Here is a 57,671-nt window from a genome sequence, read left to right as displayed (position 1 = left end):
AACTACGGTAGATATGCCCGGTCTGGCGCTTGGCATACAACAGTTGTCCATTAGGTGCATGGATACGTTGGACGCCACTTTCCCCGCCACGCCGGACGTTGGGTTCTTCCACCCATTCGCCACGTTGGCTCCAGAAGTAATCAAAGCGATCTTCAGGCGCGTCCTGCGCATCCGAAACCTGTTGAACTGCCATGCTCTTACCTCTTTCGCAAAATATAAACGCGCCACATGGCGTAGAGCGGAATGAAGTCCAAATGTTCCTGAACGCGGAAACCGGCTTGCTCGAATTCGGCCTCTACCGTAGCGGCCGGTAACACGAAGCGGTTCTGGTAACCCTCTTGCGCACGTTCTTTCTCAGCACGCTTGCGTTTCCAGGCCTTGAAATTGCCATCAACCCACAACGACAGGATCACGCTGTCGCGGGTAACCCGCTGGAATTCCCGCAAGATAGCCAGCCGATGCTCGGCCTCGCCGATGTGGTGAAGCAAACGCATGCAGAAAATGCTGTCTACGGAGTTGTCGGGCAACGCGATGTCGAAGGCAGACGTCTGCAAGGGTCGTACCCGTTCCACCACATCAGCCGGTTGGGCCTGGGTGGCGATCTTGACCATCGAGGCCGAGTTGTCTGCACCAATGATCACCCGGTTGGACTTTTCCGCCAGCATCGGCCAGAAACGTCCGGCACCGCAGGGTAGGTCCAGTACCAGGCCCGGTTCCCCGACACGCTTGAGTGCGGTGCGAGCCAACTGCAAATCACGCTTGTGCGACAGTTGGCGGCCGAGACCGTCCTTGTGCTTGCGCAAGTAACGCTTGGCGTGTTCGTCGTCGTACTTCTCGGAAAATTCGAGCTTGATCGGGTCGTCCATCATCATGTCTCCAGAACTGATGACAGCCACCTTAGGGAGCCGGGTGTGAGTTTCAGGTCATCCAATTGTGAAAAAATTGTTAGGAAAAGCCCTTATGTATTACAGAATTTTACACCTCAAGCGTCAGCATGCACCCGTGCGGACGTAGGAAAAAACGTACAAGCCCCCACCACAGCCGGGCTTCAGACGCCTGTCCGACACAGTTCGACGTGGAATCGGCAACCGCTAGGTTCCCGTGTGGTGAGGCTGACGCTCCAGCCCTGGTTTTCACAAATTCGCTGCACCAGTGACAGGCCCAGCCCCAGGCCTTCACCCCGATTTTCCGTGCCACGGACAAAGGGCTCGAACATCGCCTCGCGCTTTTCCTCGGGAATGCCCACGCCACTGTCCTCCACCAGAAACCCGTTGGGCAGCAGGGTCAGGCGAATGAAGCCGTTGTCGGTGTAGTGCACGGCATTGCGCAACAGGTTGCCCATGACCGCGTGTAGCAAGGTCGCGTTGTAGCGCATCGGCAGCGGCTGGCCGGGCTCATGGATCAGTTGCAGGCCCTTGGCTTCAATGGGCTCGCGCCACAGGCCGAGCAGTTCCTCGGCGACTTGCTGCAAGGTCATCTGCGGCGACATGCCAGCCGCTTCATGCTGGGCTCGGGCAAGCATCAGGAAGGTCTGGACCAGCTCGCGCATCTCCTCGCAGGCCCGTGCAATACGTTCGACCTGGGCACGACCGCGCTGGTCGATACCGGGGTTTTCCAGCAGCAGTTCGCAGGAACTGGCGAGGACCATCAGCGGTGTGCGCAACTCGTGACTGACGTCACTGGTAAACAGCCGTTCGCGGTTCAGCGCCTGGCGCAGCCGGCCCAGGGTGGCATCGAAGGCCACTGCCAGCTCGCCGACTTCATCGGCGGCGTAGTCCGGGGCCAGCGGAGGGGCCAGGCCAAGCAGTTGATCGCGGTGCCGGACCTGGCGGGCCAGGCGCACCACCGGCGCCATCACCTTGCGCGCCAGGACCCAGCCGAGGAACACCGCCAACGCCAGGCTCAACACGAAGCCCACCAGGACCACGGCAAACAGCACTCGCTCGCGCTCTTCGAAATCGCTTTGGTCCTGCAGCAGCACGTAATGCCGGCCGTCGACGATTTCCACCATCGCGTGGTACGACAGCTGTTCGCGAAATACCTCGTGGAACCCGGCATCCAGGTGCCGCAGGTCCTTGGGCAACTCGAAGTCACCCGGACCGCCGCTGAAATAGAACAACTGGTCCGGCTCCGGCCGATGGCTCCATTCAGACATGTTGTCCATCAGCAGCAAACGTTGCAGGTCGCCCCCCAGTCCGGCGGAAATCAGTTTTTCTTCGACCAGGTGCACGGTGGCCACGATGCCCATGGCAAACGCCCCCGCCACCAGCGCACTCATCAGGGCAAAGGCGATGATGATCCGCTGGGCAAGACTCTGCTTAAACTCCATCACGCCCCTCGGCCAGGCGATAACCGACACCGTGTACGGTCTGCAGCAACGGCTTGGCAAAGGGTTTGTCGATCACCTGGCGCAACTGGTGTACATGGCTGCGCAGGCTGTCGCTGTCCGGGCAATCATCGCCCCACAGGGCTTCTTCGAGAATCTCGCGCCGCAACACATGGGGGCTCTTCTGCATCAACACCGCCAGCAGCTTGAGGCCGACCGGGTTGAGTTTCAGCAGACGCCCTTCGCGCGTCACTTCCAGGGTGTCGAGGTCATAGCTGAGGTCGCCGACCTGCAAGGCACGCCGCCCTCCCCCCTGGGCGCGGCGCATCACCGCTTCGATGCGCGCGGCCAGTTCGGACAGGGCAAAGGGTTTGATCAGGTAATCGTCGGCGCCGGACTTGAAGCCCTGCAGCCGGTCATCCAACTGGTCACGGGCGGTCAGCATGATCACCGGGGTATCACGCCGGGCATCTTCGCGCAGGCGCTTGCACAAGGTGTAGCCGTCGATGCCGGGCAGCATGATGTCGAGCACGATCAGGTCGTAATGCTCGGTGGCCGCCAGGTGCAGACCCGACAAGCCGTCCTGCGCGCAATCCACGGTATAGCCTTTAAGCCCCAGGTAATCCGCCAGGTTGGCGAGGATATCGCGGTTGTCTTCAACCAATAGAATTCGCATGGGCATTTGCTCCGTACACAGTGACGGCCGTCTTGGCTCGCGCAGCTTAAGGCCAAGCGGGGCTCAGGGCCAGGGTTGTGTGCCAGGCAAACCGGGGCGAAAACCACTCACGAATTTTTCACCCGCCGTTCACACCCGGCCTACGCGAGCGGGCCCAGACTGGTGTGCTGCTTGCCGCTGAACCTTTCCACACCCTCAGGATCGCCCGATGCCACTGCCCCTTTCGCGCCCCGCCTCCCGCCCCTTGAATGCCTGGCTCTGCCTGGGGATTCCGGCTGTCGTGGCGGTCACTCTGCTGCTGCTTGAGTTGACGTCCCTGGACATGAGCCTGGCCCAACTGTTCTACGACCCCGACGCTGGAGGGTTTATCGGTCGCCACAGCTACTTTCTGGAAAACATCCTGCATGACCGGGCCAAGCAGGTGGTCATTGCTTTCTCGGTGCTGGCGGTCATCGGTTTGGCCTTTTCGTTTTTCGTCGCACGGCTCAAGCCGTTCAAGCGCGAACTGGGCTGCCTGGTGCTGTCGCTAGGCCTGGCCACGGCGTTTGTCACGCCGGTCAAGGCCGTGACCGCAGTGCAGTGTCCCTGGAGTCTGAAGGCGTTCGGTGGCAAACAAACCTACAGCGAACTGCTCAGCCCGCGTCCGGCCACCGACAAACCGGGACGTTGCTGGCCTGGCGGTCATGCGGCCACCGGGTTTGCCTTGTTTGCGCTGTTTTTCGTGTTGCGCGACCGGCGCCCGAAACTGGCTCGCGCTGCTTTTCTCTTTGCGTTTGGCCTGGGTACGGTGTTTTCCGTCAGCCGCATGATGCAGGGCGCCCACTTTTTCTCCCACAACGTGTGGACGGCGGTGTTCTGTTGGCTGATTTGCCTGGGCGCGTATTACTACGTGCTGTATCAACCGGCGAGCAAGGTTCAGTCGGCTGGCAAGGCACGGGCGGTCAACGCCTGATTCGGGGGCAATAAAAAACCCCGCCTGCTTAGCGCAGGCGGGGTTTTTTACAGGTGTAGCTGGTACGGGGTAAGGCTGGCTTACATCATGCCGCCCATGCCGCCCATACCGCCCATGTCTGGCATGCCGCCGCCAGCGGGTGCGTCTTCCTTGATCTCAGCGATCATGGCTTCGGTGGTGATCATCAGGCTGGCAATCGACGAAGCCGCTTGCAGAGCCGAACGAGTCACTTTGGCCGGGTCCAGGATACCCATTTCGATCATGTCGCCGTATTCGCCGGTCGCTGCGTTGTAACCGAAGTTACCCGAGCCTTGCTTGACCTTGTCGACTACCACGCTTGGCTCGTCGCCGGAGTTGGCAACGATCTGGCGCAGTGGTGCTTCAACAGCACGACGCAGCAGAGCGATACCGACGTCCTGATCGGCGTTGTCGCCTTTCAGTTCGCTGATGGCTTGCAGGGCACGAACCAGTGCCACGCCGCCGCCAGGTACCACGCCTTCTTCAACGGCTGCACGGGTAGCGTGCAGGGCGTCTTCAACGCGGGCTTTCTTCTCTTTCATTTCAACTTCGGAGCCAGCGCCAACCTTGATCACTGCAACGCCGCCGGACAGTTTGGCCAGGCGCTCTTGCAGTTTTTCACGGTCGTAGTCGGACGAAGTGTCAGCCACTTGCTGGCGGATCTGCAGAACGCGAGCCTGGATGTCAGCCTCAACGCCAGCGCCGTCGATCACGGTGGTGTTTTCTTTGGACAGGATCACGCGCTTGGCATTACCCAGGTGTTCCAGGGTAGTGCTTTCCAGGCTCAGACCGATCTCTTCGGAGATAACGGTACCGCCGGTCAGGACGGCGATGTCCTGCAGCATGGCCTTGCGACGGTCGCCGAAGCCTGGAGCCTTGACGGCTGCGACTTTAACGATGCCACGCATGTTGTTCACAACCAGCGTCGCCAGGGCTTCGCCTTCAACGTCTTCGGCCACGATCAGCAGTGGACGGCCGGCTTTGGCAACGGCTTCCAGTACTGGCAGCATTTCGCGGATGTTCGAGATCTTTTTGTCGACCAGCAGGATCAGCGGACCGTCCAGCTCGGCAGTCATGGTCTCTGGCTTGTTGACGAAGTACGGGGACAGGTAGCCACGGTCGAACTGCATGCCTTCAACAACCGACAGTTCGTTTTCCAGGCCCGAGCCTTCTTCAACGGTGATCACGCCTTCTTTGCCGACTTTTTCCATGGCTTCGGCAATGATGTCGCCGATGGAGCTGTCGGAGTTGGCCGAGATGGTGCCGACCTGAGCGATGGCCTTGGTGTCAGCGCAAGGCTTGGACAGGGACTTCAGCTCTTTGACGATCGCGATGGTCGCTTTGTCGATACCGCGCTTCAGGTCCATCGGGTTCATGCCGGCAGCGACGGCTTTCAGGCCTTCGTTGACGATCGATTGAGCCAGAACGGTAGCGGTGGTGGTGCCGTCGCCTGCGTCATCGTTGGCACGGGAGGCAACGTCTTTGACCAACTGCGCGCCCATGTTTTCGAAGCGATCTTTCAGCTCGATTTCTTTGGCAACGGAAACGCCGTCCTTGGTGATGGTCGGAGCGCCGAAGCTCTTCTCGATGATCACGTTACGGCCTTTAGGGCCCAGGGTCGCTTTTACTGCGTCAGCCAGGACGTTAACACCGGCGAGCATTTTCTTACGGGCGGAATCGCCGAATTTAACTTCTTTAGCAGCCATGATCGATATTCCTTAAATACTTGAGTAGTCGCGGGAAAATGAGCGAGGGGTCTTAGCCTTCGATAACAGCGAGAATTTCGTTCTCAGCCATTACCAACAGGTCTTCGCCGTCGACTTTCACGGTGTTGCTGCCCGAGTACGGGCCGAACACAACCTTGTCACCCACTTTCACGGCCAGCGCACGCACTTCACCGTTGTCCAGCACGCGGCCGGTACCGACAGCGAGGATCTCGCCGCTGTTGGCTTTTTCAGCAGCCGAACCTGGCAGAACGATACCGCCGGCGGTTTTCTTTTCTTCTTCGCTGCGACGGATGACGACGCGGTCATGCAGAGGACGAAGCTTCATTGTCGATCTCTCCTAATTGTAGTTTCAGCGGCCGGTGTAGTCCCGGCGGGGTTAATTTCCGGCAGTGCCGGGTGCGACTCGTCGAGCAAGTCGCGGAAGTCTGTCTGGTGAGCATCACCAGAAACCTTGCGGTGACCGTTACATAAGGGCGCATAAGCTTATTTCAAGGGCAGCACAGCGAAATTTTTTACTTCAGTGGCCGCCAAAACGCACACGGCACCCGCAGGTGCCGTGTCGATATTGCTGTTACTTGGAGTCGCGGTGTTCGAACTCGCCTTCGATCACATTCGGCTCGCGGCCCAAAGGCTGACGCGGAGCCGGGCCGCCACGCGGTTGCAGGTCGTCGGCGAAGGCGCGCTGGCGAATCGCCTGTTCTTCGGCGCGCTGGCGCATTTTATTGGCCAGCAGACGACGGGTCAGCGGCAGCATCATGATCAGGCCCAGCACGCTGCTGACAAAACCCGGCACGATCAACAGACCGCCACCCAGGGCCAGCATCAGGCCTTCGATCATGGTCTGCGCGGGCAACTCCCCCCGGTTCAGGCTTTCACGGGCCCGCAATGCGGTAGCCAGGCCGGCGATACGCAGCACGAACACGCCGAGCATCGAGCCGAGAATGATCAGCAGCAGGGCCGGGAAAAACCCGATCGCGGCGCTGACCTTGACGAATACGAACAGCTCCAGCACCGGAAACAGCAGAAAGAGCAACAAGAAAGGGCGCATCAAATGGTTCCTCAACGCAAGAATGCCTTGCAAGTAAGCCTTAGATGACGTCGCCGTTTCGTGATTTCAAGCCTCGCTGGCTGCATTTGTTGGCCAATGCTCGGCGTGAGCCAGTAAAACCAAGGCTTCGCGCACTTGTGTCGGCGTATTGCAAACCTGCGGGAACGGCAGCCAGTACAGCGCCTGGCCAATGCGCAGGTGCATGCCTTCGGTATCGATACCCGCCAGCTCGGCCGGTGCGGTCTTGGGCAAGCCGGCCAGGTCGACGTAGTGGGCGATGGCCTTGGCGTGATCGGCGTTCATGTGCTCGACCATACTCACTTCGGCCTTGCCGGCAAAGGGGTTGGCCAGGGTCAACTGGTCGACCCAGTGAATCGCGCCAAAACCACCGATGTAGCGATGACGCACCGGGGTGAGCACCCAGAAGTCGAAGTCATGGGCCTGGTGGTAGTTGGCCGAGTCCGGGAAATAACGATAGTAACGCCCCGCGGCTGCTTCGATCGCTGCTGGGTCCTCGAGCTTTTGCGCCTCGGCCAGGTAGGTCAGGCGACCAACGGCCTGGACGTCCTCGGCCTCGCGCTCCCCCACCAGCAGCGAGCACTTCGGGTCTTTTTGCAGGTTGTGGGTGTGCTGGGCGATGCGGCTGATCAGGATCAGCGGCCGGCCCTGCTCGTCGAGGCAGTAAGGAACCACTGAGCCGAACGGGAAACCAGGCATCGCCTTGGAAAGGGTCGAGAGCACTCCGCGGTATTCCTTGAGCAGCAATTCTCGGGCATGCTTGGCAGCTTCAACGCTCAATTTATGACTCCTTATATAGAATCCGTCGAAAAAACGGACAGGCTCCTGGAGAAAGTTCCAGCGATGCCATCGGGGGCAGTTCTCATGTGTCGCCGGGCCACGTCAGGTGCAGATCGAGAGGCTCTCTACGAGGAAACCACATCGACCTGCTACTGGGGCATGCGAATGCAACTCACTGACAAAGTAATCATTATCACGGGCGGTTGCCAGGGCCTAGGCCGCTCCATGGCCGAGTATTTCGCTGCCAAAGGCGCGAAACTGGCGCTGGTCGATCTCAACCAGGACAAGCTCGACCAGGCAGTCGCCGCGTGCCAGGCGGCCGGTGTCGAGGCCCGTGCCTACCTGTGCAACGTCGCCAATGAAGAGCAGGTGTGCCACATGGTGAGCCAGGTGGCCGAAGACTTCGGCGCGATCCATGGCCTGATCAACAATGCCGGGATCCTGCGTGACGGCCTGCTGGTCAAGGTCAAGGACGGCGAGATGAGCAAAATGAGCCTGGCCCAGTGGCAGGCAGTGATCGACGTCAACCTGACGGGCGTGTTCCTGTGCACCCGCGAGGTGGCGGCGAAGATGATCGAGCTCAAGTCATCCGGCGCGATCATCAACATTTCGTCGATTTCCCGCGCCGGCAATGTTGGTCAGACCAACTACTCCGCCGCCAAGGCCGGTGTAGCCGCCGCCACCGTGACCTGGGCGCGCGAGCTGGCGCGCTACGGCATCCGTGTCGCGGGCATTGCCCCTGGTTTCATCGAGACCGAAATGACCCTGGGCATGAAGCCTGAAGCCCTGGAAAAAATGACCGCGGGGATCCCGCTCAAACGCATGGGCAAGCCCGAAGAGATCGCCCATTCGGCGGCCTACATCTTCGAAAACGACTACTACACCGGTCGGATTCTGGAGATGGATGGCGGGTTACGCATTTAAAGCCGACCAAGAAAACCTGTGGGAGCGAGCTTGCTCGCTCCCACAGGGGGAGTGTCAGCTATTCGAAATCAATCGTCGCTGATGCTGATATTCGGCATCGCCGGCGACAACGCTTCCTGCAGGACAATTCGCGCGCCTACATGGCGGGCCAGCTCCTGGTAGACCATGGCGATCTGGCTGTCCGGCTCGGCAATCACGGTGGGTTTGCCACCGTCGGCCTGCTCGCGAATCACCATCGACAATGGCAACGAGGCCAACAGTTCGACGCCGTACTGGCTGGCAAGCTTCTCGCCGCCGCCTTCACCGAACAGATGCTCGGCGTGACCGCAGTTGGAGCAAATGTGTACGGCCATGTTTTCCACCACGCCCAGCACCGGGATGTTGACCTTGCGGAACATCTCGACGCCCTTACGCGCATCCAGCAATGCCAGGTCCTGGGGGGTGGTGACAATCACTGCGCCAGCCACCGGGACTTTCTGTGCCAGGGTCAGTTGAATGTCGCCGGTGCCTGGCGGCATATCGATCACCAGGTAGTCCAGGTCACCCCAGGCGGTCTGGGTGACCAATTGCAACAGGGCACCGGAAACCATCGGCCCGCGCCAGACCATCGGCGTGTTGTCATCGGTAAGGAACGCCATGGACATCACTTCGACCCCATGGGACTCGATCGGCACGAACCACTTCTGGTCCTTGACCTTGGGCCGTGTGCCCTCGGCAATGCCGAACATGATGCCCTGGCTCGGGCCGTAGATATCGGCATCGAGAATGCCCACCCGGGCGCCTTCACGGGCCAGGGCCAGGGCCAGGTTGGCGGCCGTGGTGGACTTGCCCACTCCGCCCTTGCCGGACGCCACCGCCACCACGTTCTTGACGTTGGCCAAGCCCGGGATCTGCGCCTGGGCCTTGTGCGCGGCAATCCGCGTGGTGATGTCGACCTTGGCCGACGCCACGCCGTCCAGGCCTTCGATTGCCATCTGCAGCATCTGCGCCCAGCCGTTCTTGAACAGGCCGGCGGCGTAGCCCAATTCCAGCTGGACGCTGACGCGGTCGCCCTGGATATCGATGCCGCGCAGGCAACCGGCGCTGATCGGATCCTGGTTCAGGTAAGGGTCGGTGTACTGGCGAAGGACGGCTTCCACCGCTGCGCGATTGACGGCGCTCATGGGCAACTCCGATAACAAGTCTGGAAAAACAGGCGACTATCCTACCTGTTCTGACCTTTTGGCGGCCCCCCTTATTCAATCATCGGAGGAAACAACCGCACGGGGTGAAAATTCTGCGCCAGCGCTTTATAGTGGCCGACCTCCGTTTCATCAAGTAGCCGAGCCCCATGTCCGAGCCACGCAAGATCCTCGTCACCAGCGCCCTGCCCTATGCCAATGGTTCAATTCACCTTGGCCATATGCTTGAGTACATCCAGACCGATATGTGGGTGCGCTTCCAGAAGCATCGCGGCCATCAATGCACTTACGTCTGCGCGGACGACGCCCACGGTTCGGCCATCATGCTGCGGGCAGAAAAAGAGGGGATCACCCCGGAACAACTGATCGCCAACGTCCAGGCCGAACACAGCGCCGACTTTGCCGAGTTCCTGGTGGACTTCGACAATTTCCACTCCACTCACGCCGAAGAAAACCGTGAGCTGTCGAGCCAGATCTACCTCAAGCTGCGTGACGCCGGGCACATTGCCACGCGTTCGATCACCCAGTATTTCGACCCGGAAAAACAAATGTTCCTGGCCGACCGCTTCATCAAGGGCACCTGCCCGAAATGCGGCACCGAAGACCAATACGGCGACAACTGCGAAAAATGCGGCGCGACCTATGCGCCCACCGACCTGAAGGATCCGAAGTCGGCGATCTCTGGCGCCACCCCGGTGCTCAAGGATTCCCAGCACTTCTTCTTCAAGCTGCCGGATTTCCAGCAGATGCTCCAGACCTGGACCCGCAGCGGTACCCTGCAGGACGCCGTAGCGAACAAGATCGCCGAATGGCTGGATGTCGGCCTGCAACAGTGGGACATCTCCCGCGATGCGCCGTACTTCGGCTTTGAGATCCCTGACGAGCCGGGCAAATACTTCTACGTCTGGCTGGATGCCCCCATCGGCTACATGGCGAGCTTCAAGAACCTGTGTGCCCGTCGTCCCGAGCTGGACTTCGACGCGTACTGGGCCAAGGATTCCACCGCCGAGCTGTACCATTTCATCGGCAAGGACATCGTCAACTTCCACGCCCTGTTCTGGCCAGCCATGCTCGAAGGTGCGGGCTACCGCAAGCCGACCGGGATCAACGTGCACGGCTACCTGACGGTCAACGGCCAGAAAATGTCGAAATCGCGCGGCACCTTCATCAAGGCCCGCACCTACCTGGACCACCTGTCGCCGGAATACCTGCGTTACTACTACGCGTCCAAGCTGGGCCGTGGCGTCGACGACCTGGACCTGAACCTGGAAGACTTCGTGCAGAAGGTCAACTCGGACCTGGTGGGCAAGGTCGTCAACATCGCCAGCCGCTGCGCCGGGTTCATCCACAAAGGCAATGCCGGCGTGCTGGTGGACAGCAACGCCGCACCGGAACTGACCGAAGCCTTCCTGGCCGCGGCCCCCAGCATCGCCGACGCCTATGAAGCCCGCGACTTCGCCCGCGCCATGCGCGAAATCATGGGCCTGGCCGACCGTGCCAATGCCTGGATCGCCGACAAGGCACCGTGGTCGCTGAACAAACAGGAAGGCAAGCAGGAAGAAGTCCAGGCGATCTGCGCCACCGGCGTCAACCTGTTCCGCCAACTGGTGATCTTCCTCAAGCCGGTGCTGCCGCTGCTGGCCGCCGACGCCGAGGCGTTCCTCAACGTCGCGCCGCTGACCTGGAACGACCACACCACCTTGCTCGCCAACCATCAGTTGAACGAGTTCAAGCCGCTGATGACCCGGATCGACCCGGTCAAGGTCCAGGCCATGACCGATGCTTCGAAAGAAGACCTCGCGGCCAGCCAGACCGACACCGGCAGTGCGGCCCCTCAAGGTAACGGTGAACTGGCCAAGGCCCCCCTGTCGGCCGAGATCGAGTTCGACGCCTTTGCCGCCGTCGACCTGCGCGTCGCCCTGATCCTTAAGGCCGAAGCCGTGGAAGGTGCGGACAAGCTGCTACGCCTGACCCTGGACATCGGTGATGAGCAACGCAATGTGTTCTCGGGCATCAAGAGTGCGTACCCGGACCCGGCCAAGCTTGAAGGTCGCCTGACCATGATGATCGCCAACCTCAAGCCACGTAAAATGCGCTTCGGCATCTCCGAAGGCATGGTCATGGCGGCCGGTCCTGGCGGTGAAGAGATCTACCTGTTGAGCCCGGACAGCGGCGCCAAGCCGGGTCAGCGCATCAAGTAATCCGCCTGGCTGGACCGATCCCACCGTCACGCAACGCCGCGACGGTGGGATTTTCATATCTGCCCCGCCGGATACTGCCTAATCTTCATGTACAGGCCTTTCCCTCGACCCGGCACGCCATGACCGACCTTCTGCTTACCCTTATCAGTACCGCCCTGATCAACAACTTCCTGTTGCAGTGGCCGCTGGGCGTCGATCCCTTGCTGCAAGCCGCGCGCGACCCGCAGTCTGAACGGCGCCAGGTCCACGCCCTGGGCCTAAGCACCACCTGCCTGATGCTGCTCAACGGCGTCCTGGGTTATGCCGCCTATCATTGGCTGCTAGTGCCAATGGGCCTGACGGCCCTGTACCTGTTTCTGTTGCTGCCTTTGAGCGTACTGCCCATCGCAGCGCTGCTGCGGGGACTCACCCGGACCTTGCCGCAATTGCCGTTCACCGGGCTCTGGCCGTTGCTGCTGGGCAATGCCGGCGTGTTGGGCTTGAGCCTGATGGGCATGCACAGCGACCAGGGGTTGGCTTGGTACCTGGCCCTGAGCCTGGGCGCCGGATTGGGGTTCTGGCTGGTCCTGAGCCTGTTCAGCGACCTGCGCCAGCGCACCCTCAACAATGATGTGCCGATGGCCTTTCGTGGCTTACCGATCGATCTGATCAGCGCCGGATTGATCGCCGTGGCATTTCTCGGATTCAGTGGACTGATCAAAACATGAGTCTGATTCAACGCATCGACGCCCTCCTGCCCCAGACCCAATGTGGCAAGTGTGGCCATCCTGGGTGCAAGCCCTATGCCCAAGGCATTGCCAGCGGCGAGGCGATCAACAAGTGCCCGCCGGGCGGTGACGAAACCATCACCGCACTCGCCGAACTGCTGAACCTGCCGGTCGTGCCGCTCGACCACAGCCGGGGCTCGGCGCCGCCACAGATTGCCTATATCCGTGAAGCCGAGTGCATCGGCTGCACCAAGTGCATCCAGGCCTGCCCGATCGATGCGATTGTCGGCGCGGCCAAGCTGATGCACACGGTGATCATCGACGAATGCACCGGCTGTGACTTGTGCGTCGCCCCCTGCCCGGTCGACTGCATTGAAATGCACCCCCTGCCCTCGGCCCAGGTGCTGCCGATCGTTGGCGGCCTGGCGTTCACGCCTGAGCAATTTGAGGCGCGCAGCGCCAAACGCGAGCATGCCCGCCAGCGCTTCGAACAACGCAACGCCCGGCTGGAGCGCGAAGAACAGCAGCGCCTGGCCGAGCGCGCGGCACGGGCAGCAAAAGCGGCACAACCTGCCACCACGGGTGCAAACCCGGTGCAGGACGCCATCGCCCGCGTGCAGGCGCAAAAAGCCGCGGCCGCCGATGCAGCCCTGAAAAAAGCCAAGATCGATGTAGCGATGAGCCGCGCACAACTGCACAAATCCCTGAAAGCCTTCGGCCATCCGCCGACCTGCGAGCAACAAGCTCAACTGGTCGTGCTGTACCAGCAGTTCGAAACAGCCGAACAAGTCCTGGCGCAACTCGAAAACAGCGCCCTGGCCAATCCCCCGCAACCGGCCACCCCAGCCAATGACGCTGAGCTCAAGCGGGCGAAAATCCAGCTGGCGATGCGCCGCGCCGAACTGAAGAAAGCCCAGGGTAACGCGGCGCCTGCCGAGCAACTGGCGGCCCTGAGCGCCGCGCTGGAGCAGGCCGAGCAAGCCCTGCACGCCGCCGAGGACGCCAGCGACAAACCGCCACCGCACTTGCTGCGTCGGGAAAAACGCCCGATCGACAGTCAGCTGCGACAACTCAAGACTGAACTGGCGTATGCCCGCGCCGAAGTGAGCAAACTGCAGCGCCAGGCCCAGGCACCGGCAGAGCTCTTGAGCCAGGCGCGCGCCAGGCTCGAAGAGGCCGAGCGCCAGGTGAGCGACTATGTCGCCCCTTGAACCCGTCGACGATCGCCTGCAACAGGCGATGCAGCGCGTGCTCCTGGCCACCGTGCCGGGCATGCTGCTGTTGCTGTGGTTTAGCGGCTGGGGGGTGCTGGTCAATCTGCTGCTGGCCTGTACCAGCGCGCTGGCAGTGGAAGCTGCGGTGCTGCGCCTGCGCGGTTACCCGCTCAAGCCGGCCTTGAGTGATGGCAGTGCTCTGGTCAGCGCCACTCTGCTGGCACTGGCACTCCCCGCTTACTGCCCCTGGTGGTTGACGGTGAGCGCGGCGGTCGGGGCGATGCTGTTCGGCAAACACCTGTATGGCGGCGTGGGTAAAAACCCGTTCAACCCGGCCATGCTCGGCTTTGCCCTGGTGTTGGTGTGTTTCCCGCAACAGATGACCCACTGGCCCAGCCACGGCCTGAGCCTGCAGGGCGGCCTGCAGCAGATTTTCGGCTTGAGCGTTTCCGCGCAACCGGACGCCTGGGCCCAGGCCACCGCCTTGGACAGCCTGCGGATCAACAAAAGCCTGACCATCGACGAACTGTTCGCCACCCATCCGGCATTTGGGCAGTTGGGTGGCAAAGGGATTGAGTGGGTGAACCTGGCATTCCTCGCCGGCGGCGCCTTTCTCCTGCAGCAACGGGTGTTCAGTTGGCACGCTCCGGTGGGCATGCTCAGCAGCCTGTTCGTCATCAGCCTGTTGTGCTGGAACGGCTCGGGTTCCGACTCCCATGGCTCGCCGCTGTTTCACCTGTTGAGCGGTGCCACCATGCTTGGTGCGTTTTTTATCGTCACCGAGCCGGTGTCCGGGGCCAGGAGTCCCAAGGCGCGCCTGCTATTCGGTGCCGGCGTGGGCCTGTTGACCTACCTGATCCGAACCTGGGGCGGCTACCCCGACGGCGTGGCGTTCGCAGTGCTGCTGATGAACCTCTGTGTGCCAGCCCTTGAGCGCTTCTGCGCGGCGCAACCGGAGCCGGCATCATGAAACGCAGCCTCAGCGTCCTGAGCCTGGCGATCATCGCCGTCCTGTGCGCTGGCACCACTTACCTTGTGCAGCAGGCCTTGGCGCCACGGGTTGGCGCCGAACAGCGGCTGATCGAGAGCCGCAACCTGTTGGACATGCTACCGGCGGGCAGCTATGACAATCAGCCGCTGGACCAGCCACTGGCACTCAAGGGCGTGGCCCTGGCCAATAGCACGCTGCTGGGCGGCTATCGGGCGACCCTTGGCGGTAAACCCGCGGCGATCATCCTGCTGAGTCGGGTGATCGGCTATGAAGGCGCCATTGACTTGCTGATAGTCATCGATAGCCAGGGTAGGCTGCTGGGTATCAAAACCCTCAAGCAAGGCGAAACCCAGGGCCTGGGCGGCATGATCGCGACCCACCCCAACCCCTGGCTGGCGGGTTTTATCGGCAGGTCGCGAGGTGATCCGGGCGACAGCGGCTGGGCCCTGAAAAAGGACCAGGGCCAATTCGATCAATTGGCCGGCGCGACGATCACCTCCCGCGCGGTGATCAGTGCGACCCACGATGCCTTGCGCTACTTCGATGAACACCGGCCACAACTGATCGGCAACGCGCCATGAACAAGACCTCGACCCTGCAGAACTCCTTGATGCTGGCGCCACTGATCGGCGCCAGCGATACGTTGCTGACGGCCTTGAGCCTGGCGCTGCTGTGCCTGTTGGTGATCGCTGTCTATGGGCTGAAAATGCACCTGTTTCGAGCCTGGCTCAGTGCGCCCCTGCGCCTGCCAGCCGCGACGCTGCTCGCCGCGACCTTGACCAGCCTGGCGGCATTGGCGACTCAGGCCTGGGCGCTTGAGCTGTATCAGCACCTGGGCCTCTACATCGGGTTGATCGCCCTGCAATGCGTGGTACTGGAATACAACGGCTTTTTCACCGAGACCCGTCTGCCTGACCGATTGCGTTTATGCGCCTTGTTCGTCAGCCTGATGATTGCCCTGGGCTTGCTGCGAGAAGTGCTGGGGCATGGCTCGATCAACTGGCACTTGCCATGGCTGGTTGCAGACGGCAGCGTACGACTGGCCATCATCGCCCCCGGCGGGTTTATCCTGTTGGGACTGCTGCTGGCAGCCAGGCAAGCCTGGCTCAATCGCTCACCGACACCCTGAACGCCTGCAAGGAACTGTTCTGCCCATGAATGCCGCCAAACGCCTGGAAATTTTTCGCAGGTTCCACGAAGACAATCCAGAACCGAAAACCGAGCTGGCCTATTCATCGCCCTTCGAGCTGTTGATCGCGGTGATTCTCTCTGCGCAGTCCACCGATGTCGGTGTCAATAAAGCCACCGCCAAGCTGTTCCCGGTGGCCAACACGCCGGCGGCGATTCATGCGCTCGGCGTCGAGGGTTTGTCCGAGTACATCAAGACCATAGGCCTGTACAACAGCAAGGCGAAGAATGTCATCGAGACCTGCCGCATGCTGGTGGAACTGCATGGCGGTGAAGTGCCACAAACCCGCGAAGCGCTTGAGGCGCTGCCAGGCGTCGGCCGAAAGACCGCAAATGTGGTGCTGAACACGGCGTTCCGGCAGTTGACCATGGCCGTCGACACCCACATTTTCCGGGTCAGTAACCGTACCGGTATTGCCCCCGGGAAGAATGTCGTCGAAGTGGAACACAAGCTGATGAAGTTTGTGCCCAGGCAATTTCTCCTCGACTCCCACCACTGGCTGATCTTGCATGGCCGTTACGTGTGCCAGGCCCGCAAGCCCCGGTGTGGCAGCTGCAGGATCGAAGACCTGTGCGAATACAAGCAAAAAACCTCCGACGATTGAGGCGCTATTGCTTTTATTGATTTATCGATTGAAAAAATCTTTTTTACCCGCCAGGAGATTGTCGATATAAGAGGCGCCAATGGCACTCTTAGCCTGGAGTTAACCTTATGAGTAATGGCAAAGAACAACTGGACGTAGAAGACGACTTCGCCCCTGTTGAAGCCGATGATGCAGAGCCCATGGTGGAGGTCGCGAAGACCAACCTGAACAAGCGCCGCACCATCGATAACCTCCTGGAGGAGCGACGCCTGCAAAAGCAGTTGGCCGATTACGACTTTGACCTCTGACCTGCCCTCTGCCCTCTGCCCTCTGAAAGCCTCCCACCGTGGAGGCTTTTGTCATTTTGCGATCCCCCCAGGAACCCGGATGGCGAAGTGCCAGACTAGACGTTTTTGTACTTTTGCACGTCAGACCAGGCCATTGCGCTGGGCCAATTCAATCAGATCGACAAGCGAGCGAGCGTTGAGCTTGAGCAGAAGCCGAGTCTTGTAAGTACTGACGGTTTTATTACTGAGGAACATGCCATCGGCTATTTCCTTGTTGGTCTTGCCCCGGGCCAATTGCTGCAACACCATCATCTCTCGTCCGGACAAACGCTCCACCATGTCCGACTCACTGGTATTGCCCAGCGACGAGCGAACTGAGTGTAATGCCTGGTTCGGAAAGTAACTGTAGCCGGACAATACGGCCTTGATAGCGCTGAGTAGTTCGGTGAGCTCCTGCTGTTTGCAAACATAACCAAATGCGCCCGCCTGCATGCAACGCATCGAAAAATGCCCGGGTGTCTGAGAAGTCAGGACCAGCACTTTCACGGAAAAGTTCATCGAATTCAAACGCGCAATGACTTCCAGGCCATCCAGCTTGGGAATGCCTATATCCAGTATGACGATATCCGGCATATGTTCACGGGCAAGTTGCAATGCGTCCACGCCATTGTCCGTTTCAGCAATAACTTCGTAGCCATGACGCTCCATTAGCATGCGTACAGCAAGTCGAATGACGGGGTGATCATCCACGATCAGCACTTTATTCATGGGCAAGTCCAATTTTCGCTGTTCGAATTTTTAGAGCCCGCACAATAGCCTAGTCGTTTCGACCTTGGGATGCTGCCCAGGCCAAGCACCCCTACCGAGAGACAGTCCCTACAAACATAAAGGACTATCCCCACAGGAATTCACAAAAAATAATGTCTCTTAAAGTTTAAGCCTGCCCTTTTCCATGCAACAACAATTCGTTCCCACCAAAGACAAGCCGTGAAAACCAAACTAATATTCAGGACGCAGGTGCATGTTTTTTTCCACTCTGACCTATTCTAAAAACAACGACTCTCGCCTAGCGAGCAGCGCATGAAGTAATCATACTCCAGAGCGCGGCCCTGGCACCACGACATGAACAACAAACCAACACTGAAACTAAACAAATCTACAAACACACTAAAAAATAACTACACACACCTAAAAAACCATTAAGCCTTAGCGTATCAAGTACTCCCCCATAGAGAATCTGGCGCCGCGCAGACTGGTTACCCTTTAACATTGCCCTCGACACGCAACCCAATATCAAACGAGTAGCCAGCATGAAAATCTTTCAGAAGAAAATCGCCAACCCCATGACAATCATTGCGATTTTCGCAGCACTGTCCGAAACTTCCGCAGCGGTATCATTGCCGTTTCTCGATAATGATGACCGGGAAATATATATATGGTTTTTAATCAGCTTCCCCTTCTACCTGCTGTTTCTATTTTTCATCACCCTCAACTTCAACTACAAATCCCTGTATGCGCCTTCAGACTTCCAGAAGAGCAAGCAGTTTTTAAAGGTGATCGATGACACCACCCGCAGCGAAAAAAAATCCGCTCCTGCTACCTCTCAAACCGGGCAGACCGATGTGACCACGGCCTCGACCAGGAAGGTCAACGCCGCGCGCGCCACCCCACGAAACAGCCATGGGACGGTCAAGACCAAGCCAGACTACCTACTTCCCAGCACCCAGGACCCACCCGCCTGCATCACTCTCATCAACCACCTCTGCCCTCAGCAGCAGTTGCCCCTGTCCGCTTCGGTGCACTGCATCCGCATCGTCGATGCACGGTGGATCCGCAAGAAAAAGGACACCTGTCAGTTGCTGGAGAAGCTCGAGCAAGCTCGACTCAGCCAACGCAGACTGACGATGCTGCTGACTTGCCGGGAGTCGGAGCCACTGATCAATGAACGGCTGAAGAAGTCGGATGTAAAAGCACTAAACGCCCAGGACTCTGTGTGCCTGTTCTATAACGTGAGCACCCAGGCAATGACGGTTGTTGTGTAAGACCGATGCCCGTTTTGATGCAGCGACAGACCGGTAGGAGGTTATTCAACGAGGCAGGAACGAAGGGAGGGAGAACTGGCGGTGTAACGCAGAACGGCGATACAGCCTGGAAGACAGATTACAACGTGACCATCGAGGCCCACACATCAGGTCGCGCCCGTTATGCTCTCGCCTCAAGCGAGAGCACAACGGTTGATCAGCGCAACAGCATCAGAACAGCTTGCGGCCCTTGTTGGCTGCAATGCGCATACGCAGGGCGTTGAGCTTGATGAAGCCAGCAGCGTCCGCCTGGTTGTAAGCGCCGCCATCTTCTTCGAAGGTGGCGATGTTGGCGTCGAACAACGACTCGTCGGACTTGCGACCGGTGACGATCACGTTGCCCTTGTACAGCTTCAGGCGAACCACGCCATTCACGTGGACCTGGGAAGCGTCGATCATCTGTTGCAGCATCAGACGCTCAGGACTCCACCAGTAGCCGGTGTAGATCAGGCTGGCGTACTTGGGCATCAACTCGTCTTTGAGGTGAGCCACTTCGCGGTCCAGGGTGATCGATTCGATCGCCCGGTGAGCGCGCAGCATGATGGTACCGCCTGGGGTTTCGTAGCAGCCACGGGACTTCATGCCCACATAACGGTTCTCGACGATGTCGAGACGACCGATACCGTGTTCGCCACCGATACGGTTGAGGGTCGCCAGCACGGTGGCCGGGGTCATTTCGACGCCGTCCAGTGCCACGATGTCGCCGTTACGGTAGGTCAGCTCCAGGTATTGTGGTTTGTCAGGAGCATTCTCCGGGGAGACGGTCCATTTCCACATATCTTCTTCGTGCTCGGTCCAGGTATCTTCCAGCACGCCGCCTTCATAGGAGATGTGCAGCAAGTTGGCATCCATCGAGTACGGGGATTTCTTCTTGCCGTGGCGCTCGATCGGGATCGCGTGCTTCTCGGCGTAGTCCATCAGCTTCTCGCGGGACAGCAGGTCCCACTCACGCCACGGGGCAATGACTTTTACCCCTGGCTTGAGGGCATAGGCACCCAGTTCAAAACGAACCTGGTCGTTGCCTTTGCCGGTGGCGCCGTGGGAAATGGCGTCAGCGCCGGTTTCATTGGCGATTTCGATGAGGCGCTTGGCGATCAACGGACGTGCGATGGAAGTACCCAGCAGGTACTCGCCTTCGTAGACGGTGTTGGCACGGAACATCGGGAACACGAAATCGCGCACGAATTCTTCGCGCAGATCGTCGATGTAGATTTCTTTGACGCCCATGGCTTGTGCCTTGGCGCGAGCCGGCTCGACCTCTTCGCCTTGACCCAGGTCAGCGGTGAATGTCACCACTTCACAGTTATAAGTATCCTGCAGCCACTTGAGGATCACCGAAGTGTCCAGGCCGCCGGAATACGCCAGAACGACCTTGTTTACGTCCGCCATGCCATCACTCCACGGGGTTCTACGGAAAGCCGATAAGTCTAACGCTGCGAGCGGATAAATTACAGAGGCGCGACAGCTTATGACGACGAAGCGACAGATTATGTCGAGCGAGCGACGATTTCGACGGGGTCAGGAGGTCGCTGCCGCGCTGCTTGCGGAACTGACTTGAGGGGCAGGATTGGCCGGTGGCTCGAGCCGCTCGAGTTGCACGCTGACTCGACGGTTTTTCGCCCGGTTGGCGGCACTGCTATTGGGCGCCACTGGATAACGCTCGCCGTGAAAGCGCAGGGTCACCTGTGACTCCTGGACCCCGTTGGCCTTGAGGTATTCCATTACGGCCAGCGCCCTGCGCCGCGACAGGTCTCGGTTGGTCAGGCGATTGCCGCTGTTATCCGAATGGCCGTCGATTTGAATGTGATTGACCGTCGGATCGGCTTTCATGAAGTTCAACATGGCTTGCAAGCGGCTTTTCGCCTGTGCATCGAGTTCGATTCCACCCCCAGGGAAACCCACCGCGGCCTGCTTCACCTGCTCGTAATTCATCGGTAGCAGCTTGGCCACGCAACCTTGGTAATCGGCGTAGGCCTTACCGAAACTGATGGGCAGCAAGCGTACTTCCGACACCCGGCCGTCGGATGCCGAATGCCGGATCAATGGACTGCGGCCCTCCATCAAACCACCGATCAGGCGCCCAGCCTGTACCTGAGAACTGTTGAACAGCACCTCGCCACTGCCCAGCCTGACCGAACCCAGGTTGATGTCCCCGCGCCCTGGCTGCCAGGGTGCCGCCGCCGCCAGCAAGGTCGCCGAGCCACCGGTCAGCATCGGGTTATAGGCTTTGAGCCGAAAGGTGGCCTGCTCACCCGCGCGCCGCACGAACTCACCCGTACCAAAACCGGTGATCGGTTGCGCCAGACGACATTCGAACTTGTCGCCCTCGACCTTCCACTCAGTGCTCTCCAGGCGCGTCTGGAAAGTGAGTGCCATGGCAGGAAGGCTGGCGAACACACTGAGCAAGGCTAGATAACGCTGGCGCACGGGAGGCTCCACTGACTTCTGCAACAAAAAGACCGATACACATGTTTACGGCATACCTTAGTGATATCGGTTACGTCCGACAAAACTTGATAGCGAGTGCCTGCAAGAGTCTTTTCCGGTAGCATTCCCATGAGTTTGACCCGCCTGGAATCCCCAATGTCCGACCGCCTGACCCTGCTGCGTCCCGACGACTGGCATATTCATCTTCGCGATGGTGCTGCGTTGCCCAATACTGTCGCGGATGTCGCGCGCACCTTTGGTCGCGCGATCATCATGCCCAACCTGGTACCACCGGTGCGCAATGCCGCTGAAGCCGACGCCTACCGCCAGCGCATTCTCGCTGTGCGCCCGGCCGGCAGCCGCTTTGAACCGCTGATGGTGCTCTACCTGACCGACCGCACCACCGCGGACGAAATCCGCACCGCCAAGGCCAGCGGTTTCGTGCACGCCGCCAAGTTGTACCCAGCCGGCGCGACAACCAACTCGGACTCGGGTGTCACCAGCATCGACAAGATCTTCCCAGCGATCGAGGCCATGGCCGAAGTCGGGATGCCCTTGCTGATCCACGGTGAAATCACCCGCGGCGACGTCGATGTCTTCGATCGCGAGAAAATCTTCATCGACGAGCACATGCGTCGGCTGGTCGAGCGTTTTCCAACGCTCAAGGTGGTGTTCGAACACATCACCACCGGCGATGCCGTGCAGTTCGTCAAGGAGGCTTCGGCCAATGTGGGCGCGACCATCACCGCGCACCACTTGCTGTACAACCGCAATCACATGCTGGTTGGCGGGATTCGCCCGCACTTCTACTGCCTGCCGATCCTCAAGCGCAACACCCACCAGGTCGCCCTGCTGGATGCCGCCACCAGTGGCAGCGACAAGTTCTTCCTCGGCACCGACTCGGCTCCCCATGCCCAGCACGCCAAGGAAGCCGCCTGTGGTTGTGCCGGCTGCTACACCGCCTATGCCGCGATCGAGCTGTATGCCGAGGCGTTTGAACAGCGTAACGCGCTGGACAAGCTCGAAGCCTTCGCCAGCCTCAACGGCCCGCGTTTCTACGGCCTGCCGGCAAACACCGATCGCATTACCCTGGTCCGCGAAGAATGGACCGCCCCAACCAGCCTGCCGTTCGGCGAGCTGACTGTCATCCCGCTGCGCGCCGGTGAAAAACTGCGCTGGCGCCTGCTGGAGGAACACGCGTGAGTGAAGTCCATTACGACGACGAACAGGAAGGTCAAGGTGGCGGCGGTTCGCGCCACCCGATGGCAGCCAGGTTTCGAGGATATCTGCCAGTCGTCGTTGACGTTGAAACCGGTGGTTTCAACTGTGCCACTGACGCCCTGCTGGAAATCGCCGCGACCACCATCGCCATGGACGAAAAGGGTTTTGTGTTCCCGGACCACACCTACTTCTTCCGTGTAGAGCCGTTCGAAGGCGCCAACATCGAAGCCGCGGCGCTGGAATTCACCGGCATCAAGCTCGATCACCCACTGCGCATGGCCGTGAGTGAAGAGACGGCCCTGACCGACATTTTCCGCGGCGTGCGCAAGGCGTTGAAAGCCAATGGCTGCAAACGGGCGATCCTGGTCGGCCACAACAGCAGTTTCGACCTGGGCTTCCTCAATGCCGCCGTGGCGCGCCTGGACATGAAGCGCAACCCGTTCCACCCGTTCTCCAGCTTCGACACCGCGACGCTGGCCGGTCTGGCCTACGGTCAAACCGTGCTGGCCAAGGCGTGCCAGGCAGCAGACATCGACTTCGACGGTCGCGAGGCCCACTCGGCTCGCTACGACACCGAGAAGACCGCTGATCTGTTCTGCGGCATCGTCAACCGCTGGAAACAAATGGGGGGCTGGGAAGACTTCAACGACTGATCGGTCGCAGGTTTTTCCTGACCCATAAAAAAACCGGCCACTTGAGCCGGTTTTTTTGTGCCTGAGGCGCGTGGCTTACAGCTTGCCAGCGTTCTCGGACAGGTAAGCGGCAACGCCTTCTGGCGAAGCGGTCATGCCCTTGTCGCCTTTTTTCCAGTTGGCCGGGCAAACTTCGCCGTGCTCTTCGTGGAACTGCAGCGCGTCGACCAGACGGATCAGCTCTTCCATGTTACGGCCCAGTGGCAGGTCGTTGACGATCTGCGAGCGGACAACACCTTTGTCGTCGATCAGGAACGCGCCACGGAAAGCCACGCCGCCTTCGGATTCAACGTCGTAGGCCTTGGCGATGTCGTGCTTCATGTCAGCAGCCATGATGTACTGGACCTGACCGATGCCGCCGGCATTGATCGGGGTGTTACGCCAGGCGTTGTGGGTGAAGTGCGAGTCGATCGACACGGCGATCACTTCCACGTTGCGCGCCTTGAAGTCAGCCATGCGGTGGTCCAGAGCGATCAGCTCGGACGGGCAAACGAAGGTGAAGTCCAGCGGGTAGAAGAACACCAGGCCGTATTTGCCTTTGATGGCCGAGGACAGGGTGAAGCTGTCAACGATTTCGCCATTGCCGAGTACGGCCGGTACGGTGAAGTCAGGGGCTTGTTTGCCTACGAGTACGCTCATTGGATATCTCCTGGTGTAGTGCGTGAAGAAGGGTATCGGTCCAGTCTGCCGTCGGTAAACGACAGCTTCGTGAACCGGCTACCGTTCGCAAAGACCGACCATCATACACTGCGTTTTTGACCTGTTGCCATGCAGCCGTTCGTCAGACCGGAGGTGATCCGTTGCACGACGCCCGGAAACAACTTTGACAATCATTCTCGTTAACATTAAGATCCATCGCAATTGAGCCATAACCCGCGATAGGTTCTCACTCTATGTATGTCTGCCTCTGCACTGGCGTCACCGACGGCAAGATCCGCGATGCAATCTACGAAGGTTGCTGCAGCTACCGTGAGGTGCGTGAAGCCACCGGCGTTGCCAGCCAATGCGGCAAATGCGCCTGCCTTGCCAAGCAGGTGGTCCGCGAAACCCTCGCCGACCTGCAGATGAGCCAGGCTGCGATTCCCTTTCCCGTGGAATTTTCCGTAGCCTGAAAAACCCAATTTGAAGAACCGGACTTAGTGTCCGGTTTTTTTATGCCTGTAATTCAATCGCTTAGCGCCAGGATGCGGAATACAAACACTCTTATTCCGATTAATTTTCATATATTATTCAATAACTTAGGTTTGACACTAAGAAGTTGCAGGCTCAGACTCTGCCTTATATACCGCACTTAAGGACAGGACCCCCATCATGAAAGGCGACGTCACAGTCATCCAGCATCTCAACAAGATCCTTGCCAATGAGCTGGTCGCAATCAATCAGTACTTCCTGCATGCCCGCATGTATGAAGATTGGGGCCTGAACAAGCTGGGCAAACACGAGTACAAAGAATCCATCGACGAGATGAAACACGCGGACAAGCTGATCAAGCGCATCCTGTTTCTCGAAGGCCTGCCGAACGTCCAGGACCTGGGCAAGCTGCACATCGGCGAACACACCAAGGAAATGCTCGAGTGTGACCTGCGCATCGAGCGTACCGGTCACGCCGACCTGAAAACCGCCATCGCCCACTGCGAGACTGTTGGCGACTTCGGCAGCCGTGAACTACTCGAAGACATTCTCGAGTCCGAGGAAGAACATATCGACTGGCTGGAAACTCAACTGGGCCTGATCGATAAAGTGGGTATCGAGAACTACCTGCAATCGCAGATGGGTGAATAACGCTAAGTTAACGCCTATTAAAAAAGCCCCGCCCTCTTATCGAGAGGCGGGGCTTTTTTATCCGCAGCGGGGGTTCACTGGCAAGCCAGCGCCTACACCACTTAGGCTTCGGTCTTGCCAGCAGCAGCTTTTTCCACAGCCGCCTTGATGGTCGCCTGCAGCGAACCGTCGGCAGCCATTTCGGTCATGATGTCGCTACCGCCGACCAGCTCACCACCAACCCACAGCTGCGGGAAGGTTGGCCAGTTGGCGTATTTTGGCAGGTTGGCGCGGATTTCCGGGTTCTGCAGGATGTCCACGTAAGCGAACTTCTCACCACAGCCCATGACGGCCTGCGCGGCTTTCGCGGAGAAGCCACATTGTGGGGCATTCGGCGAGCCTTTCATGTAAAGCAGAATGGTGTTGTTGGCAATCTGCTCTTTAATAGTTTCGATGATATCCATGAAGCACCTCGGCTGAACTTTCCGACTCAGTTGTCGGCACGGTGGCGCATTGTAACGGAAAGACCGGCGCGATGCTCGGTCTCCCCGACAGACATGCCTAGGCCGCTGCCACCGTCACCGGCACGCCGTTGAGCGCCGCGTTGCCCGACAACTCATCAAGCTGACGTTCATCCGTCAGGTCGTTGGCGCTGGACCCCGGTTGCGCCGTGGCGATACCCATCTGCACCCCCGGCCGGGCATGCCCCCAACCGTGAGGCAGGCTGACCACGCCCTTCATCATCTCGAGACTGGCCAGCACCTCGACTTCGATCTGACCGACCCGCGAACTGACGCGCACCCGCTGGCCATCGCTGAGCCCGCGCTGGACGAGGTCGTCCGGGTGCATCAACAACTGATGGCGCGGCTTGCCTTTCACCAGGCGGTGGTAGTTGTGCATCCACGAATTATTGCTGCGCACATGGCGCCGGCCAATCAGCAACAACTCATCCGCCGCCGGCGCTTGCAACGCGGCAAAGCGCTGCAGATCCGCGAGAATCGCTGCTGGCGCCGCTTGCACCTGCTGGTTGGCCGTTTTCAGGCGCGGCCCCAGATTGGCCTTCAGCGCCCCCAGATCAACGCCATGGGGATGATCATACAGGCTGGCCACCGACAGCTTGTGCTCAGAGGCATCACCGTAGCGACCGGCACGCAAGGCAAAGTCGATCATCTGTGCCGGCGGCATCGTCGGCTTGAGCGCCTTGCCCGTCCTGGCCGCAAAGGCCTTGGCCAGGCCGACGAAAATTTCCCAATCATGCAGCGCGCCCTCCGGCTTGGGCAGGATCGCCCGGTTGAAGCGGCTGACATTACGCACCGCGAACATATTGAACGTGGTGTCGTAGTGATCGTTTTCCAATGCCGATGTCGAAGGCAGGATCAGGTCGGCGTAGCGCGTGGTCTCATTGATGTACAGATCGATGCTGACCATGAACTCCAGCCCGTCCAGCGCCTGCTCCAGTTGCCGGCCATTGGGTGTCGACAACACTGGATTGCCCGCCACCGTGATCAGTGCGCGAATCTGTCCTTCGCCGCCCGTGAGCATTTCTTCGGCCAGGGCCGACACCGGCAACTCACCGCCGTATTCCGGCCGCCCGGAGACCCGGCTTTGCCACAGATTAAAATGCCCACCCGAGGTCGACGCCACCAGATCAACCGCCGGCTCGGTGCACAGCGCCCCGCCGACCCGGTCCAGGTTGCCGGTGACCAGGTTGATCAACTGCACCAGCCAATGACACAAGGTGCCAAAGGCCTGGGTCGAAACCCCCATGCGCCCGTAACAGACCGCCGTCGGCGCAGCGGCAAAATCCCGCGCCAATTGACGGATCTGCTCGGCCGGCACCGCACACAACGGGCTCATGGCCTCGGCATCGAACGAAGCAATCGCCTGGCGCACCTGCTCCAGCCCATCCACTGGCAGATGACTGTCGCGGCCCAGGCCTTCGCTGAACAGGGTATTGAGCACACCGAACAGCAACGCCGCATCGCCCCCTGGCCGGACAAACACATGCTGGTTGGCCATCGCTGCCGTCTCGCTGCGTCGCGGGTCGACCACCACCACTTTGCCGCCACGCCCCTGGATCGCCTTCAAGCGTTTTTCCACATCCGGCACAGTCATGATGCTGCCGTTGGACGCCAGCGGATTACCGCCCAGGATCAGCATGAAGTCGGTGTGGTCGATGTCTGGAATCGGCAGCAGCAACCCGTGGCCGTACATCAAGTGACTGGTCAGGTGATGGGGCAACTGATCGACGGACGTCGCCGAGAAACGATTGCGACTCTTCAGCAACCCGAGAAAATAGTTGCTGTGGGTCATCAGCCCGTAGTTATGCACGCTGGGGTTGCCCTGATACACCGCCACCGCGTTCTGCCCATGACGCTCCTGAATTGTCGCCAGGCGCTCGGCGACCAGGGCAAACGCCTCGTCCCAGCCAATCGCTTGCCACTCGTTACCGACGCGCTGCATGGGCTGGCGCAGGCGATCGGGATCGTTCTGGATATCCTGCAACGCCACCGCCTTGGGGCAGATATGACCGCGACTGAAGCTGTCCAACGGGTCACCCTTGATCGAGGTGATCTGCAGGCCGGCGCTGTCGCTGGCGGTGGTTTCGATGGTCAAGCCGCAGATGGCTTCACACAGGTGGCACGCACGGTGAGTGAGAGTCTTGGTCATGGCCAGTCTCTGTTGTATTCGAGGCAACCAGGGCGCGGTTGCGGGAGTCAAACTATGGGCCGAGTCCGACCACTGCACCAGCGACGTTCGTCTTGTGAATCGACGGCCATCAGGCCTACCGATAGCGCCCTGCTACCTGGCGATCGGCAGGGCAAAAAACGACCGCCACGCCCGCCGGTGCGCTGCCCTCGATTGCCAAGGCGCGCGGGGGCAGTGTACAAAGGGCTTGCTGCTGTCAGGAAACAGGCTTCAAAAGCGCTACCGCGGTCTCCCCGTAGCCCCTCTGAAATCCCCTAAACACCGTAGCCTATTGGTAAGACGCGACATTTAATGTCAATATTGCGCCTTCCCCTATTTCGTCGCCCCGTGCGGCTTACGCCGCAGGTCTCGCCCGTTTTTTAAATTAAACAAGGCTTTGAGTATCTGCGGTCCGTTGCAAAAGGTAGTCAATGATGAGCGCAAGGCACTTTCTCTCCCTGATGGATTGCACGCCCGAAGAGCTGGTCAGCGTGATCCGTCGAGGCATTGAGCTCAAAGACCTGCGTAACCGCGGCGTACTGTTCGAGCCGTTGAAAAACCGCGTCCTGGGGATGATCTTCGAGAAGTCCTCGACCCGTACTCGCCTGTCGTTCGAAGCCGGCATGATCCAGCTCGGCGGCCAGGCCATCTTCCTCTCGCCGCGCGACACCCAACTGGGCCGTGGCGAGCCGATTGGCGACTGCGCCATCGTCATGTCGCGCATGCTCGACGCGGTGATGATCCGCACCTTTGCCCACAGCACCCTGACCGAATTCGCCGCCAACTCCCGCGTGCCAGTGATCAACGGCCTGTCCGATGACCTGCACCCATGCCAATTGCTGGCCGACATGCAAACCTTCCTTGAGCATCGTGGTTCGATCCAGGGCAAGACCGTGGCCTGGATCGGCGACGGCAACAACATGTGCAACAGCTATATAGAAGCGGCCATCCAGTTCGACTTCCAGTTGCGCATCGCCTGCCCCGAGGGCTACGAGCCGAACCCGCAATTCGTGGCAGCAGCCGGCGATCGCGTGACCATCGTCCGCGACCCCAAGGATGCCGTGCGTGGCGCCCACCTGGTGAGCACCGACGTCTGGACCTCCATGGGCCAGGAAGAAGAAACCGCCAAGCGCCTCAAACTGTTTGCGCCCTACCAGGTCAACCGTGCGCTGCTTGACCTGGCGGCCGAAGACGTTCTGTTCATGCACTGCCTGCCTGCCCACCGTGGCGAAGAAATCAGCCTTGACCTGCTCGACGACGGCCGCTCGGTGGCCTGGGACCAGGCAGAAAACCGCCTGCACGCGCAAAAGGCCTTGCTCGAATTCCTCGTTCCCCCGGCGTACCACCACGCATGAGTCATACATTACTGCTGAACCTGCGCAACCTGGCCTGCGGCTACCAGGACCAGCGCGTTGTACAGAACCTCAACCTGCACCTCAATGCCGGCGACATCGGCTGCCTGCTCGGCTCCTCCGGTTGTGGCAAGACCACCACCTTGCGGGCCATTGCCGGTTTTGAGCCGGTCCACGAAGGGGAAATCCAGCTGGCGGGTGAAACCATCTCCAGCGCCGGTTTCACCCTCGCCCCGGAGAAACGCCGGATCGGCATGGTGTTCCAGGACTACGCGCTGTTCCCGCACCTGAGCGTGGCTGACAACATCGCTTTCGGCATTCGCAAGCACCCGCAAAAAGACCGGGTCACCGCCGAGATGCTCGAACTGGTGAACCTGAAGAACCTCGGCAAGCGCTTCCCCCACGAGCTCTCGGGCGGCCAGCAGCAACGGGTGGCCCTGGCCCGCGCACTGGCGCCGGAGCCGCAACTGCTGCTGCTCGATGAACCCTTCTCCAACCTCGATGGCGAATTGCGCCGCAAGCTCAGCCACGAAGTCCGCGACATCCTCAAGAGCCGCGGCACCAGTGCGATTCTGGTGACCCACGACCAGGAAGAAGCCTTCGCGGTCAGCGATCAGGTCGGGGTGTTCAAGGAAGGTCGACTGGAGCAGTGGGACACGCCCTACAACCTGTACCACGAGCCGCTGACGCCCTTTGTCGCGAGCTTTATCGGCCAGGGTTACTTCATTCGTGGCCAGTTGCAGACCCCTGAATCGGTGCAGACCGAACTCGGCGAACTGCGTGGCAACCGCGCCTACACCTGGCCAACCGGTGGCGCCGTGGACGTGCTGCTGCGGCCCGACGATATCGTGTACGCCCCGGACAGCCCGATGAAAGCGCGGATCGTCGGCAAGACCTTCCTCGGAGCCTCGACCCTGTACCGCCTGCAATTGCCCACCGGCAGCCAGCTGGAATCGATCTTCCCCAGCCACGCCGACCACCTGGTGGGTGCCGATGTCGGCATTCGCGTGGCCGCCGAGCACCTGGTGCTGTTCCAGGCATCCGGTAGCACCGCGGCGCAGATACCGGCCGCCGAATCCGGAGTCCGTCGGTACAGCACCGCCAGTTGATCCCGCGCCTACACAGGCAGCGACGCCAGTCTCAGCCCAGCAGCAACGTCCCGCTGGCCACCAGCGTCGCGGCCCCGCCAATCTTCACCCGATCACCCTCCAGACGGCAGAACAACTCCCCGCCCCGCGCCGAACACTGGTAGGCCGTCAGACTGGTTTTATCCAGTTGCTGCGCCCAGTAAGGAATCAGCAGGCAATGGGTCGAGCCGGTCACAGGGTCTTCGTTGATGCCAATGGCCGGGGCAAAGTAGCGCGAAACAAAATCGTGCTGCGTGCCGCGTGCGGTGACAATCGCCCCCAGCCAAGGCAACTTCGCCAAGGCCGCCATGTCCGGCTGGCAATCGCGCACAGCCTGCTCTGACTCAAGCACCACGAACAACTCATTGGAGCCCAGCACTTCAACGGGCTGAACCCCCAGCGCTGCGGCAATCAGTGGATTGGCCGCCACCACATTCGGCGTGATCCTCGGGAAGTCCAGCCACAGCCGACCGCCTTCGCGGGTCACGCGCAATGGCCCGGATTGACTGATGAAGTCCAGCCTTTCCACCGGCTCTTCATACCGTTCGAACAACACATGGGCGCTGGCCAGGGTTGCGTGGCCGCACAACGGCACTTCAGTGGTCGGGGTGAACCAGCGAATATGCCAACCCAGGGCCTCCCGCACCACAAACGCGGTTTCGGCGAGGTTGTGCTCCGCGGCGATGCTCTGCATCAGCTCATCACTGAGCCAGGTATCAAGCCGGTAGACCATCGCCGGGTTGCCGCTGAACGGACGGTCGCTGAAGGCATCGACCTGATGAAACGCTAACTCCATGAGTGCTCTCCTTTTGCATAGGCGAGCGCGAGCATGCAGTAACGGGTGTCGGGTAACCAGTGACAGAGCCGGTGGATTTTCACCATACAGCGCGTGGCTCAAGCCCGGCCGATGTCAGCGAACCTGGCCTGGGTATGCTCGGCCAGCACCGCAGGGGCCAATTCGACTTCCAGGCCGCGTCGACCGGCACTGACATAAATAGTCGCAAAAGCTTGCGCGCTGCTGTCAATGAAGGTGCGCAGCCGTTTCTTCTGCCCCAACGGGCTGATCCCCCCCAGCAAATACCCGGTGGCCCTCTGCGCGGCAGCGGGGTCGGCCATCTCGACTTTCTTGACCCCGGCGGCATGGGCCAGCGCCTTCAAGTCCAGACTTCCGACGACCGGTACCACAGCCACCAGCAACTCGGCTTTCTCACTGGCCGCCAGCAAGGTCTTGAACACCTGGGCCGGCTCCAACCCGAGCTTTTCCGCGGCCTCCAGCCCGTATGAAGCGGCCTTCGGATCATGTTCATAACTGTGCACACGATGTTCTGCACGAACTTTTTTCAGCAGATCCAATGCGGGGGTCATGGCAACTCCAAGTCTGCAAAAGAACAAAAAAACTGCGCCGGATTCTAGGTCATCGCGTAACAAAAGGCTCTATGCCCAGCCTTCAACCCCATCGTGAGGGCGACCGACCAGCCCAATCACGACCTTTACCACAGTCCCGTCACGCGATCATTCATCCAGCGAATAGTTGAATTGTGACCGACAGTTCACTTTCGACCTTTGACATCAGCGTTTCTTGTCTATATTTTTTCGAATACGAATACGGTGTATAAATTCCTACGCAGCACCCCGCAGTAAGCCGAGACCCGGATGGGGATCCTGCCTCGGTGAAAATCGCGCTCGCTCCCTTTCGGAACAAGTGCCCAACAACAACAAAAAAACGAGGTTTTCATGACCACTGCTTTACAACAACCACCGCTCTCGAGCCAATGCATGGCCGAGTTCCTGGGGACTGCGCTACTGATCTTTTTTGGCACAGGCTGCGTCGCCGCCCTCAAAGTCGCGGGTGCCAGCTTTGGCCTGTGGGAAATCAGCATCATTTGGGGCGTCGGGGTGAGCATGGCGATCTATCTGACCGCCGGCGTTTCCGGTGCCCACCTGAACCCGGCCGTCAGCATCGCCCTGAGCATTTTCACCGACTTTGAAAAGCGCAAACTGCCCTTCTACATTCTGTCCCAAGTGGCAGGTGCCTTCTGTGGGGCGTTGTTGGTTTACACGCTTTACAGCAACCTGTTCTTCGATTTCGAACAAACCCAGCACATGGTTCGCGGCAGTCAGGCCAGCCTGGAGCTGGCGTCGGTGTTCTCCACCTTCCCCAACCCGGCCCTGTCCACCGGCCAGGCATTCCTGGTCGAGATGATCATCACCGCGATCCTGATGGGCGTGATCATGTCCCTGACCGACGACAACAACGGCCTGCCGAAGGGCCCGCTGGCACCGCTGCTGATCGGCCTGCTGATCGCCGTGATCGGCAGCTCGATGGGACCGCTGACCGGCTTCGCGATGAACCCGGCACGGGATTTCGGCCCTAAACTGATGACTTTCTTCGCTGGCTGGGGTGAAATTTCCTTCACTGGCGGCCGGGATATTCCCTATTTCCTGATTCCGATTTTTGCGCCGATTGTCGGTGCCTGCCTCGGTGCTGCGGCCTATCGCGGGTTGATTGCCCGTCACCTGCCCGGCGCCGTACCTGCTACAACAAAGGCAACACCGGCGCTGGATGGCAAAACCCGAATTTCCTGATAGCGGCGGCGCGAGATCCTGCCCACCCTTGATCACGCGCCCCGATCCACTCCCTTATTTCGTCCAAGGCAATCGACATGACCGACACACAGAATAAGAACTACATCATTGCCCTTGATCAGGGTACGACCAGCTCGCGCGCGATCATTTTCGACCGCGACGCCAACGTGGTCTGCACCGCTCAACGCGAATTCGCCCAGCATTACCCGCAAGCCGGCTGGGTCGAACACGACCCGATGGAAATCTTCGCCACCCAGAGCGCAGTGATGGTAGAGGCCCTGGCACAAGCCGGCCTGCATCACGACCAGGTGGCCGCCATCGGCATCACCAACCAACGCGAAACCACTGTGGTCTGGGACAAGACCAGCGGCCGACCAATCTACAACGCCATTGTCTGGCAGTGCCGCCGCAGTACCGAGATCTGCCAGCAACTCAAGCGCGATGGCCACGAGCAATACATCAGCGACACCACCGGCCTGGTCACCGACCCGTACTTCTCCGGCACCAAGCTCAAGTGGATCCTCGACAACGTCGAAGGCAGCCGGGAGCGTGCGCGTAATGGCGAATTGCTGTTCGGCACCGTCGACAGCTGGCTGATCTGGAAATTTACCGGCGGCAAGACCCACGTCACCGACTACACCAACGCCTCGCGCACCCTGCTCTTCAACATCCACACCCTGGAGTGGGACGCGAAGATGCTCGAACTGTTGGACATCCCCCGCGAGATGTTGCCGCAGGTGAAGTCCTCGTCGGAAATTTATGGCCACACCAAGAGCGGCATAGCCATCGGCGGTATCGCCGGCGACCAGCAAGCGGCCCTGTTCGGCCAGATGTGCGTGGAGCCTGGCCAGGCGAAAAACACCTACGGCACCGGCTGCTTCCTGCTGATGAACACCGGTAGCAAAGCGGTAAAATCCAACCACGGCATGCTCACCACCATCGCTTGCGGCCCGCGCGGCGAAGTGGCCTACGCCCTGGAAGGCGCAGTGTTCAATGGCGGTTCCACCGTGCAGTGGTTGCGCGACGAACTGAAAATCATCAACGACGCCCATGACACCGAGTACTTCGCCAACAAGGTCAAGGACAGCAACGGTGTGTACCTGGTGCCCGCCTTTACCGGCCTCGGCGCACCGTACTGGGACCCCTATGCCCGGGGCGCCCTGTTCGGCCTGACCCGCGGCGTACGCGTGGACCACATCATTCGCGCGGCCCTGGAGTCGATTGCCTACCAGACCCGCGACGTGCTCGACGCCATGCAACAGGACTCCGGCGAACGCCTCAAGGCCTTGCGTGTGGACGGCGGTGCGGTGGCGAACAACTTCCTGATGCAGTTCCAGGCCGACATCCTCGGCACCCAGGTCGAGCGCCCGCAAATGCGCGAGACCACGGCCCTGGGCGCGGCATACCTGGCGGGCCTGGCCTGCGGCTTCTGGGGCAGCCTGGACGAGCTGCGCGGCAAGGCGGTGATCGAACGCGAGTTCGACCCGCAACTGGAAGAAAGCGCCAAGGAAAAACTCTACGCCGGCTGGAAAAAAGCCGTCAGCCGCACCCGTGACTGGGAGCCGCACGAAGGCGAGGAGTAAGCCCAGGGCCGGACGGTGTTCGGCATGTAACTGGTCGGGAGGGGATTCCTGCGGCATCATGGGCAAATTTTGCACGGCAGCCCAAAGGACGCCCCATGAATCTGCCTCCCCGTCAGCAGCAAATCCTCGAACTGGTCCGCGAACGCGGCTACGTCAGCATCGAGGAAATGGCCCAGTTGTTCGTTGTTACGCCGCAGACCATTCGCCGCGATATCAATCAACTGGCCGAAGACAACCTGTTGCGCCGCTACCACGGCGGCGCAGCCTATGACTCCAGCGTGGAAAACACCGCGTACGCCATGCGGGCCGACCAGATGCGTGACGAGAAACAACGCATCGGCGAAGCCATCGCCCGGCAAATTCCTGACCACGCCTCGCTGTTCATCAATATTGGCACCACCACCGAGTCCATCGCTCGGGCGCTGCTCAATCACAACCACCTGAAAATCATCACCAACAACCTGCACGTGGCCTCCATGCTCAGTGCCAAGGATGATTTCGACGTGCTGCTCACCGGCGGCAATGTGCGCCGCGACGGCGGGGTTGTCGGCCAGGCGAGCGTCGACTTCATCAACCAGTTCAAGGTCGACTATGCCCTGGTGGGCATCAGTGGCATCGACGACGACGGCAGCCTGCTGGACTTCGATTACCAGGAAGTGCGGGTATCCCAGGCGATTATCGCCAATGCCCGGCAAGTGATCCTGGCGGCTGACTCCAGCAAGTTCGGGCGCAACGCCATGATTCGCCTCGGGCCGATCACCCTGATCGATTGCCTGGTGACCGACCAGCAGCCTGTGCCCGCCCTCGCACAGCTGTTGAGCCAGAACAAGATTCGCCTGGAAGTCGTTTAAGGCTTTCTGCCTTAAAAGAAGATCAAAAGATCGCAGCCTTCGGCAGCTCCTACGGGGCTGCCGCTCTTAAATGTTCGAAAATTTTCCTTTAAGCCTCCTTCGATGAGTTTTTTCAATCGAAACGGACTGGCTGCGGGCGACTTTATGGGCTACCATTTTCGCAAATGAACATTAATGTTCGTATTCCAATACATAAAGCCCAAAATGCCCGAGGCCTGCCGATGCCCACTTCCACCTTGTCGACACCCCCACTTGCCGAGATCTATGACATCGCCGTGATTGGCGGCGGGATCAATGGCGTCGGGATTGCGGCGGATGCTGCCGGCCGCGGGCTTTCGGTGTTCCTTTGCGAAAAGGACGACCTGGCCAGCCACACCTCGTCCGCCAGCAGCAAGCTGATCCACGGCGGCCTGCGTTACCTGGAACATTACGAATTCCGCCTGGTACGCGAAGCCCTGGCTGAACGCGAAGTGCTGCTGGCCAAGGCCCCGCACATCGTCAAGCAGATGCGCTTTGTCCTGCCCCACCGCCCGCACCTGCGCCCGGCCTGGATGATTCGCGCCGGCCTGTTCCTCTACGACAACCTGGGCAAACGGGAAAAGCTCGCCGGCTCCAGAAGCCTGAAGTTCGGTGCAGACAGCGCCTTGAAAAGCGAGATCAGCAAGGGCTTCGAGTACTCCGACTGCTGGGTCGACGATGCTCGCCTGGTGGTACTCAATGCCATGGCGGCCCGTGAAAAAGGCGCCCATGTGCACACCCAGACCCGTTGTGTCAGCGCCCGACGCAGCAAGGGACTGTGGCACCTGCACCTGGAGCGTGCCGATGGCAGCCTGTTCTCGATCCGCGCCAAGGCACTGGTGAACGCCGCCGGCCCCTGGGTCGCCAAGTTCATTCGCGATGACCTGAAGATGGAATCGCCCTACGGTATTCGCCTGATCCAGGGCAGCCACCTGATCGTGCCCAAGCTGTACGAAGGCGAGCACGCGCACATCCTGCAAAACGAAGATCAGCGCATCGTATTCACCATACCGTACCTCAATCACTTCACCCTGATTGGCACCACCGACCGCGAGTACACCGGTGACCCGGCCAAAGTGGCGATCACCGAGGGCGAAACCGATTACCTGATCCAGGTGGTCAATGCCCACTTCAAGAAACAGATCAGCCGCGACGACATCCTGCACACCTACTCCGGTGTTCGCCCGCTGTGCAACGACGAATCCGACAACCCGTCGGCCGTGACCCGCGACTACACCCTGGCCCTGTCCGGCAGCGGTGAAGAAGCGCCCCTGCTGTCGGTGTTCGGCGGCAAACTGACCACCTACCGCAAGCTGGCCGAGTCGGCCATGGCCCAGTTGGCGCCCTACTTCAAGCAGATGAAACCGAGCTGGACCGCCCAGGCGACCCTGCCCGGCGGCGAAGACATGAGCACCCCGCAAGCCCTGAGCGCCTTGATTCGCGACAAATTCGACTGGGTCCCCATGGAAATCGCCCGCCGCTGGGCCACCACCTACGGCAGCCGCACCTGGCGCATGCTCGAAGGCGTACAGGGCTTGAACGACATGGGCGAGCACCTGGGTGGCGGGCTCTACAACCGTGAAGTCGATTACCTGTGCCAGGAAGAATGGGCGACCACCGCCCACGACATCCTCTGGCGGCGCACCAAGCTGGGCCTGTTCACCACGGCCGACGAGCAGGCGAACGTGCAGCGCTATTTGCACACGCTCGAAGTCAACCGCAGCAAGATCGAAGCGGCCTGATCGGCACTCGATGCATAAAAAGCCCCTGGTCCTCGCGGCCCAGGGGCTTTTACATTCCGAACCCGTAGGCGCTGGCCCAGATAGCATTCGGTTTTCCGAACATGACCTGGCGGTCAATTCGGTTACCCGGACCAGGTGCAGGGATTAGTTTCGCCATAAATATTTAATAGCCTTATAAATCAATATTTTAGGCATTTAACCCTGGCCTGGCACGACTCATGCTCTACACTCTTGGACGAACGTCTGAGGTGCCAACACTTCAGGAGCCCGCCAGGCGTTCCGCAGTACCAGAGAGCCGAAGAACTGGCTCCATAAAAAAAACAATGTCGAGGAAAATTTGATGCGTATCGTTCCCCATATCCTGGGCGCAGCCATCGCTGCCGCTCTGATCAGCACGCCAGTTTTCGCCGCCGAACTCACCGGCACCCTGAAGAAGATCAAAGAGTCCGGCACCATCACCCTGGGCCATCGCGACGCTTCCATTCCGTTTTCCTACATTGCAGACGCTTCCGGCAAACCCGTCGGCTACTCCCACGACATCCAGATGCAAGTCGTCGAAGCCCTGAAAAAAGACCTGGACCTGCCGAACCTGCAAGTCAAATACAACCTGGTCACCTCGCAAACCCGTATTCCGCTGGTACAGAACGGCACCGTTGACCTCGAGTGCGGTTCCACCACCAACAACGTCGAGCGTCAGCAACAGGTTGACTTCTCGGTAGGCATCTTCGAAATCGGTACTCGCCTGCTGTCCAAGAAGGACTCCAAGTACAAGGATTTCGACGACCTTAAAGGCAAGAACGTCGTGACCACCGCTGGCACCACGTCCGAGCGCATCCTCAAGTCGATGAACGCCGACAAGCAAATGGGCATGAACGTGATCTCCGCCAAGGACCACGGCGAATCCTTCCAGATGCTGGAATCGGGCCGCGCCGTTGCCTTCATGATGGACGACGCCCTGCTGGCCGGTGAAGCGGCCAAGGCCAAGAAAGCTACCGACTGGGAAGTGACTGGCACGCCACAGTCCTATGAAATCTATGGCTGCATGGTGCGTAAAGGCGACGAGCCGTTCAAGAAAGCGGTCGATGATGCCATCAAGGCCACCTACGCTTCGGGCCAGATCAACAAGATCTATGAGAAGTGGTTCATGGCACCGATCCCGCCTAAAGGCCTGAACCTGAACTTCCCGATGAGCGACGAGCTCAAGGCCCTGATCGCCAATCCGACCGACAAAGCGGCTGACGACAAGAAATCCTGATTTCTGACTAGTCTTACCTCCTGAGAGGGCCACTGCCCTTTCCGGAGGTTGTCACTACCTGCTGGCATTTTTGGAAACACTCGAACCGGTGGTTGTCGAGCCGACCGCGTGTGCCCGACCGTCAACGTCGGGTGGGAACGGAGTTCCCCCAGGCAGGTGCTTGAACATCGATTGAATCCGAGGGGAGACCCTAATGAATTACAACTGGGATTGGGGCGTGTTCTTCAAGTCCACCGGCGTGGGCAGCGAGACCTATCTCGACTGGTTCATTTCCGGGCTGGGCTGGACCATCGCTATCGCTATCGTGGCCTGGATCATTGCATTGCTGCTGGGCTCGGTACTGGGCGTGATGCGCACCGTGCCGAACCGCATCGTGTCAGGCATTGCGACCTGCTACGTGGAACTGTTCCGTAACGTACCGCTGCTGGTTCAGCTGTTCATCTGGTACTTCCTGGTGCCCGACCTGCTGCCACAAGACCTGCAGGACTGGTACAAGCAGGACCTCAACCCGACCACTTCGGCCTACCTGAGCGTAGTCGTGTGCCTGGGCCTGTTCACCGCCGCACGGGTCTGCGAACAAGTGCGCACCGGTATCCAGGCGCTGCCCCGCGGCCAGGAATCGGCCGCTCGCGCCATGGGCTTCAAGCTGCCGCAGATCTACTGGAATGTGCTGCTGCCCCAGGCCTATCGCATCATCATTCCGCCGCTCACCTCGGAATTTCTCAACGTCTTCAAGAACTCGTCCGTGGCCTCGCTGATCGGCCTGATGGAACTGCTCGCGCAGACCAAGCAGACCGCTGAGTTCTCCGCCAACCTGTTCGAAGCCTTCACCCTGGCGACCCTGATCTACTTCACCCTGAACATGAGCCTGATGTTGCTGATGCGCGTGGTCGAGAAGAAAGTCGCAGTGCCCGGCCTGATCTCCGTGGGGGGTAAATAATGGAATTCGATTTCAGTGGCATCATCCCGGCCATTCCCGGCTTGTGGAATGGCATGGTGATGACCCTCAAACTGATGGCGCTCGGCGTCGTCGGCGGCCTGATCCTCGGCACCGTCCTGGCATTGATGCGGTTGTCCCACAATAAATTGCTGTCGAACTTCGCCGGCGCCTACGTCAACTACTTCCGCTCGATCCCGCTGCTGCTGGTGATCACCTGGTTCTACCTGGCGGTGCCGTTCGTGCTGCGCTGGATCACCGGCGAAGACACCCCGATCGGCGCGTTCACCTCCTGCATCGTGGCCTTCATGATGTTCGAGGCGGCGTACTTCTGTGAAATCGTACGGGCCGGTGTGCAGTCGATTCCCAAGGGCCAGATGGGTGCCGCCAAGGCCCTGGGCATGACCTATGGCCAGATGATGCGCCTGATCATCCTGCCCCAGGCTTTTCGCAAGATGACCCCGCTGCTGCTGCAGCAGAGCATCATCCTGTTCCAGGACACCTCGCTGGTCTACACCGTCGGCCTGGTGGACTTCCTCAACGCTTCGCGGGCCAGTGGCGACATCATTGGCCGTTCCAATGAGTTCCTGGTATTCGCCGGTCTCGTGTACTTCATCATCAGCTTTGCCGCCTCGCAGCTGGTCAAGCGTCTGCAAAAAAGGTTCGCCGTATGATCTCTATCAAGAATATCAACAAGTGGTATGGGGACTTCCAGGTGCTGACTGATTGCAGCACCGACGTCAAGAAAGGTGAGGTGATCGTGGTGTGCGGGCCGTCCGGCTCCGGCAAGTCGACCCTGATCAAGTGCGTCAATGCCCTGGAACCGTTCCAGAAAGGCGACATCGTGGTCGACGGCACTTCAATTGCCGACCCCAAGACCAACTTGCCGAAACTGCGCTCGCGCGTTGGCATGGTGTTCCAGCACTTCGAACTGTTCCCGCACCTGACCATCACCGAAAACCTGACCATCGCGCAGATCAAGGTGTTGGGCCGCAGCAAGGAAGAAGCCACCAAGAAAGGCCTGCAACTGCTCGAGCGTGTCGGCCTCTCGGCCCACGCCCACAAGCACCCGGGCCAGCTCTCCGGTGGCCAGCAGCAGCGTGTGGCGATCGCCCGCGCACTGGCCATGGACCCGATCGTCATGCTGTTCGACGAACCGACCTCGGCGCTGGACCCGGAAATGGTCAACGAAGTGCTGGACGTCATGGTGCAACTGGCCCACGAAGGCATGACCATGATGTGCGTGACCCACGAAATGGGCTTCGCCCGCAAAGTGGCGGACCGGGTGATCTTCATGGACGCCGGCAAGATCATCGAAGACTGTCCTAAAGAAGAGTTCTTCGGTGACATCGGCGCTCGCGCCGAACGGACCCAGCACTTCCTGAACAAGATCCTGCAACACTAAACGTTCGAAGCCGCACCAATCCCCTGTGGGAGCGAGCTTGCTTGCGATAACGGACTGGCATTCAACATCAATGTTGACTGTGATGAAGTCATCGCGAGCAAGCTCGCTCCCACAGGGGCCGACGGTGGCTTGCAGATTTGTGTTGTGGTTGACCCAAGGCATCTGTGATGAAATGCGACCCCACTCTTTATCGCGCCGCACCGCCATCACTCGCCGTGAAACCTCGTCTGATCCGCCACCTGTTCCTGCCGCCGCTGATTATCCTGCTGATGCTCGCCTTGGGCTTGCTCGGCTTCTGGACCAGTGAGCACTACGGTATTCGCAGCCTTGGTGAAAACGGTCAACGCCAGCTGGAACTGCACGCCCGTGCCGTGGAAAGCGAAATCAGCAAATACACCTACCTGCCCAGCCTGCTGGAACTCGAATCGAGTGTTTCAAAGCTGCTGGCCGACCCAACGCCGGAACACCGGCAGACGGTCAATAATTACCTTGAAGGCCTGAACCGGCGCAGCCGCAGTCGGGCCATCTACGTGATGGACACCACCGGCCGGGTCATGGCCACCAGCAACTGGCGCGACGTCGACAGCTACTTGGGCGAGGACCTGTCCTTTCGTGCCTATTTCCAGAACGCGGTGCGCGGCCAGCCCGGTCGCTTCTACGGGATCGGCAGCACCAGCGGCGAACCTGGCTACTACCTGGCCCACGGCCTCGAAGAACAAGGCAAGATCATCGGCGTCGCAGTGGTCAAGGTGCGCCTGGAAGCCCTGGAAGAACGCTGGCAGCGCGCCCGCCTGGAAGCCTTCGTCAGCGATGAGAACGGCATCATCATTCTCTCCAGCGACCCGGCGCGTCGGCTCAAGGCCGTGCGTCCGCTGAGCGACGACACCAAGGAGCGCCTGGCCCGCAGCCTGCAATATTACTGGTTCCCGCTCAACGAACTGGAACCCCTGGCCCGTGAACGCCTGGCCGAAGGCGTGGAGAAACTGACCTTCCCCGCCAACGCCGAAGTGGTCTCCGACGACGAGGCCATCAGTTACCTGTCGCAGACCCGCCCCCTGAGCGACACCCCGTGGAATTTCACCCTGCTGACGCCACTCCAGGACCTGCGGCGCGAGGCCGTCAACCAGGGCATCCTGGTGGCGGTGGCCTTCGCCCTGGTGGCGTTCCTGCTGATCGCCTGGAACGAGCGGCGCAAGGTGATCGCCACCCGCCTCGCGGCCCGTGAAGCCCTGCAGGAAGCCAACAATCAACTGGAGCGACGGATTACCGAACGCACCACTGACCTGCGGGCCAGCAACGAACGCCTCAAGAGCCAGATCCGTGAACGGCGCCTGGCCGAGGAAACCCTGCGCCGCGCCCAGGATGAGCTGGTACAGGCCGGAAAACTGGCCGCCATCGGCCAGATGTCCACCAGCATTGCCCATGAGCTGAACCAGCCCCTGGCGGCGTTGCGCACCCTGTCCGGCAACACCGTGCGGTTTCTCGAGCGTGGCCAACTGGACACCGCCAGCGCCAACCTGAAAACCATCAATGAGCTGATCGATCGCATGGGCCGCATCACGGCCAGCCTGCGCTCCTTCGCCCGGCGCGGCGACGACAAGGGCCAGGCCAGCCTGGGCAAAGCGGTGGATGCCGCCCTGCAACTGCTGGGCGCGCGCCTGGAACACAGCGGCCTGCAGATGCACCGCGCCTTCACTGACGAGCAAGTGTCGATCGACCAGACGCGCCTGGAGCAGATCCTGGTCAACCTGATCGGCAACGCCCTGGATGCCATGCAGGCGCAAGCAGCGCCCCAACTGTGGCTCGAGGGTCAGGTGGTCGACGGCAAGTACCGGCTGCACGTACGCGACAACGGCCACGGCATTGACGCCGAGGCCCGCAAACATTTGTTCGAACCCTTCTTTACCACCAAGCCTGGCGAACAGGGCCTGGGCCTCGGCCTGACCCTGTCGGCAAGCCTGGCCGCCGCCACTGGCGGCAGCCTGGGCGTCGAACACCCGGCTTGCGGTGGTACCGCCTTTATCCTCAGTTTACCCTTGGTAAGCCCCCTGCCCGTCGAGCCGATATGAACAACGATCTTAGTGTGCTGATCGTCGAAGACGATCCCCATGTCCTGCTCGGTTGCCAGCAGGCCCTGGCCCTGGAAGACATCCCCTGCACCGGCGTTGGCAGTGCTGAAGAAGCCCTGGCGCAGGTGGGCGACAACTTTGCCGGAATCGTCATCAGCGACATCCGCCTGCCGGGCATCGATGGCCTGGAACTGCTGGGCCGGCTCAAGGCTCGCGATCGCAGCTTGCCGGTGGTCCTGATCACCGGGCACGGCGACATTTCGATGGCCGTCGACGCCATGCAAAAAGGCGCCTACGACTTCATGGAGAAACCCTTCTCCCCCGAGCGCCTGGTGGACGTTGCCCGACGTGCCCTGGAGCAACGCAGCCTGGCCCGCGAAGTCAGCTCCCTGCGCCGGCAACTGGCCGAACGCGACTCCCTGGAAGGCCGGATCATCGGGCGCTCGCCCGCCATGCAGCACCTGCGCGAACTGATCGCCAACGTCGCCGACACCTCGGCCAACGTGCTGATCGAAGGCGAGACCGGCACCGGCAAGGAACTGGTTGCCCGTTGCCTGCACGACTTCAGTCGCCGCCAGGCACAGCCCTTTGTCGCGCTGAACTGCGGTGGCCTGCCGGAAAACCTGTTTGAGAGCGAAATCTTCGGGCATGAGGCGAACGCCTTTACCGGTGCCGGCAAACGGCGGATCGGCAAGATTGAACATGCCAACGGCGGCACCCTGTTCCTCGACGAAGTGGAAAGCATGCCGCAGCCCCTGCAGATCAAACTGCTGCGGGTATTGCAGGAACGCACCCTGGAGCGCCTGGGGTCGAACCAGAGCGTGGCGGTCGACTGCCGGGTGATTGCCGCCACCAAGTCCGACCTCGACGAACTGGGCCGCGCCGGCCAGTTCCGCAGCGACCTGTATTACCGCCTCAACGTGGTGACCCTGGAACTGCCGCCCCTGCGCGAACGCCGCGAGGACATCCTGCAACTGTTCGAACACTTCCTCCAGCAATCCTCACTGCGCTTTGACCGCGCCGTCCCGGACCTGGACAACCAGACCCTGTCGCACCTGATGAGCCACGACTGGCCGGGTAACGTGCGCGAACTGCGCAACGTCGCCGAACGCTTTGCCCTCGGCCTGCCCGCATTCAAGAAGTCCGGCGCCAGTGGCGCAGCCCAGGGCCTGGGGTTTTCCGAGGCGGTGGAAGCCTTCGAGCGCAACCTGCTGAACGATGCCTTGCAACGCAGCGGTGGCAACCTGACCCAGGCCAGCCTGGAATTGGGCATGGCCAAAACCACGCTGTTCGACAAGGTCAAGAAGTACGGACTCAGCCACTAACCCAGCGAGAGCAGTCGTGGATCTATTGTTGAAAGCGGCCCTGGGCGCGGCGGTGGTGGTGATACTCGCCGCCCTGGCCAAGACCAAAAACTATTACATCGCCGGCCTGGTGCCGCTGTTTCCGACCTTCGCCCTGATCGCCCACTACATCGTCGGCAAAGGCCGCTCGCTGGACGACCTGAAGACCACCATTGTGTTTGGCATGTGGTCGATCATTCCGTACTTCGTCTACCTGGCGACCCTGTACCTGATGGTCGACCGGCTGCGCCTGGAAGCCTCACTGGCCGTGGCCGCCGTGGCCTGGCTGATGGCCGCCACCGTGCTGGTCAGCGTCTGGGTACGTCTGCACGCCTGAGTCGGCGCAAAGCTCAAAGCAGGTTCATCCCCTGCACGGGCTCGATCTGCGCCCAATGCGAGGTGTCTTCGCGGTGCTGCTGCAGGTAGGGCAATACCGCCGCCAGCAACGGGACCTTGAAGGCCTCCTGAAATCGATGGGCCAGCCCAGGAATCAGTTTCAGCTGACTGCCCTGGATGTGCGCCGCCAGGTGAATGCCATGCATCACCGGCAGCAAGGGATCGGCCGTGCCATGCACCACCAGGGTCGGCACCCGCAATTGATTGAGCAACGCCACCCGGCTGGGCTCGGCGAGGATCGCCATGATCTGGCGCTTGACCCCTTCGGGATTGAACGCCCGGTCATAGGACTGCGCCGCCTGCTGCAGCAGCGCCTGGCGATCATCGGTGACCTGCGGACTGCCCAGGGCGGCCAGCAGGTCAGCCTGTTGCTCCAGGGCCACCTCTCGGTTCGGCGCACTGCGCCGAGCCAGCAATTGCACCAGCGCCGCGTTGGGCGCCGGCAGCCCTGCGGCGCCGGAACTGCTCATGATCAGCGTCAGGCTCTCGACCCGCTGCGGCGCCATGGCCGCCATGTGCTGGGCGATCATCCCGCCCATGCTCGCCCCCAGCACATGGAATTGCTCCACGTGCAGGGCGTCCATCAGGCCCAGGCCATCGTCCGCCATGTCGCTCAGGGTATAGGGCGCCGACACCGGCAGGCCGAGTTTGTAGCGCAAGGCCTCGAAGGTCAGGTTGGCGCTGGCGGGAGCCCGGCGCCAGGTCGACAGGCCGACGTCGCGGTTGTCGTAGCGAATCACCCGAAAGCCTTGCTCACAGAGGGCTACCACCACTTCGTCCGGCCAGTGGATCAATTGCCCGCCCAGGCCCATCACCAGCAGCAGCGCCGGATCGGAAGCACGACCGATGCTCTGATAGGCCAGGCTCACGTGCGCCAGGTCGGCGCGTTGGGTGGCGACATTGACATCGCAGCGCGGCGCCGCCCAGGACGCCGGGCCAAAACACAGCGCGGCCAGGAAGATGGCCGCGGATAAACACAAGACACGCATGAAAAACACCAAAACGCAGAACCCCAGTAGAGCGCGAGTCTGATGAACTTTGTTGAAGCGCGCTGCCACAGTTGCGTGACAGTTTGATGAATCTCGCCGAGCGGTCGGCGCAGTAACTATGCAACACCCGTGGCGAAGGCAACTCACCTCCAATGGTGGCGATATTGATGAAAAACCCTTCAACGCCACAGAGCCAAGCCACCATGTCCGACACACTGATTGACGAAACCCCTGCCACCGTTTCATTCCTGCCGACGTCGCAGGTCTTAACTGCGCCCCTGGATGAAAACCTGTTCCTGACGGCTGCGTCACGTTGGCGCGACAGCCGCGAACACCTGCTCAGCCTCATGCGTGCCACGCCAACCGTGCGCGATGCCATCAAACAACGGCTCCAACGCCAATGGAACCTGGACGGCGAGCAGGCCGGCCTGCTGTTTCCCGCCACAGCCGAGCGTTCGTCTCGCCGGTCCAGTCTGAGCGAAGCCTGTGCCTTCATGCTGCAGCATCCGCAACTGGACACCTCACGCCTGCCCAGCAGCCAACTGACCGGCCTCAACCGCGAACACCCACTCTTTGCCAAACCCAGCGCGCACCTGCTGGAGCCATTCAAGACACTGGATCTCAAGGCAGAACTCACGACCCACTGGAACGCCTACTGGAATGCTCGTGCGCCCGGCTCTGCATTGTCGCGGCGCGCCCTGGCAACCCACCTGTATCGCTCGCACTTTGAGGCTGCGGGCCAGTTGGCGTTTGCTCAAGGCGCCCTGAGCACTGAGCAGTTGGCTGTGTTCCTGACAGTCCTCAATCTGCCGGACGCAGAGCTCAAGATCGCCGGCCAGCGCATTTACACCGAGCAACTGAGCCTCACCCGCAGCGACAACAACGTCATCAAGCTACCCGCTGCCTTTGTGATCAGCCTCGACACCCAGCAACCGCTCAGTCAAATCCTGTATTTGCCGGAGCACCAGCCAGCAGTGAAGCGCTTCAGCCAGCGCACCGAAATGGAAGACTGGCTGCTCGAACATCAGCAGCACCTGTTCCAAGTAGCCGAAAGCGCTGCCGGCAGCCGCATTACCTACCACCCGCAAGAAACAGCACTGAACACGGGTCTCACCCAATGGCTGGCGCAACGGCTCAACCTCCAGATTGCCAGCGCCCTCAAAGGCCGCGACCAGGACATGGCCGAGTACGCGGCCCATGCCCTGGACGAGGTCGAGCAACTGGAGCAAAAACATCGTGCAGATCCGCTGTTCGCCGAGCCGCCAGCGCTGGCGACGACGATCACTGCCGAAGGGGACATCGCCCAGGACATCCCCCCGTTTGGCCTGCTCACCCCTGATATTCCCTTGAGCAGGCGCAGGCACTCGCTGGCCCAACAGTGCGCGGCCATTGAGCAACGCTTCCAGCACAACCCCGATGACCCGCAACGGCTCAAGCTCAAACAGGCACTCGACACCCTGAGCGCGGCGCAGCAGGCCAGCCAGGATGCCGCCTCTGCATTACTGGACAGCCGTGATGCGCAGAAAATGCTCGAACTGCGCCGGGAGGCCAATGCGCACTACACCGCCCTTTACCAGGCGCGCCTGCGCGGTCTGGGCGCCGAGGCCGACATCCAATTGATCCTGGAGCAGATCAGCCCCCAGGAACACGCCCTGATCCAAAAGACAGTGGATGACCCGGATCGGCTGGATCGCCATCCTGAGGTCACGGTTGCCCGCTTGACGTTATCGAGCCTCGATCCGGCAGACCCGGACAGTACCCCGCACACCCAGGAACTGGAGGAGGTATTGCTGATCACTCACCCCGCTGCCGAGGACGGCCTTTCACCCCCTGGCCAGTTGCTGTATTGGCCCGGGCACTTTGGCGGCTTGCAACGCTTCGCCTCCAGGCAAGCACTGGAGCAGGAACTGTTCAAGATCTGCGCTGACGACACCCAGCAGGCCTTGCACGTGAGCGCACTCAATCGTACCCCCTTCAAGTACGCGCTCGACAATCAGCTCCACGCCTGTGAGCAGCAGGTCATTCAACTGATCAAAGACAACCCCCTGCCCTCCCACGCAGCACAACGCACACTCGCGTTGGAGAAACTGCGCGAGCAGACGCTTGCCACCTTGACCGTGCCGGTATCGGCGGCGCGGGACCAGGCTTACACCCGATACCTCGAACAATCTCGCAGCGATACCCTGGCGCAAGCGCTGCCGCAGTGGCTCAAGACACTGGCTGACGAGCAACGCACGCAACTCAAGCGTCTGATCAAGGCCTACATCGCGGCAATGAAGCGTGCCCATGAAATACTCGAGCGTGACCTGATACCGCGCGATGACTTCAGCCAGAAACAGCTCGAGGCGCGCCTACGCAAGGACTTCTCCCTCAAGCAGGATTTTGAGGTGACGCTCGATCTGCCCGACTCGACCACCTGGCAGAAGCGCATCATGCAAGGTGCCGCGCCCGGCGCCCCCCAGGAGAATGTCCTGGTCGCCAGCCAGGGTCGCAAGCCGCTGTCGCTCGTCGAGTTGGCGCAGCGCAACATTGATCAGCCCCTGTGGTGGCGCCTGTCGCTCATGCGCAGCGTGATCAGCGCCGATGACGAAACCGACCGCAAGGCACTCGACACAGGCATCCAGCCACACTACCTGCGCAAACTCGTGACCGAGCTCGACCTGGCCGCGAAATACGAACAACTGATCCGCGATACATTCACTGGCTTACCAAACGCCTCGACCTTCAGCAAAGAACATCGCCGTGAATGCCTGATCGAACCCTGGCGCCTGATGCTCAAACTGCAGGGGGAGTTTGCGCTGGCGCAACGACACATCGACGCCAGCGGCCAGCAAGTGCTTGAGATCGCCATCGACGCCGCGACCCCGCAAGCCTTTGCCCCCAGCGGCAAGCGTATCGCGCTGATACCGGCCCACTTGACCGTGGGCGGTACGGACACCCCCGCTGAAGGCGCCAGCACCTTGTCCGGCGTCACCTTCATAGAAGAGCAGATCAGCGGCCTGACCCTCCTCTACTTGCCCGACAGCCCTGACGGCGTGTACCTGCGTCAATACCCGAGCCTGGAACAGGCCCGTCGCAGCCTGTTCGATTTATCTGTGCAGGCGTCCATGGTCGACTATCTGGCGGGGCGCGCCCTGACGGGCAACTTCGCCCACCATGTCAGCCGCATCCAGCAGGCACAGCTGAAAAACTTCGATACGCTGATTGGCACGGGCCTCGCCTGGCCGGCCACCACGTCAATGGCCGCCCACTTGCTCAATGTCCATATGGGACGGTTGATCGCGGTCCATCGAGCGACTTCACGCAGCAACGATGCCTTGTACCTGGAGCTCAGCGCCCTGAAGTCAGGGGCGATGTTCAATTACCTGAAAATGGCCGTGGGGATGGTGCCTTTCGTCGGCAGCGCCTTGGCGCTGTACGATGCCTGGGACGCCGCCAACCTGGCGGTCGCGGCGTTCTTGCGCGGCGATGTCGGCCAAGGCCTGGCCGAGGTGGAGTCGGTGCTGCTATCACTGATTGATGCCGCCCTGGATGTCCTTCCCGCCGCGTCTGTCGGCTCCAGCGCAAAAAACGGGGCTCGCGCGTTGACGCGAAATCGTCAACTCAAAGCCTTGATCAAAGGCCCCGCAGCGTTGCATGCACCTTCACCGCGTCCGGCCCGCCAGGCGGTCAAACGGTTCGTCGGCTACGAGTACGAACACCCCATCAGCCTGGCCGACCTGCAACCGGGAATCGAAGGGATTTACCGCAACGTCTACCGCCACGCGGACGGTGATTTCATCGTCCGCCAGGGGCGCATCTACCAGATCGAGTGGAGCAAGGACTCACGAAACTGGCGCCTGAGCGGGACTCGAAGCAAAACCTACAAGCAACCCATCGGGCTCAATGAAGCAGGCCACTGGGATACTTACTACCATGCCCACGGCGTGACGTTCGAAGGTGGCGGGCTCGGCGGTGGTGCCGTGCTGGGGCGCCTGGCCGACGGGCTCGATCCGATCTGGCCGGGGGCGATTCGCGAACGCTTGCCGCGCTGGTGGACCGACCGGATTTTTCGTCGCCAACACGCGTTGTCCACAGCCGCTGATGATCTGGCCCCGCAACTGGATGCCCAGGTCACCCGGACCAACGCCGCCCTGCAACGCTACAACACCAGCGCCGCAGACGAGCGCCCGGCCCTCAGGCAGGCCGCCGAAGCCACCTGCAACGTCGACATTGAAATGGCCGCCAGGCATTACCAGACGCTGGCTGAGCTGTTACCCCTAACCCACGGCAACAAGCGCCGCGCACTCATGGAGATGCAGAGTAACGACGCCCTGATCCTGGCGGATCGACTCCAGCAGCGCCTGTACTTTTCCAATCACAGAGCCGTTAACCTGCTGGACCGCTCTGACGATCTCATCCGCCACATGGACGCATTGGCGGCCGATGCTTTTACCGAACGCCTGCGCGCCCTGGAGAGCATCAGAAGGGTACGCCTGGAGTTCGTTCGCGAGCTGGACGAGATCGACGCCCACCTGCTGGACTTCAATCACTGGCTTGAGCGCGTGACGATCAGCTCGCAGAAAAGTCAGTTGACCAGAACCGCCACGATGCTCACGGAGCGCTTGAGTACCACCAACCGGCTCTACCTCAGAACAGGTCATCTGCTGGAAGTGATCAAACGCTTCGACACCGCGAGCGATGTTTCATGGGCCTATCTGCAGATCCAGGCACACCCTCTGCGCAGCAAGGTCGATCGCGCCCTGTTCACCCAGTTCAGCCTGCCGGAAGCCAGCGCCACCAAGGCGCAGCGCAATCAGATACTGCAGGACTGCCTCGATACCTATACCCAGTTCCGACGTGAAATGAAGGTCTGGATCGCCAGCTATCCACAACACTTTCACCTGGAGTCCGTGCCGCCGCTGATGGAGGGCCTGGAAAAAATGTCCGAGCGTGCCCGCAAAGCCATCGCCCAACCGACATCCGCCGCCATCCCGGGAAAGAGCAGGAAAAAGGTCTTCACCACCGAAGACAATCAACTACTGATCGGCACTGAGCACTGGGAGCCGACCACCCAGACGCGGCAATACATCCTCACCGGCAAGGGAGGCTACCTAGAAGTCTGGGAACAAGGCAGCCATGACCGGTTTCGCCTGCTCAACCCGCCGCCCCAAACGCCCCGCATCAATCAACGCAATCTTGATGCCTTGGTGATCGATGCCCGTCAGCGACTGGAGTCGCAAGCGACCTACCAGGCCAAGGTCCACGCCTATGCAGCGCAAGACATGCTGCCGGTTGATCTGGAGCACATGATGGTCTGCGAAGCCAACGAGTTGATCCTGCGTGCGCGGCATATCGAGGACGTTGCACCGGCTAACTCGATCATCGGGCGCCTGCGGGACAAGGCGGCCGAGCTGATCGCCCAGGGCCGGCAGTTGCGTACCCAGCAGTCGTTGCGCAGCAAAAATCCAACCGATGGCATGCTCGATGACCTGGCCCGCCACAACGTTGTGGAGATCCGCAAGACCAGTGCGATGAAAAACCTGGGCAAACGCAAGGATGGTCGAGTCGACTACCTGCAGGAGTACGAAATCCACGACCTGACCCAGACACCTCCTAGGGTGCTGTGGTATGCCCACTTCCACTACGCCAAGGCTGCCCCTGATTTCGGGGCGTTCGAGAAAGCCCACCTGAAGTTGCCCGAGCACCGGTTTACAACCCATGCCGACACGCCCGGTCTTCCCTACTCCGATATCGCTAAACGGTCGGTGGCGCTGAGTCATTTCGAGAAGCTTTGACCCAAAAAGAGCGCGGGCTCGCCCGCGCTCTTCCTGCCATGCATCAAGCCAACTGACTGCGCAACTGGCGAGCCGCCGCCACCATGTTGACCAACGCGGCTTCGGTCTCCGGCCAGGCCCGGGTCTTGAGGCCGCAGTCCGGGTTGACCCACAGGCGCTCGGCCGGGATGCGCTGCACCGCCTTGGTCAGCAGCTTGACCATCTCCTGGGTGTCCGGCACTCGTGGCGAGTGGATGTCATACACGCCCGGGCCAATATCGTTCGGGTAGTCGAAGGCCTTGAAGGCTTCCAGCAACTGCATGTCCGAACGCGAGGTTTCGATGGTGATCACGTCGGCGTCCATCGCGGCGATCGACTTGATCACATCATTGAACTCGCTGTAGCACATGTGAGTGTGAATCTGGGTTTCATCCCGCACCCCCGAAGCGCTCAAGCGAAATGCCTGTACTGCCCAATCCAGGTACTCCTGCCACTGCGCCTGGCGCAAGGGCAGGCCTTCGCGGAACGCGGCTTCATCGATCTGGATGATCTTGATCCCGGCCCGCTCGAGGTCCAGTACTTCATCACGCAGGGCCAGCGCCAACTGCTGCGCCTGGACTTTGCGTGACACATCTTCCCGGGGGAACGACCACATCAGCATGGTCACAGGACCGGTCAGCATGCCTTTCATGACCTTGTTGGTCAGGCTCTGAGCGTAGGTGATCCAGTCCACGGTCATGGCTTTCGGCCGACTGAGGTCGCCATAGATGATCGCCGGTTTCACACAGCGCGAACCGTAGCTCTGGACCCAGCCAAACCGGCTGAACAGATAGCCGTCCAACTGCTCGGCAAAGTACTCGACCATGTCGTTGCGCTCGGCCTCACCGTGCACCAGCACATCCAGCCCCAGGCGTTCCTGGATCTGCACGGCGTGGCGGATTTCACTGTGCATGGCATCGGTGTAGTCGTTGGCCGACAACTTGCCCTGCTTGAACGCCTGGCGGGCCAGGCGGATTGCCCCGGTCTGGGGGAAGGAACCGATGGTGGTGGTCGGGAAGACCGGTAACTGCAAGCGTGCCCGCTGCTGCTCGATGCGCTGGGCAAACCCCGACTGGCGCTGGCTGTCACGGTCGCGGATGGCGTCGACTCGCGCCTGCACCTGGGCCTTGTGAATCCGTGGCGACTGCGCGCGGCTGGCCTGGATGGCCCGGCTTTGCGCCAGTGCGGCTTGCACCTTGGGCGCCTGCGGATCGTTCAGGGCGTCACGCAGCACGGCAATCTCGCCACACTTCTGCACGGCAAAAGCCAGCCAGCTTTTCAGTTCAGGATCGAGCTGGTCCTCGCGTTCCAGGTCCACCGGGCTGTGCAGCAACGAGCACGAACTGCTGACCCACAGGTTGTCGCCAAAGCGTTCCTGGGCCACTTGCAATTGCGCCAGGACCGGCTCCAGTTCACAACGCCAGACGTTGCGCCCGTTGACCAGGCCCACCGAGAGAATCTTGTAGGTCGGCAGTCGATCGAGCACATGCAACAATTGGTCGGGCGCGCGCACCGCGTCAATGTGCAGGCCCTGGACCGGCAAGCCGACCGCCAGCCCGAGGTTGTCTTGCAGGCCGCTGAAGTAGGTCGCCACCAGTTTTTTCAGCGGCGAATACTGCAGGATGTGATAGGCACGCTCGAAGGCGCTCTTCCATTCCTGTGGCAGGTCGAGGGTCAGGATCGGCTCATCGATCTGCACCCACTCCACGCCTTGGGCAGCGAGGCGACCGAGGATTTCGTGGTAGACCGGCAGCAGGCGTTCCAGCAGCTCGAGTTTGTTGAAGTCGCGGCCTTTGGCCTTGCCCAGCCACAGGTAGGTCAGCGGGCCGATGATCACCGGCTTGACGGTATGACCGAGGGCGTGGGCCTCGTCGACTTCGTCGAACAGTTGTTCCCAGCTCAGCGTGAACGGCTGGTCGACGCTGAACTCCGGGACCAGGTAGTGGTAGTTGGTGTCGAACCACTTGGTCAATTCCTGGGCGTATTGCGCCGGGGCATGTTCACCGCCGCAGCAGGTCGCGGTGGCACCACGGGCCATGGCGAACAGGCTGTCGAGGGTCGGTTGGCCCTGGTCATCCCGGGTGCTGTCGAAGCGTTGGGGAATCACCCCGAAGGTCAGCGAATGGCTCAGGACCTGGTCGTACCAGGCGAAGTCGCCCACCGGCAGCAGGTCGATGCCAGCGTCTTTCTGCAACTGCCAGTGCCGGGCCCGCAGATCGCGGCCCACCGCTTGCAGGGCGGCTTGATCGAGGTCGCCCTTCCAATAGGCTTCGAGGGCTTTCTTCAATTCGCGATCAGCGCCGATGCGGGGAAAACCGAGGGTGTGGGCCAAGGCCATGGCGTTTAACTCCTGAGTAAATGATGGGCCTATTGTCGACACCCAGGCCATCATGAGACAAACTCAACCTTTTCGTGTTCATCACAAAATTTATTCATGGAGACCACGGTGCTCGAGATCCGTCACCTGAAGACCCTGCACGCCCTGCGCGAAGCCGACAGCCTGGTCGAAGCCGCCGAACGCCTGCACCTGACCCAGTCGGCCCTGTCCCACCAGTTCAAGGAGCTGGAAGAGCGCATGGGCATGCCGTTGTTCGTGCGCAAGACCAAGCCGGTGCGCTTCACCAGCGCCGGCCTGCGCCTGCTGCAACTGGCCGACGCCACCCTGCCGCTGTTGCGCGGGGCCGAGCGCGACATTGCCCGGCTGGCCGGCGGCACCGCCGGACGCCTGCACATGGCGATCGAATGCCACAGTTGCTTCCAATGGCTGATGCCGACCATCGACCAGTTCCGCGATGCCTGGCCGGAAGTCGAACTGGACCTGGCCTCGGGTTTCTCCTTCGCCCCGCTGCCGGCCCTGGCCCGTGGCGACCTCGACCTGGTGGTGACCTCCGACCCGCTGGAATTGGCCGGGATCACCTACGTGCCGCTGTTTACCTATGAAGCGATGCTCGCCGTGGCCAATCAGCATCGCCTGGCGAGCAAGCCCTACATCGTGCCCGAGGACCTGCTCAGCGAAACCCTGATCACCTACCCGGTGGAGCGGGACCGGCTGGACATCTTCACCCGCTTCCTGGAGCCCGCCGACATCGAACCGGCCCAGGTCCGGACCTCGGAGTTGACGGTGATGATGATGCAATTGGTGGCCAGCGGTCGTGGCGTGTGCGGCATGCCCCACTGGGCCCTGCATGAGTACAGCTCACGGGGCTACGTGAAGGCCAAGCGGCTGGGGGAAAAGGGCCTGTTCGCCACGCTGTACGCCGGCATCCGCGCCGACATGCTGGATGCGCCGTACATGCGCGACTTCCTGCTGACGGCCAAGGACACCTCGTTTTCCACCCTGGATGGGGTCAGTGTGGTGCGCTAAACGCTGGGCGCGTTACACCATCCGCTTGGGTTCAGACAGCAGGCGTACCGCCAGGGCCGCCAGGACGAACCCCATGAAATAGCGCTGCACCGCCAGCCAGGTCGGGTTGTTGACGAACCAGCTGGCGATGCCGGCGGCAAACAGGGCGATCAGCAGGTTGACGGTAAAGCTGACGCTGATCTGGGTCAGGCCCAGGGCGATACTCTGGAAGAAAATCGAGCCGTGCTCAGGGTTGATGAACTGCGGAAATACCGAAAGGTAGAACACCGCGATCTTCGGGTTCAGCGCACTGGTGAGAAAGCCCATCAGCATCAGTTTGCGCGAAGAATCCGGCGCCAACTGCTGGGCCTCGAACGGCGAGCGTGCGCCGGGCTTGACCGCCTGCCAGGCCATCCACACCAAGTACAGGGCCCCCGCCCACTTCAGCGCTTCATAGGCCATCGGCACCGCCAGGAACACCGCCGTCAAGCCGGCCGCCGCGGCGAACAGGTGCACAAAAAAACCCGCCACCACACCCACCAGCGAGATCACCCCAGCCTTGCGCCCCTGGCAGATGGAGCGGGAGATCAGGTAGATCATGTTCGGCCCGGGTGTCAGCACCAGGAGCAGGGACGCAGCAGCGAAAATCAGCAGGTCGTGGAGGGTAATCATCAGGCAGTCCTTGTCAGTGATCGGTCAGGCCGGAGCCTTCCGTGAATGACGATAAAACGGCAGGATCAGGTCCCGTGTCAATGGCGCCAGCAGCACATCCGGCTCCACCTGCGGATCAACCCACACCACCTCCTCGATCTCGGCCGCCGGGCTGACGGCCTGGGTGACGTGCAGCAGGAAAATCTCGGCCTGCACCACAAACCCGGGCTCGTTCGCTGCCGGCGCGCTAAACGGCCCCAGGTAACGGGCTTGAGCCGTGTCGATGCGCAGCCCCAATTCTTCTTCCAACTCGCGGGCCAGGGCCTGTACCGGTTGCTCGTGGGCCTCGATCTTGCCGCCCGGCTGCATGAAGGCGGCAGTGCCACGCTTGCGGACCAGCAGGGTACGGCCGTCGGGACCGATCAACAGCGCGGCGGCAATGCGGATGATACGGGGTTCAACACAAACGGAATCGGTCATGGACGCTCAGGGGCCTTGGCTCAAAGAACCCAAGGATCCCACGGGCGCCAGGGGGGCGTCACGCCCCATGGATTGCCCCTGCCGCCGGTCTGGGCCAGTATGCTCGGCAACTTCAGGCCGTGAGCCGACCGGGAACGCTGAATGAACCACTCGCTGCAAGATATCGCCTGGCACCGCTCCATCGGGCAGTTGATCGATGCCCTCGACAAGCCCAACTTCTGGACCCAACTGGTGCGCCTGCTGGACCAGTACCTGAGCTTCGACAGTTGGGTGGTGGTGCTCTTCGACGGGGACCAGCGCCCCCAAGTGTTCGGCGAGTGCCCCAGCGCGGACGGTAGCCCCGACCCACTGTTCCAGGACTACCTGATGGGCCTGTTCCTGCTGGACCCGTTCTACATCGCCAGCCGCGAGCAGGCCCGCACCGGTCTCTATCGCCTGTCCGAGGTGGCACCCGAGCACTTCGAGCTGACCGAGTACTACCAGCGCTACTTTCGCCTGAACGTGGTGGCCGATGAAATCCAGTTCAATTGCCAGCTCGACGGCGAGCGCACCCTGTGCCTGTCACTGGGCAGCCAGCAACGTTTCAGCAGCGAACAGATCGCCCTGCTGTCGCTGATCCAGCCGTGGGTCCTGAGCCTGCTGCGCCAACGCCTGCCCTATGAAAACGACGTGACCGCCACCCCTGAGCCCCCGGCGCGCCATGCTGACTGGCGCATCCGCCTGGAAGCTTCGCTGCAACAGATCAAGGGGGCGCAGTTGACCGCCCGCGAGCTGGATGTCGGGCGCTGGATGCTCAGCGGTTGCTCCAGCAAGGAAATCGCCCGTAAGCTGGAAATCTCTGCCGAAACCGTGAAAGTCCATAAGAAACACATCTACAGCAAGCTGGGGATCAAATCCCAGTCCGAGCTGTTTTCGATATTTTTGCAGGCACAAGGAAATCCCGACTTGTAGCAGCTGCCGAATTTGATGAGTCCGAACCCAAGGAACCCGTATGAGCCTGTCACTCCTGAGCCGCTACGCCTTCTTTGCCCTGTGTGTCATCTTCACCCTCGCCAGCCTGCCGTTTCTACAGTATGAGTGGGTCTGGCCACTGACCATCGTCACCGGCCTGCTGAGTCTGCTGGGCATCTTCGACCTGCTGCAAAGCCCCCACGCGGTGCGCCGCAACTACCCGATCCTGGGCAACATCCGTTACCTGGTGGAAGGTATCCGCCCGGAAATCCGCCAGTACCTGCTGGAATCCGACAGCGATGCCCTGCCCTTTTCCCGGGCCCAACGCTCACTGGTCTATTCGCGCGCCAAGAATGAAAGCGCCGACAAACCCTTCGGAACCCTGATCGATGTCTACCAATCAGGCTTCGAATTCATCGGCCACTCGATGCGCCCCGCTCCGGTGACCGACCCCAGCAGTTTCCGGGTGATCGTCGGCGGCCCGCAGTGCAGCCAGCCGTACTCGGCCTCGGTGTTCAACATCTCGGCCATGAGCTTTGGCTCCCTGAGCGCTAACGCCATCCGCGCCCTGAACCAGGGCGCGAAACTGGGCAACTTCGCCCACGACACCGGCGAGGGCAGCATCAGCCCCTATCACCGTGAACACGGCGGCGACCTGACCTGGGAGCTGGGCAGCGGCTACTTCGGCTGCCGCACGACCGATGGCCGCTTCGACCCGGAGCGCTTCGCCACCCAGGCCCGGAACCCGCAAGTGCGGATGATCGAAATCAAGATGAGCCAGGGGGCCAAACCAGGCCATGGCGGGATTCTGCCCAAGCACAAGGTGACCCAGGAAATCGCCGACACCCGCGGTGTGCCCATGGGCGAAGACTGCGTCTCGCCGTCGCGCCACAGTGCGTTTTCCACGCCAATTGAAATGATGCACTTCATCCAGCAATTGCGTGAGCTGTCCGGCGGCAAACCGGTGGGCTTCAAGTTCTGCCTGGGCCACCCCTGGGAATTCATGGGCATCGCCAAGGCCATGCTGGAAACCGGAATCCTCCCCGACTTCATCGTGGTCGACGGCAAGGAAGGCGGCACCGGCGCCGCGCCCGTGGAGTTCACCG

53 protein-coding genes (2 of these 53 cut by a window edge) are annotated in these 57,671 nt (G+C 60.8%); 32 read left to right on the top strand and 21 right to left on the bottom strand.

Going from position 1 to position 57,671, the window contains the following annotated elements:
- The 4 genes from AACY45_RS11435 to colR all read right to left on the bottom strand — a co-directional run.
- Positions 1–193 carry the 5' portion of a lipopolysaccharide kinase InaA family protein gene (locus tag AACY45_RS11435; RefSeq protein WP_339545554.1) on the bottom strand. 521 nt of this gene lie to the left of the window's left edge, so the window shows 193 of its 714 coding nt (coding positions 1–193); it begins with the start codon at positions 191–193; the stop codon falls past the left edge of the window.
- 4 nt (positions 194–197) lie between these two features.
- Positions 198–866 (bottom strand): class I SAM-dependent methyltransferase, encoded by a 669-nt coding sequence (locus AACY45_RS11430; RefSeq protein WP_339545553.1) that lies wholly within the window; start codon positions 864–866, stop codon positions 198–200.
- 182 nt (positions 867–1,048) lie between these two features.
- The gene (locus tag AACY45_RS11425; protein ID WP_339545552.1) at positions 1,049–2,329 is read right to left on the bottom strand and encodes a sensor histidine kinase; all 1,281 of its coding nucleotides are present in this window, start codon (positions 2,327–2,329) and stop codon (positions 1,049–1,051) included.
- Positions 2,319–3,002 carry a two-component system response regulator ColR gene (gene colR / locus AACY45_RS11420; RefSeq protein ID WP_054045155.1) on the bottom strand — a complete coding sequence of 228 codons (684 nt, stop codon included), beginning with the start codon at positions 3,000–3,002 and terminating at the stop codon, positions 2,319–2,321. The genes AACY45_RS11425 and colR overlap by 11 nt, the downstream gene beginning before the upstream one ends.
- Positions 3,003–3,210: 208 nt before the next feature.
- On the opposite strand from colR, the gene AACY45_RS11415 reads away from it, so the two are divergent.
- The gene (locus AACY45_RS11415) at positions 3,211–3,954 is read left to right on the top strand and encodes a phosphatase PAP2 family protein (protein ID WP_339545551.1); all 744 of its coding nucleotides are present in this window, start codon (positions 3,211–3,213) and stop codon (positions 3,952–3,954) included.
- 80 nt (positions 3,955–4,034) lie between these two features.
- On the opposite strand, the gene groL is transcribed toward AACY45_RS11415, so the two are convergent.
- The 4 genes from groL to AACY45_RS11395 all read right to left on the bottom strand — a co-directional run bounded on the left by groL (position 4,035) and on the right by AACY45_RS11395 (position 7,545).
- Positions 4,035–5,678, bottom strand: a complete 1,644-nt coding sequence (groL, locus tag AACY45_RS11410; RefSeq protein ID WP_095165887.1) for a chaperonin GroEL — start codon at positions 5,676–5,678, stop codon at positions 4,035–4,037.
- A 52-nt stretch (positions 5,679–5,730) separates the two neighbouring features.
- On the bottom strand, positions 5,731–6,024 hold the full coding sequence (locus tag AACY45_RS11405) for a co-chaperone GroES (protein ID WP_019827816.1): 294 nt from the start codon (positions 6,022–6,024) through the stop codon (positions 5,731–5,733).
- A 246-nt stretch (positions 6,025–6,270) separates the two neighbouring features.
- Positions 6,271–6,747, bottom strand: coding sequence for an FxsA family protein (locus AACY45_RS11400; protein WP_339545550.1), 477 nt, complete (start codon positions 6,745–6,747; stop codon positions 6,271–6,273).
- Between the two features lie 66 nt (positions 6,748–6,813).
- Positions 6,814–7,545, bottom strand: coding sequence for a HugZ family pyridoxamine 5'-phosphate oxidase (locus AACY45_RS11395; protein WP_339545549.1), 732 nt, complete (start codon positions 7,543–7,545; stop codon positions 6,814–6,816).
- A 165-nt stretch (positions 7,546–7,710) separates the two neighbouring features.
- Between AACY45_RS11395 and AACY45_RS11390 the strand changes: the two genes are divergently transcribed.
- Complete coding sequence (locus AACY45_RS11390; protein ID WP_339545548.1) at positions 7,711–8,469, top strand: SDR family oxidoreductase; 759 nt, start codon at positions 7,711–7,713, stop codon at positions 8,467–8,469.
- 68 nt (positions 8,470–8,537) lie between these two features.
- Here the strand turns inward: AACY45_RS11390 and apbC are convergent, their stop codons facing one another.
- A complete protein-coding gene (gene apbC, locus AACY45_RS11385) occupies positions 8,538–9,632 on the bottom strand; it encodes an iron-sulfur cluster carrier protein ApbC (RefSeq protein ID WP_339545547.1) in 1,095 nt (364 codons plus the stop codon).
- A 167-nt stretch (positions 9,633–9,799) separates the two neighbouring features.
- Here apbC and metG point away from each other — a divergent pair, with 167 nt between their 5' ends.
- The 8 genes from metG to AACY45_RS11345 all read left to right on the top strand — a co-directional run bounded on the left by metG (position 9,800) and on the right by AACY45_RS11345 (position 16,843).
- Entirely contained in the window at positions 9,800–11,851 is a 2,052-nt protein-coding gene (metG, locus tag AACY45_RS11380; protein WP_339545546.1) for a methionine--tRNA ligase, read from the top strand.
- Between the two features lie 119 nt (positions 11,852–11,970).
- The gene (locus AACY45_RS11375) at positions 11,971–12,558 is read left to right on the top strand and encodes an Rnf-Nqr domain containing protein (protein WP_339545545.1); all 588 of its coding nucleotides are present in this window, start codon (positions 11,971–11,973) and stop codon (positions 12,556–12,558) included.
- Positions 12,555–13,769: an electron transport complex subunit RsxB gene (rsxB, locus tag AACY45_RS11370; RefSeq protein WP_339545544.1), complete on the top strand. Its 1,215-nt coding sequence runs from the start codon at positions 12,555–12,557 to the stop codon at positions 13,767–13,769. The genes AACY45_RS11375 and rsxB overlap by 4 nt, the downstream gene beginning before the upstream one ends.
- Positions 13,756–14,742, top strand: coding sequence for an RnfABCDGE type electron transport complex subunit D (locus tag AACY45_RS11365; RefSeq protein ID WP_339545543.1), 987 nt, complete (start codon positions 13,756–13,758; stop codon positions 14,740–14,742). Before rsxB ends, AACY45_RS11365 begins: the two co-directional genes overlap by 14 nt.
- On the top strand, positions 14,739–15,344 hold the full coding sequence (locus AACY45_RS11360; RefSeq protein WP_339545542.1) for an RnfABCDGE type electron transport complex subunit G: 606 nt from the start codon (positions 14,739–14,741) through the stop codon (positions 15,342–15,344). The genes AACY45_RS11365 and AACY45_RS11360 overlap by 4 nt, the downstream gene beginning before the upstream one ends.
- Complete coding sequence (locus tag AACY45_RS11355) at positions 15,341–15,892, top strand: Rnf-Nqr domain containing protein (protein WP_339545541.1); 552 nt, start codon at positions 15,341–15,343, stop codon at positions 15,890–15,892. The genes AACY45_RS11360 and AACY45_RS11355 overlap by 4 nt, the downstream gene beginning before the upstream one ends.
- A gap of 25 nt (positions 15,893–15,917) precedes the next feature.
- On the top strand, positions 15,918–16,556 hold the full coding sequence (gene nth, locus AACY45_RS11350; protein ID WP_339545540.1) for an endonuclease III: 639 nt from the start codon (positions 15,918–15,920) through the stop codon (positions 16,554–16,556).
- Positions 16,557–16,663: 107 nt separating this feature from the next.
- On the top strand, positions 16,664–16,843 hold the full coding sequence (locus AACY45_RS11345; RefSeq protein WP_339545539.1) for a PA3496 family putative envelope integrity protein: 180 nt from the start codon (positions 16,664–16,666) through the stop codon (positions 16,841–16,843).
- 120 nt (positions 16,844–16,963) lie between these two features.
- On the opposite strand, the gene AACY45_RS11340 is transcribed toward AACY45_RS11345, so the two are convergent.
- On the bottom strand, positions 16,964–17,590 hold the full coding sequence (locus AACY45_RS11340; RefSeq protein WP_339545538.1) for a response regulator transcription factor: 627 nt from the start codon (positions 17,588–17,590) through the stop codon (positions 16,964–16,966).
- 542 nt (positions 17,591–18,132) lie between these two features.
- Between AACY45_RS11340 and AACY45_RS11335 the strand changes: the two genes are divergently transcribed.
- Positions 18,133–18,864, top strand: a complete 732-nt coding sequence (locus AACY45_RS11335) for a hypothetical protein (RefSeq protein ID WP_339545537.1) — start codon at positions 18,133–18,135, stop codon at positions 18,862–18,864.
- Positions 18,865–19,074: 210 nt separating this feature from the next.
- Here the strand turns inward: AACY45_RS11335 and AACY45_RS11330 are convergent, their stop codons facing one another.
- Together AACY45_RS11330 and AACY45_RS11325 are read right to left on the bottom strand one after the other, a co-directional pair.
- Entirely contained in the window at positions 19,075–20,292 is a 1,218-nt protein-coding gene (locus AACY45_RS11330; protein ID WP_029295244.1) for an argininosuccinate synthase, read from the bottom strand.
- 129 nt (positions 20,293–20,421) lie between these two features.
- Positions 20,422–21,330, bottom strand: a complete 909-nt coding sequence (locus AACY45_RS11325) for a flagellar protein MotY (protein WP_339545536.1) — start codon at positions 21,328–21,330, stop codon at positions 20,422–20,424.
- A 156-nt stretch (positions 21,331–21,486) separates the two neighbouring features.
- Between AACY45_RS11325 and pyrC the strand changes: the two genes are divergently transcribed.
- Together pyrC and rnt are read left to right on the top strand one after the other, a co-directional pair.
- A complete protein-coding gene (gene pyrC / locus AACY45_RS11320) occupies positions 21,487–22,533 on the top strand; it encodes a dihydroorotase (RefSeq protein ID WP_339545597.1) in 1,047 nt (348 codons plus the stop codon).
- Entirely contained in the window at positions 22,530–23,204 is a 675-nt protein-coding gene (gene rnt, locus AACY45_RS11315; RefSeq protein WP_339545535.1) for a ribonuclease T, read from the top strand. Before pyrC ends, rnt begins: the two co-directional genes overlap by 4 nt.
- Positions 23,205–23,279: 75 nt before the next feature.
- Here the strand turns inward: rnt and AACY45_RS11310 are convergent, their stop codons facing one another.
- Complete coding sequence (locus AACY45_RS11310; protein ID WP_007922432.1) at positions 23,280–23,882, bottom strand: peroxiredoxin; 603 nt, start codon at positions 23,880–23,882, stop codon at positions 23,280–23,282.
- A gap of 254 nt (positions 23,883–24,136) precedes the next feature.
- On the opposite strand from AACY45_RS11310, the gene AACY45_RS11305 reads away from it, so the two are divergent.
- Complete coding sequence (locus AACY45_RS11305) at positions 24,137–24,355, top strand: bacterioferritin-associated ferredoxin (protein ID WP_339545533.1); 219 nt, start codon at positions 24,137–24,139, stop codon at positions 24,353–24,355.
- 199 nt (positions 24,356–24,554) lie between these two features.
- Positions 24,555–25,025: a bacterioferritin gene (gene bfr, locus AACY45_RS11300; RefSeq protein WP_095165921.1), complete on the top strand. Its 471-nt coding sequence runs from the start codon at positions 24,555–24,557 to the stop codon at positions 25,023–25,025.
- 101 nt (positions 25,026–25,126) lie between these two features.
- Here bfr and grxD read toward each other — a convergent pair whose 3' ends face one another.
- Positions 25,127–25,468 (bottom strand): Grx4 family monothiol glutaredoxin, encoded by a 342-nt coding sequence (gene grxD / locus AACY45_RS11295; RefSeq protein ID WP_166590029.1) that lies wholly within the window; start codon positions 25,466–25,468, stop codon positions 25,127–25,129.
- 97 nt (positions 25,469–25,565) lie between these two features.
- Positions 25,566–27,674, bottom strand: a complete 2,109-nt coding sequence (locus AACY45_RS11290) for a molybdopterin oxidoreductase family protein (protein WP_339545532.1) — start codon at positions 27,672–27,674, stop codon at positions 25,566–25,568.
- Between the two features lie 452 nt (positions 27,675–28,126).
- Here AACY45_RS11290 and argF point away from each other — a divergent pair, with 452 nt between their 5' ends.
- Together argF and AACY45_RS11280 are read left to right on the top strand one after the other, a co-directional pair.
- Positions 28,127–29,047 (top strand): ornithine carbamoyltransferase, encoded by a 921-nt coding sequence (gene argF, locus AACY45_RS11285; RefSeq protein ID WP_095165926.1) that lies wholly within the window; start codon positions 28,127–28,129, stop codon positions 29,045–29,047.
- Positions 29,044–30,153, top strand: coding sequence for an ABC transporter ATP-binding protein (locus AACY45_RS11280; RefSeq protein WP_339545531.1), 1,110 nt, complete (start codon positions 29,044–29,046; stop codon positions 30,151–30,153). Before argF ends, AACY45_RS11280 begins: the two co-directional genes overlap by 4 nt.
- Positions 30,154–30,184: 31 nt before the next feature.
- On the opposite strand, the gene AACY45_RS11275 is transcribed toward AACY45_RS11280, so the two are convergent.
- Together AACY45_RS11275 and ybaK are read right to left on the bottom strand one after the other, a co-directional pair.
- Positions 30,185–30,967 carry a PhzF family phenazine biosynthesis protein gene (locus AACY45_RS11275; protein ID WP_339545530.1) on the bottom strand — a complete coding sequence of 261 codons (783 nt, stop codon included), beginning with the start codon at positions 30,965–30,967 and terminating at the stop codon, positions 30,185–30,187.
- A 98-nt stretch (positions 30,968–31,065) separates the two neighbouring features.
- Entirely contained in the window at positions 31,066–31,536 is a 471-nt protein-coding gene (ybaK, locus tag AACY45_RS11270; RefSeq protein WP_339545529.1) for a Cys-tRNA(Pro) deacylase, read from the bottom strand.
- A gap of 369 nt (positions 31,537–31,905) precedes the next feature.
- Between ybaK and AACY45_RS11265 the strand changes: the two genes are divergently transcribed.
- The 11 genes from AACY45_RS11265 (at position 31,906) to AACY45_RS11215 (ending at position 44,297) form a co-directional block, all read left to right on the top strand.
- Entirely contained in the window at positions 31,906–32,757 is an 852-nt protein-coding gene (locus AACY45_RS11265) for an MIP/aquaporin family protein (RefSeq protein ID WP_339545528.1), read from the top strand.
- 77 nt (positions 32,758–32,834) lie between these two features.
- Positions 32,835–34,340 (top strand): glycerol kinase GlpK, encoded by a 1,506-nt coding sequence (gene glpK, locus AACY45_RS11260; protein ID WP_339545527.1) that lies wholly within the window; start codon positions 32,835–32,837, stop codon positions 34,338–34,340.
- A gap of 95 nt (positions 34,341–34,435) precedes the next feature.
- Entirely contained in the window at positions 34,436–35,191 is a 756-nt protein-coding gene (locus tag AACY45_RS11255) for a DeoR family transcriptional regulator (RefSeq protein WP_339545526.1), read from the top strand.
- A gap of 221 nt (positions 35,192–35,412) precedes the next feature.
- Positions 35,413–36,951 (top strand): glycerol-3-phosphate dehydrogenase, encoded by a 1,539-nt coding sequence (gene glpD / locus AACY45_RS11250; RefSeq protein WP_339545524.1) that lies wholly within the window; start codon positions 35,413–35,415, stop codon positions 36,949–36,951.
- A 340-nt stretch (positions 36,952–37,291) separates the two neighbouring features.
- A complete protein-coding gene (locus AACY45_RS11245) occupies positions 37,292–38,206 on the top strand; it encodes a glutamate/aspartate ABC transporter substrate-binding protein (RefSeq protein ID WP_339545523.1) in 915 nt (304 codons plus the stop codon).
- A gap of 193 nt (positions 38,207–38,399) precedes the next feature.
- Entirely contained in the window at positions 38,400–39,146 is a 747-nt protein-coding gene (locus AACY45_RS11240; RefSeq protein ID WP_095165942.1) for an amino acid ABC transporter permease, read from the top strand.
- On the top strand, positions 39,146–39,817 hold the full coding sequence (locus AACY45_RS11235) for an amino acid ABC transporter permease (RefSeq protein WP_339545522.1): 672 nt from the start codon (positions 39,146–39,148) through the stop codon (positions 39,815–39,817). The genes AACY45_RS11240 and AACY45_RS11235 overlap by 1 nt, the downstream gene beginning before the upstream one ends.
- Positions 39,814–40,548, top strand: coding sequence for an amino acid ABC transporter ATP-binding protein (locus AACY45_RS11230; RefSeq protein ID WP_166590040.1), 735 nt, complete (start codon positions 39,814–39,816; stop codon positions 40,546–40,548). The genes AACY45_RS11235 and AACY45_RS11230 overlap by 4 nt, the downstream gene beginning before the upstream one ends.
- A gap of 167 nt (positions 40,549–40,715) precedes the next feature.
- Positions 40,716–42,617: a sensor histidine kinase gene (locus AACY45_RS11225; RefSeq protein ID WP_339545521.1), complete on the top strand. Its 1,902-nt coding sequence runs from the start codon at positions 40,716–40,718 to the stop codon at positions 42,615–42,617.
- Positions 42,618–42,661: 44 nt separating this feature from the next.
- On the top strand, positions 42,662–43,942 hold the full coding sequence (locus AACY45_RS11220; protein WP_445261179.1) for a sigma-54-dependent transcriptional regulator: 1,281 nt from the start codon (positions 42,662–42,664) through the stop codon (positions 43,940–43,942).
- 25 nt (positions 43,943–43,967) lie between these two features.
- Positions 43,968–44,297, top strand: a complete 330-nt coding sequence (locus tag AACY45_RS11215) for a GlpM family protein (protein WP_166590116.1) — start codon at positions 43,968–43,970, stop codon at positions 44,295–44,297.
- A 13-nt stretch (positions 44,298–44,310) separates the two neighbouring features.
- On the opposite strand, the gene AACY45_RS11210 is transcribed toward AACY45_RS11215, so the two are convergent.
- Entirely contained in the window at positions 44,311–45,345 is a 1,035-nt protein-coding gene (locus AACY45_RS11210) for an alpha/beta fold hydrolase (protein WP_339545519.1), read from the bottom strand.
- A gap of 203 nt (positions 45,346–45,548) precedes the next feature.
- On the opposite strand from AACY45_RS11210, the gene AACY45_RS11205 reads away from it, so the two are divergent.
- Positions 45,549–51,122 (top strand): dermonecrotic toxin domain-containing protein, encoded by a 5,574-nt coding sequence (locus AACY45_RS11205; protein WP_339545518.1) that lies wholly within the window; start codon positions 45,549–45,551, stop codon positions 51,120–51,122.
- Between the two features lie 43 nt (positions 51,123–51,165).
- Here AACY45_RS11205 and metE read toward each other — a convergent pair whose 3' ends face one another.
- The gene (gene metE, locus AACY45_RS11200; RefSeq protein ID WP_339545517.1) at positions 51,166–53,478 is read right to left on the bottom strand and encodes a 5-methyltetrahydropteroyltriglutamate--homocysteine S-methyltransferase; all 2,313 of its coding nucleotides are present in this window, start codon (positions 53,476–53,478) and stop codon (positions 51,166–51,168) included.
- A 108-nt stretch (positions 53,479–53,586) separates the two neighbouring features.
- Here metE and metR point away from each other — a divergent pair, with 108 nt between their 5' ends.
- Positions 53,587–54,504, top strand: a complete 918-nt coding sequence (metR, locus tag AACY45_RS11195) for a transcriptional regulator MetR (protein ID WP_166590046.1) — start codon at positions 53,587–53,589, stop codon at positions 54,502–54,504.
- Between the two features lie 12 nt (positions 54,505–54,516).
- Here the strand turns inward: metR and AACY45_RS11190 are convergent, their stop codons facing one another.
- Positions 54,517–55,155, bottom strand: coding sequence for a LysE family translocator (locus AACY45_RS11190; RefSeq protein WP_339545516.1), 639 nt, complete (start codon positions 55,153–55,155; stop codon positions 54,517–54,519).
- Between the two features lie 24 nt (positions 55,156–55,179).
- Positions 55,180–55,614, bottom strand: a complete 435-nt coding sequence (locus tag AACY45_RS11185; RefSeq protein WP_339545515.1) for an NUDIX hydrolase — start codon at positions 55,612–55,614, stop codon at positions 55,180–55,182.
- Positions 55,615–55,755: 141 nt separating this feature from the next.
- Between AACY45_RS11185 and AACY45_RS11180 the strand changes: the two genes are divergently transcribed.
- On the top strand, positions 55,756–56,565 hold the full coding sequence (locus tag AACY45_RS11180; RefSeq protein ID WP_339545514.1) for a helix-turn-helix transcriptional regulator: 810 nt from the start codon (positions 55,756–55,758) through the stop codon (positions 56,563–56,565).
- A gap of 40 nt (positions 56,566–56,605) precedes the next feature.
- On the top strand, positions 56,606–57,671 hold the 5' portion of the coding sequence (locus AACY45_RS11175; RefSeq protein WP_339545513.1) for an FMN-binding glutamate synthase family protein. It continues 551 nt past the right edge of the window; 1,066 of the gene's 1,617 nt are visible here — the first part of the coding sequence; the start codon lies at positions 56,606–56,608; its stop codon lies beyond the right edge, outside the window.

Source organism: Pseudomonas sp. RA_35y_Pfl2_P32 (assembly GCF_963970735.1).
GTDB lineage: Bacteria > Pseudomonadota > Gammaproteobacteria > Pseudomonadales > Pseudomonadaceae > Aquipseudomonas.
Note: the sequence above shows the minus strand (reverse complement) of the source record. Positions and strands in the feature narration are given on the sequence as shown.

Excerpts from the sequence above, each read along its gene's own strand:
- AACY45_RS11430 (WP_339545553.1), bottom strand. The coding sequence starts at position 866 with ATGGACGACCCGATCAAGCTCGAATTTTCCGAGAAGTACGACGACGAA.
- AACY45_RS11425 (WP_339545552.1), bottom strand. The coding sequence starts at position 2,329 with ATGGAGTTTAAGCAGAGTCTTGCCCAGCGGATCATCATCGCCTTTGCC.
- colR (WP_054045155.1), bottom strand. The coding sequence starts at position 3,002 with ATGCGAATTCTATTGGTTGAAGACAACCGCGATATCCTCGCCAACCTG.
- AACY45_RS11415 (WP_339545551.1), top strand. The coding sequence starts at position 3,211 with ATGCCACTGCCCCTTTCGCGCCCCGCCTCCCGCCCCTTGAATGCCTGG.
- groL (WP_095165887.1), bottom strand. The coding sequence starts at position 5,678 with ATGGCTGCTAAAGAAGTTAAATTCGGCGATTCCGCCCGTAAGAAAATG.
- AACY45_RS11405 (WP_019827816.1), bottom strand. The coding sequence starts at position 6,024 with ATGAAGCTTCGTCCTCTGCATGACCGCGTCGTCATCCGTCGCAGCGAA.
- AACY45_RS11400 (WP_339545550.1), bottom strand. The coding sequence starts at position 6,747 with ATGCGCCCTTTCTTGTTGCTCTTTCTGCTGTTTCCGGTGCTGGAGCTG.
- AACY45_RS11390 (WP_339545548.1), top strand. The coding sequence starts at position 7,711 with ATGCAACTCACTGACAAAGTAATCATTATCACGGGCGGTTGCCAGGGC.
- apbC (WP_339545547.1), bottom strand. The coding sequence starts at position 9,632 with ATGAGCGCCGTCAATCGCGCAGCGGTGGAAGCCGTCCTTCGCCAGTAC.
- metG (WP_339545546.1), top strand. The coding sequence starts at position 9,800 with ATGTCCGAGCCACGCAAGATCCTCGTCACCAGCGCCCTGCCCTATGCC.
- AACY45_RS11375 (WP_339545545.1), top strand. The coding sequence starts at position 11,971 with ATGACCGACCTTCTGCTTACCCTTATCAGTACCGCCCTGATCAACAAC.
- rsxB (WP_339545544.1), top strand. The coding sequence starts at position 12,555 with ATGAGTCTGATTCAACGCATCGACGCCCTCCTGCCCCAGACCCAATGT.
- AACY45_RS11365 (WP_339545543.1), top strand. The coding sequence starts at position 13,756 with ATGTCGCCCCTTGAACCCGTCGACGATCGCCTGCAACAGGCGATGCAG.
- AACY45_RS11360 (WP_339545542.1), top strand. The coding sequence starts at position 14,739 with ATGAAACGCAGCCTCAGCGTCCTGAGCCTGGCGATCATCGCCGTCCTG.
- AACY45_RS11355 (WP_339545541.1), top strand. The coding sequence starts at position 15,341 with ATGAACAAGACCTCGACCCTGCAGAACTCCTTGATGCTGGCGCCACTG.
- nth (WP_339545540.1), top strand. The coding sequence starts at position 15,918 with ATGAATGCCGCCAAACGCCTGGAAATTTTTCGCAGGTTCCACGAAGAC.
- AACY45_RS11345 (WP_339545539.1), top strand. The coding sequence starts at position 16,664 with ATGAGTAATGGCAAAGAACAACTGGACGTAGAAGACGACTTCGCCCCT.
- AACY45_RS11340 (WP_339545538.1), bottom strand. The coding sequence starts at position 17,590 with ATGAATAAAGTGCTGATCGTGGATGATCACCCCGTCATTCGACTTGCT.
- AACY45_RS11335 (WP_339545537.1), top strand. The coding sequence starts at position 18,133 with ATGAAAATCTTTCAGAAGAAAATCGCCAACCCCATGACAATCATTGCG.
- AACY45_RS11330 (WP_029295244.1), bottom strand. The coding sequence starts at position 20,292 with ATGGCGGACGTAAACAAGGTCGTTCTGGCGTATTCCGGCGGCCTGGAC.
- pyrC (WP_339545597.1), top strand. The coding sequence starts at position 21,487 with ATGTCCGACCGCCTGACCCTGCTGCGTCCCGACGACTGGCATATTCAT.
- AACY45_RS11310 (WP_007922432.1), bottom strand. The coding sequence starts at position 23,882 with ATGAGCGTACTCGTAGGCAAACAAGCCCCTGACTTCACCGTACCGGCC.
- AACY45_RS11305 (WP_339545533.1), top strand. The coding sequence starts at position 24,137 with ATGTATGTCTGCCTCTGCACTGGCGTCACCGACGGCAAGATCCGCGAT.
- bfr (WP_095165921.1), top strand. The coding sequence starts at position 24,555 with ATGAAAGGCGACGTCACAGTCATCCAGCATCTCAACAAGATCCTTGCC.
- grxD (WP_166590029.1), bottom strand. The coding sequence starts at position 25,468 with ATGGATATCATCGAAACTATTAAAGAGCAGATTGCCAACAACACCATT.
- AACY45_RS11290 (WP_339545532.1), bottom strand. The coding sequence starts at position 27,674 with ATGACCAAGACTCTCACTCACCGTGCGTGCCACCTGTGTGAAGCCATC.
- argF (WP_095165926.1), top strand. The coding sequence starts at position 28,127 with ATGAGCGCAAGGCACTTTCTCTCCCTGATGGATTGCACGCCCGAAGAG.
- AACY45_RS11280 (WP_339545531.1), top strand. The coding sequence starts at position 29,044 with ATGAGTCATACATTACTGCTGAACCTGCGCAACCTGGCCTGCGGCTAC.
- AACY45_RS11275 (WP_339545530.1), bottom strand. The coding sequence starts at position 30,967 with ATGGAGTTAGCGTTTCATCAGGTCGATGCCTTCAGCGACCGTCCGTTC.
- ybaK (WP_339545529.1), bottom strand. The coding sequence starts at position 31,536 with ATGACCCCCGCATTGGATCTGCTGAAAAAAGTTCGTGCAGAACATCGT.
- AACY45_RS11265 (WP_339545528.1), top strand. The coding sequence starts at position 31,906 with ATGACCACTGCTTTACAACAACCACCGCTCTCGAGCCAATGCATGGCC.
- glpK (WP_339545527.1), top strand. The coding sequence starts at position 32,835 with ATGACCGACACACAGAATAAGAACTACATCATTGCCCTTGATCAGGGT.
- AACY45_RS11255 (WP_339545526.1), top strand. The coding sequence starts at position 34,436 with ATGAATCTGCCTCCCCGTCAGCAGCAAATCCTCGAACTGGTCCGCGAA.
- glpD (WP_339545524.1), top strand. The coding sequence starts at position 35,413 with ATGCCCACTTCCACCTTGTCGACACCCCCACTTGCCGAGATCTATGAC.
- AACY45_RS11245 (WP_339545523.1), top strand. The coding sequence starts at position 37,292 with ATGCGTATCGTTCCCCATATCCTGGGCGCAGCCATCGCTGCCGCTCTG.
- AACY45_RS11240 (WP_095165942.1), top strand. The coding sequence starts at position 38,400 with ATGAATTACAACTGGGATTGGGGCGTGTTCTTCAAGTCCACCGGCGTG.
- AACY45_RS11235 (WP_339545522.1), top strand. The coding sequence starts at position 39,146 with ATGGAATTCGATTTCAGTGGCATCATCCCGGCCATTCCCGGCTTGTGG.
- AACY45_RS11230 (WP_166590040.1), top strand. The coding sequence starts at position 39,814 with ATGATCTCTATCAAGAATATCAACAAGTGGTATGGGGACTTCCAGGTG.
- AACY45_RS11225 (WP_339545521.1), top strand. The coding sequence starts at position 40,716 with ATGAAATGCGACCCCACTCTTTATCGCGCCGCACCGCCATCACTCGCC.
- AACY45_RS11210 (WP_339545519.1), bottom strand. The coding sequence starts at position 45,345 with ATGCGTGTCTTGTGTTTATCCGCGGCCATCTTCCTGGCCGCGCTGTGT.
- AACY45_RS11205 (WP_339545518.1), top strand. The coding sequence starts at position 45,549 with ATGTCCGACACACTGATTGACGAAACCCCTGCCACCGTTTCATTCCTG.
- metE (WP_339545517.1), bottom strand. The coding sequence starts at position 53,478 with ATGGCCTTGGCCCACACCCTCGGTTTTCCCCGCATCGGCGCTGATCGC.
- AACY45_RS11190 (WP_339545516.1), bottom strand. The coding sequence starts at position 55,155 with ATGATTACCCTCCACGACCTGCTGATTTTCGCTGCTGCGTCCCTGCTC.
- AACY45_RS11185 (WP_339545515.1), bottom strand. The coding sequence starts at position 55,614 with ATGACCGATTCCGTTTGTGTTGAACCCCGTATCATCCGCATTGCCGCC.
- AACY45_RS11180 (WP_339545514.1), top strand. The coding sequence starts at position 55,756 with ATGAACCACTCGCTGCAAGATATCGCCTGGCACCGCTCCATCGGGCAG.